This is a genomic window from [Scytonema hofmanni] UTEX 2349 (genome assembly GCF_000582685.1).
GTDB classification, from domain to species: Bacteria; Cyanobacteriota; Cyanobacteriia; order Cyanobacteriales; family Nostocaceae; genus Hassallia; species Hassallia hofmanni.
The window spans coordinates 264,341-316,736 of record NZ_KK073769.1; the positions used below are offsets into that span (position 1 = coordinate 264,341).

A 52,396-nucleotide genomic window follows, 5' to 3' on the forward strand; every position below is an offset into this window, starting at 1 on the left:
GATGATGTGGGACAAGAACCGGGTAATTTGCCTTTGTTGGAATTTGCTTTAACTCGACTGTGGGGAAAAGCAAGAAAACCGGGTGTTAACTCACCATGCATACGATGAAATTGGCGGAGTTAAGAAGGCGATCGCTAATCATGCAGAACTCGTTTATCAACAACTTAATGAAACACAGCAAAAACAGGCAGAGCGAATTTTTGTGCAATTAGTGCGTCCTGGGGAGGGAACGGAGGATACTCGACGCATCGCGACTCGTGGGGAGGTTGGGGGAGATAATTGGGGCTTGGTGAGTTATTTAGCGGGGTATCAAGCGCGGTTGGTTGTGACAGGACGCCGGGAAGACCTCACCTTGCCCAATCCAGCACCCCTCTCCTTGTTAAGGAGAGGGGATGGGGGTGAGGTTTCTTTCGCGGAAGATACGGTAGAGGTGGTGCATGAAGCGCTGATTCGGGAATGGGGAACTTTGCGAGAGTGGATGAATGCTAGCCGTCAGTTTCGCACTTGGCAAGAGCGCTTAAAGGTGGCATTACGAGAGTGGAAAAATGACAACCATGACTCTGGGGCTTTGTTGCGTGGTGTGCAGTTGACTGTGGCATCCGATTGGTTGCACAAACATGCTGCGGAAATGACGCAGGAGGAGCAAGATTTTATTCAAGTTAGCGGACAACAACGGGATAGGGATAAGCAGGAACGCGATCGCACACGGCGACTAATATTTATCGGGCTAGGTAGCTTCTCTGTAGTATCCTTGGGTTTAGCAGGTTTAGCCGGTGTCGGCTGGTGGAATGCTGGGATACGTGAAATTAATTCTCTTGCTAATACTTCAGATATGCTTTTGGAATCAGAGCCGCAAGAAGCCTTAAAAACCAGTTTAAAAGCTGTTGTGCAAATGGGGCGTACACCTTGGGTAGACGCAAATACCCGAACGCAGGTAAAACTGGCATTAATGCGTACAGTTAACAGCGTGAACCCATTAAACATCTTGCGAGGGCATAAAAGCTGGGTTTATGGCGTCAGCTTCAGCCCCGATGGTAAGATGCTGGCTTCTGGAAGTGCTGACAACACGCTGAAACTCTGGGATACCACTACCGATAAAGAAATTAAAACCCTAACTGGGCATAAAGACGAGGTTAATGGCGTCAGCTTCAGCCCCGATGGCAAGATACTGGCTTCTGCAAGTCGCGACAAAACGGTGAAACTGTGGGATACCTCCACCTACAAAGAAATTAAAACCCTCGCTGGGCATAAAGACTGGGTTACTGACGTCAACTTCAGCCCCGATGGCAAGATACTGGCTTCTGCAAGTCGCGACAAAACGGTGAAACTGTGGGATACCTCCACCTACAAAGAAATTAAAACCCTCGCTGGGCATAAAGACTGGGTTACTGGCGTCAGCTTTAGCCCGAATGGCAAGATGCTGGCTTCAGGTAGTGGTGACACGACGGTGAAACTGTGGAATACCTCCACCGATAAACTAATTAAAACCCTCACTGGGCATAGAGGATGGGTTAAGGGCGTCAGCTTCAGCCTGGATGGTAAAATACTGGCTTCTGGAAGTGCTGACAAGACGGTGAAACTGTGGGGTACCTCCACCTACAAAGAAATCAAAACCCTCACTGGGCATACAGGAACGGTTATTAGCGTTAGCTTCAGCCCTAATGGCAAAATGCTGGCTTCTGCAAGTTCTGACAATGCGGTCAAACTGTGGGATACCTCCACCGCCAAACTAATTAGAACCCTCACTGGGCATACAGGAGAGGTTCTTGGCATCAGGTTCAGCCCCGATGGCAAGATGCTGCTGGCTTCAGGCAGTGTTGACAACACTGTGAGACTGTGGAGGTTAGATTTTGATTATTTAGTTAAGAAGGGGTGCGGGTTTATTGGCAATTATCTCAAGTCTAATCCGCATGATGAAGAAGCACGGCAGATTAAAAAGGACTTGTGTAAGAGTTGAATGGTGGTAGCGAAAGCTTTAACATTTGTAGCGATCCTGAATCAAACCCGCAGAAACAAGATCCCCGACTTCTTAAAGAAGTCGGGGATCTGCCGGTTGCAATTCTCACAAATAAAATAGGATTGGTATAGCGATCGCCCTTCATATCCTAACCACACCTTAAAAATTTGTAACGAAAGTTTAAGCATTTGCGATAATTACTTGTTGTTTGTAACGAAAGTTGAAGTGTTGGTCACGATCGCTTTAAGGTTAGTAACCACAGCTTGTTATTTGTAACGAAAGTTAAAGCATTTGTCACCACAGCTTTAACATTGGTGGCGATCGCTTGTATGTTTGTAATGAAAGCTTTTAGCCTGCGTAGGCAGGCTTTGTTCGTATAGCCCCAGGCTTCCAGCCTGAGGGGTACAAACCGTCGATTATTCGTCGCCAAGCAAATGTCTAGAAATGTTGTTAAATCTGAGCGTATAAAGTCCCGGAAACGCCTATGCTAGATCGTCGGAACCAATAGGCTGTTTGTTTCAGCGGCAAAAACGCTTTCATCTAGAGGACGAAGAAAAGATGATTAACATAGATACTGCTATTGAGGCGATCGCTGCTCGTGAAATTCTCGATTCTCGCGGCAGACCGACAATTGAAGCCGAAGTGCATTTGGTCAATGGTGCTGTCGGACTGGCACAGGTTCCTAGTGGCGCGTCCACAGGGACTTTTGAGGCGCACGAACTGCGGGATGGCGAAAAAGGTCGTTACGGCGGCAAAGGGGTGCTGAAGGCGGTGCAGAACGTCAAAGAGATACTTGCCCCGAAGTTAATCAACATGGATGCCCTGAACCAAGAACTCATCGATCGCACGATGATTGCTTTAGATGGTTCGGCTAATAAATCCAATTTGGGCGCAAATGCGATTTTAGCAGTTTCCCTAGCCGCCGCTAAAGCTGGTGCCGATTCTCTAGGACTTCCCCTATATCGCTATTTGGGTGGACCTTTGGCAAATTTGTTGCCAGTACCGTTGATGAATGTGATTAACGGTGGAGCGCACGCTTCAAATAATGTGGATTTTCAAGAATTTATGATTGTCCCCATTGGTGCGTCTTCTTTCCGGGAAGCTTTGCGCTGGGGTGCGGAGGTATTTGCTACCCTCAGCAAGGTATTGGATGATAAAGGTCTCCTCACCGGTGTGGGGGATGAAGGTGGTTTTGCCCCTAACCTAGAGTCGAATCAAGTAGCTTTAGAATTGTTGGTGGCAGCAATTGACAAAGCTGGTTACAAACCAGGTGAAGAAGTAGCTTTGGCTTTGGATGTGGCAGCAAGTGAGTTTTACAAAGAAGGACAATATGTCTATGACGGTAAACCTCATTCCCCGGTTGAGTTTATTGATTATTTAGGACAATTGGTCGATCAATATCCGATTGTATCGATTGAAGATGGCTTGCATGAGGAAGATTGGCAAAATTGGCAGTTACTGACTGAGAAAATCGGTTCCCGTACTCAATTGGTGGGTGATGATTTATTTGTAACTAATGCCATACGCTTACAGAAAGGCATTGAGCAAAAATCCGCTAACGCCATTTTGATTAAACTTAATCAAATTGGTTCGCTGACAGAAACTTTGGAAACCATTGATTTAGCGACTCGTAACGGTTTCCGCTCAGTTATCAGCCATCGTTCCGGTGAAACTGAAGATACGACGATTGCCGATTTAGCTGTGGCAACTCGTGCCGGTCAAATCAAAACAGGTTCTTTGTGTCGCAGCGAACGTGTAGCCAAATATAACCGCTTGTTGCGAATTGAAGATGAATTAGGCGATCGCGCTGTTTATGCCGGTACTGTAGGGATGGGACCAAAGTAAAGGTAAAAGCTAAAAGGCAAAAGAAAGATATTAACTTTTGCCTTTTGTTTTTTTAATAAAGTAGAAATTGCTATGGTTCTAAAATAGTAGGGGCAAGTGTATAGTGTTGCCAGACAAAATATTTAACACAATTGCTACACACAGATAACATCCCATAATTAGAGAAATTGTTGAGGAAATAACACCTATTTTTGGTAAAAATGCTAATAACACTAAGTTGATTGATAAGATTATTATTGCAACAATAAACCCAATAGGAAATGAAAGAAAGAATAGATAAATAGGTGCTGGGCTACCTCCTCCACCATCAAAGTTATAGATAACCTGTGGAAAGAAAGCAATAAAATAAAAGAAGTAACTTGCATACTTCCCAATGTGATAACCAGCTAATATTCCGGCAAATATTTCAATTATGTTCTTAAAAAATTTCATTTTTAAACAATAAAAAACTATTTCATTCAAGCTTATTTGTATCTAAGAGTTTTATACAACCTAATTTATACTGATAATAAATTATAGTATTTATACTGATAGCAATTCGCTCGTTGGCTTACCTTAAGCCAATACCACTGAGACATCAGGACGGTGCGTGATTTACGAATGTCCTAACACAGAGATAATCGGTGTACCTCAGTTGCTTAGGAAACGCTATAAACTTAAAGAAGTTCTGAAAGTTAGGCGTTAGTTTGTATGTCGGATAACGCGCTCAAACTCTTGAACAGCATCGTACTGGTCAGGCATTGCAATATATTGCAATAACAAATTTGGGTCTAAATCTGGGAAAAATCCACTCCGGTTTACTTCTTCATATTCTCCTTGTTCAGTAAGACGAAATATTTTAATTTCATTCTTTTTCCAAAACCAAACTTCAGGCACTTTTTTAGGCTTGTATAATTCTTTTCTGTTGATAGTTCCACTGGTGATAATAATTTCAATAACAATGTCTGGAGTTTCTTTATCAGTGCCGATGCAATAAGACTCATCAGGTGTGCCAGAAGCATAGCCCGGTTCTTCTAAAGTAAAACCGCCGCGTTTGTAAAATCGGATGTCTTTTACTCTCATATAAGCTTCTATTAACAAGCCAAAGGTGCTTTTCACTTTTTCATGTTTATCTCCAATTGGCGACATAATTTCTAAAATTCCTGATAAATAAGACAGTCGGACATTACGGTTATCCTTTAGCTGTGCTTCAATACCTTTGAATTGCTCCCAAGAAACATCAGGAAGAGTTACCAGGTTTTCTTGTGTAGGTTGTTCTATAAGTGGGATACTCATATCGGTACTTCCTTAAAAAACTAAAGTACTACTCTATTTTCCATCGATCATCACACAAAAGAGTCTATTACCTGACTTACCTGGCGCAGGAAAGTCGCGATCGCCAATTGAAATTCCCAATTACGTTGAAGATTTGAAGAATTTGCTTGATTTTTTGGTATTGAGCAAAGATGAAAAAGCGGGTAAGAAGAAGCCCGCTCCACCGATTGTTTTATTTGAAGTGCGGAATGTCGGTTTTAATTGACAAGCAGATAAACCGTATTTGCACACATATTATAAATAATAACCGCTATATTTAATAATCATAAAATTGAATGGTAAGTATCTTTACCAGTGTCAGGTAGCAAGACTAATCGCTGATTAATTACATCAAGTTGCAATCCTAGTTCTTCAAGTGGAATTACACCCAAAAGTATATCTTCTCCACCGGGTAATTCAGTACAGGTGAATTCACCTTTTCTTCCTTCTAATGTTAGACTTACGCGCTTAAAAAGACGTGTTTTACAGATACCCGCTGCGGTTTTAACATCTATTTCTCCGGCAAGGGGTAAGCCTAACTGAGCAATAATATTTGCTGGTAGACAAAGACGGGTTGCACCTGTATCAACTAAAACATTATCTAGAGTAATAGAGCGAATTTGTTCCCTCGGAGTAAAACCCCGTTCTGCTAATATTTCATCGACTAAATTACTTACAGTAATTGTTGTAGTGATAATTCTCATGAAGCTGACTAACCTGTGGAATGTGGCTTAGATGACTGCTCATATTCCATTGCTTTTTTTAAACTGGTAATAGCTAGTTGTTCGCTTTGAGGGTCTTTAAGTAACCGAGCTAAATTTAACCGTTTTTTGTAATATGTAATCGCTTTGGTATAATCGCCCAAAGCTTCACAAGCGACTCCTAAAGTGCCGAGAGACTGTTCTTCGCTACGTTTATCATTAAGTTCTCTGGCTATATGCAAGCGTTCTTCATAATATTTAATTGATGACGCATAATCGCCGATCGCATAATAAGCATTACCAAGGTTTTTCAGCACCTGAGAGGCATTGCGGTGGTTGTTGAGAGAACGCGATATTGTGAGACACTGTTGATAGTAGGCGATCGCTTTCGGATAATCCCTCAAACCATACCAAGCATTGCCAATATTTTTTAATACATGTTCCTCACCCCAGCGATCTTGAAGTTCCCGAACAAATTCTAGGCTTTGCTGCTGATACTCAATCGCCTTTGCTATTTCGCCCAAAGCTTTATAGACTAATCCTAGGTTATTTAGTGCCGCTACTTGAGTTCGCTTATCTTCCAACTGTTGCGCTATTTTCAAACACTCTTGCAAAAACTCAATAGCCTTTTCATGGTCGTTGAGGTGACGATAAGAATTACCTAAATGAGAAAACGCTTGCACTCTGATCCGCAGCAAATCAGAAGAACCTTTAGTTAAAGATACACACTGCCCAGAGTAAGAAATTGCGCTTTTGTAATCTCCTGAAGTATAATCTGCTAGCGCTAAATAACAAAGCGCCTGCGCCTGTTTTTCTAAGTCTCCAAAAGCTTGAGATAGTGCTAAGGATTCTTGTAAGGACTTCATTGCAGCAGTTAAATTTCCTGCTTGTTGTTGTTCAATTCCTTCTCGCAGTAGCCTATAAGCTTTGGATGAGTGGTCGTCACTATTTTCTGGAAGTAGCATTTAACGTTATAAGTTTTATCAAAGTTATGGCTAATTGTGCTGCATTTTCTTGCATTTTACCGTGTCGTTACTATATCATTTCTAGCCGCCCATTGTCTGATATCTTGGCGAGCGATGGCAGCTGCCATTAAATCAGGAAATTTATCAGGAGTGCAAGCAAACGCGGCAATCCCAAATTCTGTTAATGATAAAGCGATATGGCGATCGTACATCGGAGCGCCATCGTCATTCAACGCTAGCAAAGCGATAAATTGCACCCCACCATTCACCATAGCTGCAACTCGCTTGAGCAATTCTTTCTTATCGCCACCTTCATACAAATCACTTATTAAAACTACAATTGTATCTTGGGGCTGTTGCAGAAAACCTTGACAATATGCCAAGGCTCTATTAATATCAGTCCCACCACCCAATTGAATGCCAAATAGTAAATCTACTGGGTCTTGCGCTTCATCAGTCAAATCTACAACTTCAGTATCAAAGGCAACTATGCGCGTCTGCACTGCCGATAAAGATGCCAATACAGAACCAAAAATACCTGCATAAACAACAGAAGTTGCCATCGAGCCACTTTGGTCAATGCAAAGTATAATGTTGCGTAAATTACTTCGCTTACGTCCATAACCGATGCGAACTTCTGGAATAATGGTACGATATTTAGGTTGATAATGCTTGAGATTGGCGCGGATGGTACGATTCCAATCAATCTCATTATGTCGGGGACGACGATTGCGGATGCTACGGTTCAAGCTTCCCATCACAGCTTGACGCATCGGGTTAGCGAGTTTGCGTTGCAATTCCTCGACGACGCGACGCACAACCATACGTGCTGTATCTTTAGTAATGCTGGGCATAATATTGCTTAAAGAAAGCAAATTCGCCACTAAATGTACATCTGGCTCAACAGCTTCCAGCATTTCTGGTTCTAACAACATTTGACGCAAATTGAGACGCTCTAGCGCGTCGAGTTGCATCACCTTAACTACCGATGAAGGGAAATAGGTGCGGATGTCAGAAAGCCAACGAGCAACTTTTGGGGATGAAGAGCCTAAACCACCAGAGCGTTGGCTATCGTACAATGCACTCAAGGCGTTATCCATTGCCAAATCAGCACCGCTTAATCTACACCCTGTACCATCAGCTTCTTGACTTCCTAATAATAGTCGCCAACGGCGTAAACGTTCGTCTTCATTTTGAGTCATACTTTATCTATTGATTGGTCTTTTTGTATTCCACATTAATTCAAATTCGTCTTTTGTAATTTCAAATTCTTGTATATCTTCTTTTTCCATACGTTTATCACTTAACATGCCATAATCATCTTTGAAGTGAGTAGCGTCATAAAATAAAACGTTTCCATTTTCGTAAACTTCTATTTGTCTGATGACGCGTGAATTATCATTAATTTCCATAAAGTAAGTACTTGTACCCCACTCATCAAAAGCACCACCAAGGGATTCATCCCAAAACCATTTACAGTATTTCATAGCTTTCGCTCTATAGAGAAATACAATCTTACTTACTGAATAAGGGGAAAGGGGAAAGGAAGAAATATTTTAAATGACTCCATCTCCCTTTCCCTTTTTTTCCTTTAACCTTTTGCCCTCCCTGCATTGCCCAGACAGTACAAAACCTCTATTTTTAAATATGAATTAAAGTTTGGACTTGGAAAAAAATATTATTATTGACTTTAGCTCTATAGATCGTTTGTGCCATAACTATGACGCAATATTTCTCGCACTTCCATTAAAATTATTCCCAACTTATTTTTACCACTGCCATTAGCACCACAACCCCAGTAATAATCAATAGGGGAATTTTCAACTATTTCTGCATCTTTTGTGGAAAGTAAAATTTCTCGGATATCCCCATGAGTTTCAAATTTTCGTAACACTGCTTTCCGCATAATATCATCTTTAACATGTTCCCAATCTGGGCGTAGGGGACGAGTTCTTTCGCGTCCCATTTTCGCTGCTTCTTTCGGTATTTTCACCAAGCGAATTTGTTCAGCGTCAGATGTTCCGGGAAATTTTTGCGCTTGAAAGTAGTGTTCGCTGGTAGACCAATATAACCCATCTAATTCAAAGCCGTGTGCCGAAAAGTTTGAGAAACAACCGTATTCTTCACGAGTGTGGTAAAAGTAAATTTTCATAACAAATTATGATGAAGTAATAAATTTGTTGTAGGAGTGCTTTTTATTTTATACCTGACCAGCGTTTTCTGCGAGATAACTGCCAAATGTCCCTAACCGGGCATTTTCTGTTGCTCTAAGGGAGAACCATAAAAATAAATCACGACTCCGTGTTTTGAAATTATTCGCACGGCTTGTGCGGATCTAGGTGTGACGAAAGTGAGATTTATTTACTGGTAAGTGCCTAAGTCAACTAAAGACCCCAAAGTCGAATGTATTGGTGCTTGAAGTTCGGCGATCGCCCAAAGCCTGAAAATCTTAACTTAAGTTATAGGACTCATATTTGATTTTTGAACAAAACTCAGTACACCTTATTCCTAGTCCCCAGTCCCCAATCCCTTACCTCTACGAGTGATTCAGGAATTAAATCGGATTGCTATATTAACAAATTCTTTGGTAGGATAGGGTAGCCGCCCACTGCCCAAGTGCGATCGCAAACCGCGTCCTATTGCCCAACCGCACACCGAACAAGGAAAAACTTTCCATTCGCTTTGAAAGTTACCGAAAATAATGCGCGTTCAAGCAACTAAGAAGCACCTTTTGTGTGTTATGATGGTGTTTAATTGAGTATTATTTTCGGTGATATGACTCCTTTTAATAAAGTCTCTCCTGAATCTAAATCTCTACACTTAAGATTTCTTGGAGATGTTTTATGTCCATTTATGTCGGCAATCTATCTTATGAAGTTACAGAAGACGACCTAAAGCGCGCTTTTGGTGAATACGGCACAGTAAATCGCGTTCAGCTACCTAGCGATCGCGAAACAGGTCGCCCAAGAGGCTTTGCCTTTGTAGAAATGGCAAAAGACGACGAAGAAACAGCGGCAATTGAAGCCCTTGATGGCGCTGATTGGATGGGTCGTAGCTTAAAAGTTAATAAAGCTAAACCCCGTGAAGACAGAGGTTCCTCTGAGAGACGAGGTGGTGGTAGTGGTGGTGGATACTCTCGCCGATACTAAGCTTTCAGGTGATTTCTTAAAATAATCTTACCGATTAGGAGAGTAAACAGCCGTTCTCCCCTACGATGGAATAATATTGTGTGGTAATTTTATTCTGGAAATCACCTAAGAGCAGGAGTTTAACTCGTTGGTCTTAAGGGTAGACTCCTTGTCTGCCCTTTTTTGCTCACCACCCCCAAAACATCAATTTAATTGGAGATACAATGACCCAAATAATTCCCGGTGAAAATGAAGGAATTGAGTCAGCCTTACGTCGATTTAAACGAGAAGTTTCTAAGGCTGGGATTTTTCCAGACATGAAAAAGCATCGCCACTTTGAAACACCTCTGCAAAAACATAAGCGTAAAGCAGTTGCTAGACACAAACAAAGTAAAAGACGTTTTCGTAGTAATTAAGGATAACTCCTCACAAGCGGTTACTTTCACGCATAGGGGTACAGAGTGCGATAACAGCCAAGAGCGAAGAGCGTTTGACAGTTTTACCCTTGATAAACTCCCTCATCTTGCTCACCAGTGCTTTATCAGCATTGTCACTTCCTATACAAGTAAAGAAAGTAACCGCTTCGGGATGTACAAGCGTGAAGAAGCCGATCGCGTAAAGCACGACTCATTGAGAGCATCTTCATTCTAATTCCCTCTTTAAATTTGCTGATACCTGCGAATAAACTGCCGTTATAAGACTTACGCAAGCGTCACAATATAAGTTTAACTGGCACATATAGCAGATTGCGTTGTTATTAAATACACCTAGAGACGTAAGGAGTGGAACGTCTCAGAGCGGGTTTTGGGTTTTACGCATGTACCTACTAAACCTGAAACCTGGCAGATATATCGAGTACATGTGGCAGAAGATTCATCCATTAACCTAAAAGTGAGAACGCTAATGTCAAAGGAAAAAAAAAGTAATAAAGAAGTTAAAAAACCCAAAAAAGATTCTAAGGACAAAAAGGATAAAAAAGATCCAAATAGATATGACGGTTTTGGTAAATAATTGAATTGAAAAATTGAGCTTTCCTCATGATAATTGTGGAGCATAAGGTGTCGGAGGTGGGCGATCGCCCACCTCCGACACATAGTATATTAAGCTTAGAAACGTCAGGTGTATGTGGGTTTGTCCGTCAACTCTGTAACCTTAATCCTCCGGTACTCAATTCAAATCACCAAAAAGGGCAGAAAATTCTGACTCAGTGGGTTCAAGTCTACAAACCGCATTCAATTGATGTCTAGCTTGAGAAATTGAGTTATAAATTGGCTTGCGACAGCGGTTTACTGCCCCCAATGGCTGATGTTCTGGTAGAGAATGCCAAGGACTATAGGACAAATTTTCGCAAAATTCCATCTGTTCAGAGGAATCAAAACTTTGAGGCGGAATCTTGATAGTAGCCACCTTTAAAAAAGGAGATTTCCACTCAATTGTTGAATCTTCTATTGGCATTTTATCAGCATCTGTCTGGAATTGAACCAAAAAATCAAAACAAGCTTCTTTGCTGTTTAAATATTCAACCATTGCTTCTTTGAGATAATTCTCTGAACTAGAAACGCTTCTTCCAGAAATATTATCAGCACTGGGTTTTACAGAGAACTTAATTGCCCTATTACCAAGTTTATAGGGTGTCATACTCCAATATTGAATTTCCAGCGGGCTAACAATTTTTTTTCGCTGAATTGACGTGGCGATCGCAAACTCTTGCAAGTGCCATTTTAAAGGATTGAAGCCAGGAAAGAAAAACTTTAATGGACTCTTACCCTCTGCTTGGATCTGAAAAAAATCGATATAGTCTTGAAGATTCCGAATAAAAAAGACTGGATGATTAATCATCACAAAGTCTTGAGTGTTTTTTTCATCTGTCAACAGCTTTCCTTTTGACACACCCAGAAGTTTAATTGCCATCCCCCGACCATCACCTTTAGAATCAGCCTGAGGTTTTCCTGAGCCATTAGAGAAACGTATGCAAGCAGTAAACTTCTTTCCTGGCTCTTGAAAAATGCCAAATTTCATCTCCTCAGAGAGGTTATTTTCAATTATAAATTCGCCCTTAACACAACCATGATGTTTGGCGTGAGCATCGCGTCGGCTTGGTCTTTCTCCTGCTTCGTAGCTATGCTCAATCTTCTGGATAATCATCTGTTCAATCGTCTGGATAGCTGATGCTTCATCTGGGGATGGATATTCTTTGTCAAGTTCTAATTTGCCTGATTTTCTTTCCATACATTTGTTTTGGAATCATACCATGTCCGTTTAACTAACAGTAATAAAAACCTACCTACGGTAGAGACGTTCCGCCGGAACGTCTTTACATTGTAATACTGATATTAAGCGTAATCAAATTAAACTATAATTTTTAATTTGTCAAAGCTCCTTTTTCTTGAAGTATCAGTTTCTTGCCTTGATAAACTTGCAAAGTGTTGTCTGTTGTCACCCGATAGAGATACTCTCCATTGCGGAATTGATAGCCGAGGAACCGACTTGGGGTGACACCATCCGCACCAGTTGTGTGGATTGTTTTGCCAGTCAGACGAATCGATTTGCCTGTCCTCAAATCCTTTCCATAATATGTAACATTGTTGCAAGTTACATATCCTTCTGGACAGTTTCTTGTAATTGTGATGTTGAAATTTTTGGTCTTTAAAGTTTCAGCATTAGCTGCTTGAGTCCAGAGAGTCACAACTGGCAACAAAGCAAGTAATGCAGCATATTTTTTGTAGTTCAGCATCTTAAATTTCCTGTAGATTAATTTAGTAGCTATTTGATGGATACACATTGATTTACCCGATTCCGAAAAAAGCACATCCAAATCACAAAAATCTTCAGAGCTTGATGAGAAGGGCTGAATTTTTGGTAATATATGGATGCTTTTGCGGCTTTACAACAATTCCCATCTGCACAAAAAGCGTGCGATCGCGCTATTTTTGGGCAAGAAACAAGGAAAGCATCTGGTAGAAACTTCTAGTTTTGGGATAGAAGTATGGGAAAATACCTAACAAAGCCAAGCATTGATCTAATCTATTTGTTTTATAACCGTTAAATATCTGAGAAAGGTAAAAAACAAGAACAATGGCTAAAAATGTCCATAGCAATTCACAATTTCCTTCACATATTCCAACTTTTACTAGTCGCACAGCAAAGCCAAGTTCTGAGTTTTATTCTATTTTTTCCGAAGAAGAAATTGAGGGGATAATTCATGCATTAGAAGTCAGACGAGAAATACCTCTAAAGTATTCTTATAAAGGTAGAGGTGCAAAAATATGGAATGATTTTTATCGAAAATATATTATTCCTAAATGGTATCGGACATCAAGTTTAGAAATTGACCTTTTAAAAAAGAATTTTGAATATATTAATGGCAATTATCAAAAGTGTGAAAAAGTCAATATTATAGATGTCGGCTCAGGAAATTCATATCCAGTTAAAGAATTTGTCGGTAGACTTAGCAAACTAGGTAAAATTAATAAATATATCGCCTTAGATATTAGTGAACAATTACTTAAGTTATCCCAGCAAAATTTTCAGAATTGGTTTCCACTAATCGAGTTTATAAGTCATCCAATTGACATAGAAAATAGTTGTCTACCCAAAATTTGGTTAACAAATCAAGCTCACCCAAAAACGGACGATACACCAAAAATAATTTTACATTTGGGTGTGACAATGGGCAATCATCAAAATATAACTAAAGTCCTCAAAAATTTTAGAGACAGCATGGGTAAGAATGATTTACTGGTGTTCACTAACGAAACTGGTTCTAACTCTAATTGGGATGGAAAAGTGAGAGGTGGTTGCAAGTATCATGCAGAAGAAGTATATAAATGGATTAAAAATAAAATGGGAATTAAATCTGAAGATTGTCAACTTATAAGAAAGTATGATTTAGAAACAGATAGTCTAGTTGCTAATATTAAATTTCGCCATAATTACACTATAAATTTAAGTTATGGGGAAATAGATAAGAATATTGAAATTTTGGAAGGTGAAGAAATTACTATTTGGAGACATCATAAGTATGAAATACCTGAACTTATGCAACAAGTAGAAAAAGCTGGACTACAAGTTGTCCATTATAGTATTGACAAATATTTATCACATATGATGGTGATTTGTGAAACCTCAGGCTTCCAAACTTAGGCTATAGCGGTTCTCATTTGAATCATATACATATTCAAAAATAAATGTAGAGACGTTCCACCGGAACGTCTCTACGAGGGTTGCTTAGGAAAGGCTATATTCCTTTCTTACAGTCCTAGCAATTGACCAATAATAGGCAAGATAACAGCAGCGTTATCCTCATCAAATTCGCGAATATTTGTAGAAGTTAATGTAGCTTTTGGGTTGAGTCCTTGTTTGACTTTTTCACCGATTTGTCGCCTTTCTGGTGCGGGAAAATTGCTAAACATGCGTCGTAATAATGGTAGCAAAGCGGTAAACAATTCACCAGATAATTGAGTTACCCAATTGTCTAAAACTTGCCAAAGAATATCATCATGTAAAAGCAATAAACCACTACCTTTGAGAAATCCTTCTACCCAGGCAGCTGCTTGGGGTGGTTCAGTGGCAAGGGAAAGCGCTAATTTCATGCGTCGCGCTGCTTCAGTCGCGTCAAAAATACCAGCATCTAGCAATAGACGACAACAGCAACCACCGATTAGTTTATGTAGTCTTTCGTTGTCGGAAATTTGCGATAATACTTGTTGCCAAGATGTAATGTGTTCTTGGTTTTGCAGTAAAGCGATCGCACTATTCACTTTCATCACATTATCGTACATTGCTGCCGCTGCTTCGTCATCCAATGAAACGCAAGCACCAGGTAGAGAAATACAAATTCGCGTTACTAACTTATCAACTACATGAGTTATCATCTTGGTATCTGATAACCGGACGTTACCGTAACGCAGTACATTTGCTAATGGTGGTAATGCTGCCATTAAATGTGTGACATCACTAACTAAAGCCGCAGCATTTTCCAACCGCGACATGAGATAACTAACGGCATCAGTTAAATCAGATAATATTACTTGATTTAAAAAATTTGTCAGTGTTGGCAAATCATTTGCTGCATCTGCTTTGTTACAAGCAATATTCGTAGCAGCATCTTTAACAGTATTGCCCCAAATACCAGCTTCAATTAAGCTAACAGCAAATTCTGGATGCCACTGCAAACGCCAGAATTCGTGAAAAGTACCCTTTTTATTACTTGTTTGTTGAAGTTGTCCCCAAGGAATTTCTAAAAGATTGAGACGATGTAATAAGTGCGATCGCTCTAAATCATTATTATTTCTTAAATCTAAATCTAGCGTCTTTTCCATTAGTTCTGCGTTGATTCGCAGACGTTTTTGTTGCCGCATTAAATCTTGCTGCAACGGCACCATCGGCGTTTCTGGGGGGACTTTGCCCAAGCGATCGCCAACAATGAGTTGATCGTGAATCAGACGCATGGGTAAATCGCTGCCAAAACAAAGCACAGCTTGGGTAGCTTCATTTAATTCTGGCAGACCTGGGAGAGGGCGATTTCTCAAAGCCGCCAAAGATTCCGCCAACCGCACTGCTTCAATTACATGTGCCGAGGAAGCATCTAAACCTTGTTCGCGTAACAAATGTGCAACCTGCGTCAGCCAGCGAATCGTGACTTGGGAGGGGGGAGTGGAGGAGGGGGGAGACAAGGGAGATAAAGAAAAATTGCCTCCTTGTCCTCCTTGTCCCCCCTGTCCCCCTTGTCCCCCCCCTCCCCATTTCCACAGATGATGATACCAACCGGGCGATTCTATACCAGCACCGTAGCCACTGTTATAAGATAAACGCCCGTAAGTCCAAGGTATCCAAGTCGCCTCAACCTTTATTTTGGGTAATCCTTTGAGAATTGCCGTATCTTCTTTAACAGTTGATATATCGGAAAGTGCTGGAGCGTGCCAAGCGCCACAGACAACTGCAATTCTTTGAAAGCCACTTTTTGCAGCTTCGCGGATAGTTTTCCGCATATATGCTTCGCGCTGTGCTTCTATAGGGTCTGTTGATGGCGGTGTATCCTCACGCATAGCGGTCATTGCTTCGAGGATAGCGGCGAACAAATCAACGCTGTTATGACGTTGTTCTATCATATCTTCCCACCAGCGATCGCCGTTGCTGTAACCTGCGGCTTTGGATAGCCACGATAGCGGATCTTCAGCGAGGGAGGGGGGGAGTGGAGGAGTGGGGGAAGTGGGGGATAAGGGAGATGAGGGAGAAAATTCCTCCTTGTCCCCCTTGTCCTCCTTGTCCCCTTGTCCCCTTGTCCCCTTGTCCCCTATCACCATCCGGTGCGTCAAGGGTAAGTCCATAAAGCGGACGGGGATGTTATTAGTTAAAGCGTAATGCAGTGCTTGCCATTCGGGTGAGAAGATAGCGAAGGGATAATAAACGCAGTCTTGGGGTTTATCTGGTACATATATTAGTAATGCGACTGGTGGCTGCATTGCGGGTGATGCGAGCAATGGTAATATTGATTCGGCGTCGGGTGGTCCTTCGATGAGGATTGTATCTGGTTGAAGGGTTTCTAAGGCTTGACGCAGGCTGCGTGCTGAACCGGGACCGTGATGTCGTATGCCGAAGATGTGGTGTGTCATGGTGAGGAGGGTTTAAAATTACGAACTCGGTCAATATTTGGCAAAGATTTCTATCAACTCCGGCTGTTCTTTCCAAACACCGAACAACTGATTTAGTTTTATTAGTCTCTCTTCATCGGTAAGACTTTGCTTGGTTTCATTAATCACAGAAACTTCCAAATCAACTATAATTTCCGCTCCATCAGGTATACTATTAATTTGCTCTAATAGTTCTATTGTTTGACCGCGTTTGATTCCTTTAACTTTCATTTTGATACCCTAATTTTTTCAGAAATTTCTTTAACAGCTAACTCCTAATTATTCAGCGCCTCATTACGGTGAATTGGTATAATATGATGCTCATAAAATTATTTACAATGTAAAGACGTTCCGCCGGAACGTCTCTACGACGGTTGCGATGTTTTTATTGCTGTTAATTAAACGGACATGATATAACTCTTCAACTCACCTCCCGACAAGCGCGATATAAATCCTTCCACCCATCCCTTTCTTTCACCACCGTTTCCAAATACTCGCGCCAAATTACTTTATCCTGCACTGGGTCTTTAATCACCGCTCCAATCAATCCAGAAGCAATATCTGCTGCTTGTAAATTTCCATCGCCAAAATGCGCTGATAGTGCCATACCATTATTAACAACAGAAATAACTTCCGCTGTACTCAAAGTGCTGCTAGGCGATTTAATCTTGGTTTTACCATCTTCAGTAACACCACTACGCAATTCCCTAAATATAGTGACGATGCGGCGAATTTCTTCTAATGCTGGGGGTTCGGCTGGCAATTCTAAAGCTTTTCCCAGACTTTCCACCCGTCGCTGCACAATTTCCACTTCTTCATCTACAGTTTTTGGTAAAGGCAAAACTACCGTATTAAAACGGCGTTTCAAAGCGCTAGAAAGCTCATTTACGCCCTTATCGCGGTCATTTGCAGTCGCAATCACACTAAATCCCTTCCGCGCTTGCACCTCAGAATTAAGTTCCGGCACAGGCAGTGTTTTCTCGGAAAGCACAGTAATTAATGTATCCTGCACATCTGCGGGAATGCGCGTCAACTCCTCCACACGGGCAATTTTACCATCTTCCATTGCCCGCATCAACGGACTTTGAACCAACGCTGCCATCGAAGGACCATCAGCCAACAACTTCGCATAATTCCAACCGTAGCGAATCGCTTCCTCACTCGTTCCAGCCGTACCCTGAATTAACAGCGTAGAATCACCAGAAATGGCTGCTGCCAAATGTTCAGAAACCCAAGATTTTGCCGTTCCCGGTACCCCAAGCAACAACAACGCTCTATCCGTCGTCAAAGTAGCCGTCGCAACCTCAATTATCCGCCGATCGCCAATATACTTCGGCGAAACCTCAAACCCATTATCCAACCTCCCGCCCAAAATATACGTTACCACCCCCCAAGGCGACAACCTCCAATTCGGCGGACGTTGTTTATTATCCACCTTCCCCAACTCCTCCAACTCAAGAGCAAACTCCTCCTCCGCATGTTCCCTTAAAACACTCGTCTCTTTCCTTACCTCCATTTCCTTCTCTGTGCCCTCTGTGCCTCTGCGGTTCGTTTTTTTCCTTTCACTCATCACTCACCTCTTAACTCCCAATACTTTTGCTGTTAACGTAACAGACGCGATAAATCGCCGTCTCTACAAAGAACTTATTATTGTAAAGACGGCGATTTATCGCCTCTTTGTGATTTATGATTTTCATTCAACTTACCTTATCCGAACCCTATTGTCCTAACTCCTGTATCATTTCAAACCTAAACAACAACCTAGCCAAAAAATCATTCACAAAATCTTGCCAAAACGAACCCTCCTCCACAACAGCCAACAACTCACCAGCAGCTTCCATTACAGAAGGTTCCATATAAAGAGCGAAACTTTGAAAGAGCGATCGCATTCCCCATTGGCACTGCTTATCAGCTTCAATATATTTTCGTATACTTAATAACACAAGCTGACTAACTTTTTCACTCCAAGGCATTTGATAATGCTTCAACAATATATACGCCGGATGACTCACCGAAAGCAATTTACTTTGATTCTGTAACAATATCTGCAAAATCAAAACATCCGCCCTATTCTGCCCTAAAAGCTTCAACAACCCAACAACCAACTCCTCACCATTGCCCAAATAACTGTGATAAAACTTACTTGCATTTGGTAGTAAAACTTCCGCAAACACTGAATCTTGACTTTTCAAAGCTGCTGTTGCCCAAGCTTCCAATAGCATCTTTTCCCACTCATTACCATCCACAACTTGCAATAATTGCTGCGGCGTTCTGCCCCAATTGTCACACCAAAAATTAGGCGGTACGCAACAAAGCATTTGCAACAATAAACTAGCTTTCTCCCCCAATACAGAGCTATAGCGAGATTGATCGATCCCGTCGCGAATCATTTGGCGATCGCCCTTGGCGGCGGCTTCTGCATCGCACACAGAAGGCAAAGTCACTTGCACAGAGTTATGGTTAAATATAATCAAGGGGTGAACTCGCTCGATCATCCGCTGACACAATCTCGATTTCGGCAGCAATGAAAGCAACTTCGCGGCAACATCTCGGACATGCTTGCGTTTGTCATCTAATGCAGCTTCTAAAAACGGCTCATCCTTCATGCTTAAATTGATTTCTAAAGCTGCTAATAAACTCGCTCTCTCTTCCCCACTTTCTTTTTTCCAAGCTTTTTGTAGTTGTTCTCGTGCAATATCTGCATCTTGTTCGCGGAGTCTTTGCAGTAGCGATCGCCTTACTTCTTTACTACCAGTTTGCCAAGTTTTATCAGTAATTTCACTGTTGACATAATTCCAGTCTGGGTTATGTTTTGCTAGCCAATATCCCCGCTTGCCCAAAACTGGTAAAATGAAAGCTCGTAAATTACTTTGCTTTTGCCCTAAGGTCAACAGGTGAGGCAAGTATTGTGAAGGAACTCTTCTTTTCGCGGCAGCTGCGACTGTTAACCATTCTGGCAGAAGTTGGGCATTCTTATTTAATATCAAACCTAGATGTTGCCGAGAAACAAGACTGCAATCAAGTAATTCTTCTTCACTTCTGTTTTGTTTTGGTGGCTGCTCGAAAGATATTTTACCAGCACGTTGATAAAGAGCAAAAGCACCAGCCGCACTCAGTAAACTTCCTTCCTTATCACTGTTATCCAAACAACTTAAAATTTCACCCAATTTATTATCAGATGATATCGCTTTTAACGCTTGCCGTTCAGTTCCAATTAACGCTATTTTTACAACCTCTTGCCATAACTGCTTCATAATTTTTAAAGTGTAAAAAACACATTTTCTGCATATACACTCAGAGGTAAAAAGCGATCGCCATTCCATTCCCCAAATATTCCAACCGCATGACCACCGCTGAGTGCTAATAATTGCCATGTTTGTTGAGAACTTAAGCCACTTGTAGATAGCATATATCCATCGGCATCACGCACACCACAAAAGTTCCCATCATCATTAAACACAGGCATTACAGCTTGTAGCGCTACAGGAAACTGCTCGATCCAAGGATTGCGTGCCAAGGCTTTAGCGTAAGCTTGCATCATGTGTTGTATACTACTAAAACCTGGCATTTTCTCCACCGATTGTGCTGCGTCATGATGAATTTTAACTAGCGATCGCAACGGATAAGCACTCTCGAAAAATACTAACTCTGCATCTATACTAGTTCCTGGAATCAAGCTATTATCTAATGGTTGACTGCCATAAGCAAAGTTAAGAATTAGGGCAGGTTGTTGACTTTGTTCGCCCCATAACCAATTAAACTGCGATCGCAACTTGTCTTCTTCAGTGACACGTTGACCTAAAATTAACCAGCGATCGCGCATACCTGAAGAAGTTAATAATTCTTCGCTTTGCTGCGTCCAGCCAATTTGGGTACGGATGTCTGCTTGCATTTCGGCTGGGAAAGTTTCCAAACGTTTGAAACCGGAAATTAACAAATAAACACGTCCCAACTGTGTCAACAGCCTTTCTTCCCAGCCGATACCAGAATGTGGTATACTTCCAATTTCCCGCAGCATCCGAGCAACCCCCGGCGCTTGAGCATCAACAAGCCGCGCTCCTGCGGTATCCCAAAAGCTGTAAGGTTGTCCTTGGGCTACAGCTAATCCCTGACGTACCAAATCTCGCAACCAAAGTTCTAAATCCTGCATTCCCGCAGTGACTTTGTTGTAGCGCATCTGAGCACGCTTTGCTTGGGCAACTGTATCAACTACTTTCTTTGTAGATTCAGTTTTATTGTCTGATTTATATTTGGGTGTATCAAGGCTCGTTTCTTGTGGCAAAGTTTTTTCTGTAAAAGCATCTTTTTCATCGGCAAAAAGCAAAAATAAACCGATTGCGTGTTTACATGGGGTTTTTTGACTGGGACAGTTACATTTAAAAGCAAGTTCTCTAAGATTAATCTGTGTTTGGTAAGGATTGCTACCGCTACCTTGACATTCACCCCAAATAGCTTGTTGGTTGTAACCCAACGATAACCATTTAGAACGCACCGCTAAAGCTTGAGCATTTTTAGCGGAACTAGTATCCGTTGCTAGCGCTAGAATTTGTTCCTGAGTCCAGATTGGAGACATGAGTATTGTTGCTGAGTGCGCTATGATAACTGCGTAAAGTCAAAAGTCCAAAGTCCCTTGACCCTTGACCATTCCCCATTCCCCATTAAACCTTTTTTTCGTTATCGTCGATGAATTCTCTTGGTTCATAATAACGGCAACCTTCACAAGGTCCTGAGGGATTAACAGCACAGCGTACATAGCCAGATTTAGCATTATATCGACAACTGATGTCACCGATGAGATAGCCGACTCCTTCGAGATAATAGCGATCGCTTGAACCAAGTCGAGAATTTTGCCCTAGTTGCCTTCTGGGAAAACTCATAGCAGCTTGTCTCATTTGCATTTCTCTCCGCAGATGGCTTTTACGGATCATCCACAAAGAGAACAGTGAGGGTAACAAACCAACGGCAATAATCAAGAAAGCGTTCACCTTGTCTTTAGTTGTTTGTGGGTTATGTGAGTTAAATCGTAAAACACTTGCAACAATCCAGAGTCATAGGTTTTAACATCTTTCAACGAGAGTGTTGTTTCTATGCGATCGCGCACAATCAGAGGAATACCATCCCCTAAAATAATTGGGTGAATTGAGAGAATCAATTCATCCAGTAAATCGTATTTTAGGAAATAATGAATTATTTGCGCTCCCCCAACTAACCAGATATCACCACCGCTTGATTGACGCAACCTGTTGATGAAGCTTTTCAAATCACCACCCACAAATTCTACATTGTTATCTTTTTCGCCTTGCAGAATTTGTGAGAAAACAAAACCTTTTTTACCTTTGTACGGGTATTCTCCAAAACCCAAGATTTGCTGATACGTCTTATTACCCATGAGTACCGTGTCAATTTCGGCAAAAAACTCAGCGTAACCGTAGTCAGAATCGGTGAATAGCCAATCTACCTCTCCTGATGTTCGCGCGATATAGCTGTCAAGACTAGAAGCAATAAACAATCGTATTTTTCGCATACAGAAGTGTTGCAAACTTCTAAAAGCCTGTTTGTTAAATCATAAGGTGCTAACGCGTAGTGTAACGCACCATATTTTCGTTTGCAGTGCGTGACACTCCAACTAAGACTAAAATCTTTAAGTTTCTTTAAAAAAATTATTTAAATTCAATATTCACTCATTATTTAATAATTTTTCCGCCATCTTTCCAGCTTATCGATAGAAATTGATTTAGTTACGACATTAACATCATTTCCTCGCCAATCAATTTCTGAATCTGTCGTAAAAACACCACATTCTAATTGTGTTAATTCAATATTCCAATATTGACTAAATCTATTTTTTAAAGTTAGAACTTGTTCAAATACTTTATTTCTGTGTTTATTTCTTCTTTTTCTTTCGGTTGCCCCTGTCGCTTCTGTATCAATAAATTTAGTTTCGATTAAAAATAAATTTCCACTATATGTTAAATAAACAAAATCACATTTTCCTAAATCTGTATAATCAGAAATTGGAGACTTTTCAAATAGAAGTAATTCTGAACATAAAGGAAATAAGTCTTTAATATTCAAAAATAAATAAGCTTGTAATAGAAGTTCTTTGTCGTAAGGAAATACAATAACTCCCTGAAAAAATCTTTTAATATCTTCCTGAGTTTGAGGCTGAATTTGTTTACAATAATAAACAAATTTATTTAGCTCATTTGCGGTCATCAAAATTTTTTTGCTCCTTCCCCTGATTCCCGCTATATAGCCACGGCATTAAAAAATACCATTTTTACAGGGTAATTATCATCAGCAAAAGTAACTAAAAAAACTAATTTCTACTAGAGAGACTACGGCAAACTACTGATGAAGGAGCCAATAAAGAGGGGGAAAGGAGAAAGGAAAAAAGGCAAAGGGAATAAAAACAAGTTTTGTGAATTTCAATTGCCCAATGCCCAATGCCCAATGCCCTCAAGTACCAGTAAGCTGTTTTAGCTCAGTTGGAAATCCAGCGTTGTTGAGAGCCTGAAAAGCACTTATAGAATCCTGTACCCAAAATTGTCTGCCAAGAAGAACAGCTTGACGGGAATTTAGGGCTTGTACAATACCTATGACTGGGACTTTTGCTTTTTCTCTGTCTCCTGAGTGTTCTTTCAAAATTGTTCTGACACGATTAAGTTCTTGAATATCTGCTGTTTGTTGAGAACTTAATTCCAGCATCACCAGTTGTACTGTTTCTACTTGTTCCGCATCTTCAACAATAAATTGACGTTTATCGTCTTTTAACTCTATTTTACCCCAAATAATCAAGCGCGAATCAACTTGAAGTAGTGAACTTATCCGCTGATAAGATTTAGGAAAGACTACCGCTTCCGATGGTGCAGTTAAATCTTCTATTTGCAAAATCGCCATCGGTTCGTTGCCTTTTTTTGTCATTACCTTTTTGACACCGTTTAGCATGACAACCACACAAAACATCATTCCTTCTTTTTGTTGCCCAAACTGCGTCAAGTTGATCGGAGCCAGGTAACGCGCTGTTTGCTGTATAGATTTCAGCGGATGATCGGATACATAAAAACCTAAAAGTTCCTTTTCTTTGCGTAACTTTTCCGGTTGGGGTAAATCAGGAACAGGATTTGCTTTCGGAGCAGTTTCAAAAGCTTTGCTTGCTTTATTATTAGCTGTATTATTGTTAGAAAGTCCACTATTAAAATCAAAGAGATTTCCTTGACCGCTAGCTCTATCTCTAGCGCGGGATTGTGCCCAATCATATACTAATTCTAGGTCTTTGATTAACTGGTGGCGGTTAGATTCTATTTTATCAAAAGCTCCGCAGTAAATTAGCGACTCTAGAGCGCGACGGTTAACAGCACGCAGATCGACGCGATCGCAAAAATCAGCTAGAGATTTAAACGATCCTCCTTCGTTCCTCGCTTCCAATATACAGGCGATCGCATTCTGTCCCACATTACGCACTGCACTAAATCCAAACAAAATATTTTTTGCAAGCGGCGTAAAATCCACTTGACTAACGTTAATATCTGGTGGATCTATCTCAATATCCAAACTCGGACAGCTAGCAATATACTTTTGCACCTTGTCTGTGTCACCACTGTTAGCCGTTAACAGTGCCGCCATATACTCTAATTTATAATTAGCTTTTAAATATGCAGTTTGATAAGTTACATAAGCATATGCGGTTGAGTGAGATTTATTAAAGCAATTAGAAGCGATTAAACCATTTTTCATGACAAAATTATGGTCGGAACTTACGCCAATGTCATAGACATTTTGTGTTCCTAGAGATTTACGTGTAATAATTTTAACCATACAACTGGGGATTGGGGACTGGGGACTGGGGACTAGGGAAGAAGAGATTTTTTACCTAACTCCTAACTTCTATTAAAGGATGCAATTTGAATACGATTGACTTACTATTCTATAAATTAATTCAACGTTCTCTGTTTTCTATTTTCCCAGTCCCCAGTCCCCAGTCCCTAGTCCCTAGTCCCTAGTCCCCAGTACCCAGTACCAATAATTGTCAAACTGTACTAAAATCTAAGATTTGAGTCACAAAGGAAGCAATGCATGGCATCGATCCGCGAGTTGCACACACAGCTAATTAAAAAAGAACGCTCCGCCGTTGAAATTACCCAAGAAGCTTTAGACCGAATTCAAGCGTTAGAACCAAAATTGCACAGTTTCTTATGCGTGACCGCAGAACGGGCGCTAGTGCAAGCACGGGAAGTGGATGCCAAAATTGCCGCCGGACAGGAAATAGGGATGCTGGCGGGGATTCCCATAGGCATTAAAGACAATATGTGTACTAAAGGTATTCCCACTACTTGCGCCTCCCGAATTCTAGAAAATTTTGTGCCGCCATATGAATCAACTGTGACGCAAAAACTAGCCGATGCAGATGCGGTGATGGTGGGCAAAACCAATTTAGATGAATTTGCAATGGGTGGTTCTACAGAAACCTCCGCTTATCATATCACCGCTAATCCTTGGGATTTGTCGCGGGTTCCTGGCGGTTCTTCTGGAGGTTCAGCAGCGGCAGTAGCAGCGGAAGAATGTGTAGTTTCTATCGGTTCTGATACTGGTGGTTCGATTCGTCAACCTGCATCTTTTTGCGGTGTTGTTGGGATGAAACCAACTTACGGACTCGTTTCGCGTTACGGTTTAGTAGCTTTCGCTTCGTCTTTGGATCAAATTGGACCATTTGGACGCAGCGTTGAAGATACAGCAATATTATTACAGGCGATCGCAGGTCACGATCCCAAAGATTCCACCAGTCTGAAAGTTGAAATCCCCAACTACGCTGCCAGCTTAAAACCAGACCTCAAACTCAAAGATAAGCTGAGAATCGGTATCATTAAAGAAACTTTTGGCGAAGGCTTAGATTCACAAGTTGAAGAAGCTGTGAATAAAGCGATCGAGCAACTAAAACATTTAGGAGCCGAAATTGATGTAGTTTCCTGTCCTCGTTTCCGCTACGGCTTACCTAGCTACTACATCATCGCCCCATGTGAAGCCTCAGCAAACCTAGCTCGTTACGATGGCGTTAAATACGGCTTACGCGCTCCAGATGCCGACAATCTCCTGTCAATGTACACTCGTACTCGTGCCACTGGTTTTGGTGCTGAAGTCAAACGCCGAATTATGATTGGCACTTATGCCCTTTCTGCTGGCTATTATGATGCTTTTTATCTAAAAGCGCAAAAAGTCCGCACCCTGATTAAAGAAGACTTTGAAAAAGCTTTTCAGCAATTTGATGTGTTAGTGTGTCCCACTGCTCCCAGTACAGCTTTTAAAGCCGCCGAAAAAACTACCGATCCCTTGAGCATGTACTTAGTTGACTTGATGACCATTCCCGTAAATCTTGCTGGTTTACCAGGTTTAAGCGTGCCATGTGGTTTCGATAACAATGGTTTACCAATTGGATTACAGCTAATTAGCAATGTGCTACGAGAAGACCAACTATTTCAAGTAGCTTATGCTTACGAGCAATCAACTAGTTGGCATTTAAATAAGCCACAATTAAGTTAGTTATTCGTCATTGGTCATTGGTCATCGGTCATGGCTTTTAACTTTTGACTATTGACTATTGACTATTGACTATTAACTTCTGGGGTAAAAGTAACTTCCTTGATAGTGCCAACATTTCCTAAAATTTTGGGTTCCTTTTTATTGGCAGTTACTAATACAGCACCGGCATTGCCAGAGCGTATAGTTAACTGTTTTTTTGCTGTCCAGGTTTTTCGCTCTCCCTTTTCTAAATTTCCCTCAAATGTAGTCTTACCATCCTCTTTTACTTGTAACCATGATTTGTCTTGAAGTTCTAAAGTTACTTCAACTGTTGAATTTGTGTCAGCATTTGGAGATACTGTCTGAGTTTGCGTAGATGCGGCTGTCGATGAAGGTAATGTTGTTGGTTTGGCTACTTTCAGGATGGGTGCTGTTTTTTGTTTGGCTACAATTGAGGAATTTTGTTTCTGACTAACTCCTTGAATTGGACGACGCGGATTGAGTATATAAAACAATCCAAAAGAAGCAGCTGCTAATAAAAGGATATAAGGTACTGCTAGAGGTATATATAGATTTGGTTTTTTTTCTACATTGCTACTATCATTTTCCGAGTCAAAAAGGAAAAAATTAATCGCAAAAGAGCGAGCTAAAGAAGTACCATCTAACCCCAAAATATCTCCATAGCGACGAATAAAACCTTGCACATAAATAGGCTCCGGCAAATCTTCAAATCGCCCTTCTTCTAAAGCTTCTAAAAAAGGTTGTCGAATCAAAGTTTTAGCAGCTATTTCTTCTACACGTATGGATTTTTCTTGTCGAACTTGTCCTAAATATGCACCTATTTCCTTGAGTTGCTCTTGTTGAGGCTCATTGAAAAGTGTCACAGCCTTCTCCTGATATCCACTCATTATTCTTCTTAAACAGATAAACTACTTAAGCAAATCTATACAAGCTTACTTATTTGGTAAACTTATGAAAAATACTTGCCAACATAATAAAATCATAATTTTAACATATTAATCCATCCATTTAGACAATGACTATTGTATTTATAAATACCTTTCAGAATATAAAATAGCGTACATGAGAAGAAAAAAACGGAAACTTCTAATACAAGTGTTATTCAAATTACTATTTTGGCTGGGAGTAGTTGCGGCGATCGCCTACTGTACTATTTGTTTATATCTTTATTTTCAGCAACCTCGGTTCATTTTCTTTCCTTCTTCTGTTATCGAAAAGACACCAGAATCTTTTGGGCTTCCTTATGAGGAAGTTTGGCTACCCGTACCAGCCACATTTGGTAAAGTGGAACATATCCACGGTTGGTGGATAAAAGCAAACGAACTCAACCCCAAGGTGATGTTGTATTTGCACGGTAACGGGATCAATATTGGTGCCAATGTAGCTCATGCTAAACGGTTTCATCAACTAGGGTTTTCGGTCTTGTTGATTGATTATCGGGGATATGGTCGCAGTCAAGGCAGTTTTCCCAACGAAATGTGGGTTTATCAAGATGCAGCTACAGCTTGGAATTACCTCGTGCAGCAGCGACAGATTCCGCAAAAAGAAATTTATATCTATGGACATTCTCTAGGAGGAGCAATAGCCATCGATTTGGCAGTTAAACAACCAGACGCTGCCGGTTTAATTGTGGAAAGCTCTTTTACCTCGATTCAGGAGTTAGTAACTGCAAGGAACATGTTTTCTATGTTTCCCGTCAATTTAATTCTGACACAGCGCTTTGAATCGATTAAAAAAGTACCACGCTTGAAAATGCCAGTTTTATTCATTCACGGCACAGCCGATTCAACTATACCCGCTAAGATGAGTCAAAATCTGTATGCTGCTGCACCAACACCAAAAAAACTTATTTTGGTTCCCGGTGCAGAACATAATAACACGGCAGATGTTGCCGGGTTGCAATATTTGCAATGGGTACAGTCTTTTGTCGAAAAAGTGCAAGCTCTTAAATAATACTTAAATTGAAGTAATAAGAATCACTAGATTTTTCATAGATACTTTCGTACTTAGATGCAACATTTAGTCTGGGGCATCTGCTATTTTTCACGACTGGCTCAATACTGAGAGAAAACTCTTGTCTTGAAGGCGTAAGGCTTTAAAAGACTAAATAAGTCATGAGCATAGCAAAAAAATTTTCAGTTTCGTTGATGACGGGAGAAAATTGATACTTAACCATCCGGATTGGGTATCAAAGCATCGAAGAAATTACACATGTAAAACTACTTTTTGAGCGATTGGCAGAGGCTTAAAATATGACTAACACACCTGTATATTTATTAACAATTGCTGGAAATTCTTCTATTGAAATTTCTCAAGATGAATTGCGATCGCTTCTAGGTCAAATAGAAACGAAATTGCACCGCAGTAAAGTTTATCGCAATGCTTTGGCTACGTTACAAAATTTGCTAGGTCCTTCATCTGAACAAGCTAAGGTGTTATTTAAAGCGATCAGTAGAGAAGCGATCGCTTTATCATTTCAGCAATTTGCAACACAGGAATCTAAAGTTACAGATAATCAACAGATAAATACTGCTGATGTTTCACCATCTACTGAAATAGAAAATGGCGACTTATCGCAGTGCTTAAGTACTGTTAAATTAAACACAAATAATCCACAGACAAATGAAGAAAATTTGCGATCGCAAAGCGTGCCGTTCGCGGAGCGTCTCATTCGCGGAGCGTCTCCGACAGGAGAAGAGAAGGTATTGCATAATCAAGTAGCCGATAATTCTGTAAAAGCCAAAGAAGATAAAGCGATACCTTCTGGTGCGGCACGCTTCTCCCAGAGAGACTCCGCCAAAAAACCAACGCATTCGCTCAAACGCACTAGAAAGCCTTCCAAAGCAGAATTAGCCAAGCAACTTGCGGCTGAACAACGCATAGAAACTCTCCGCCAAATCGGTCAACAATTACAAAAAGCGCGATTTGCTCAAGGTCTTTCTCTTGTACAACTTAACGCTTACACTCACGTCCCCATCCATCATATGGAAGCGATCGAGAATGGCAACCTTGAGTTATTGCCAGAAGATGTCTACCTGCGTGGCTTTATCCGCGTGATGGGAAATGCTTTAGGGTTAAATGGCACAACTTTAATTGCGGCTTTACCTGTACCTGAGATCCCCAAAGCAATTTTACCCATAAGTTCTAGACTGAAAAATGGTTCCCCAGGATTGGGATTAGATGTACGTCCGGTGCATTTGTATGTCGGCTATACAGCTTTGGTTGCAGGAGCAGTCGGAGGATTATCTTTCATGTCTCAGCAAGCAAATACTGACAGAGCGCTGATTCCAGATGAGGTTACACCTTCAGCAGCTTCTCAATCATCGCAACGAAGGGAACCAACTACTACACCCGGACTTAGGTCTAGTAGTTCTGGTGTCAGTGTCGGATCTGATATTGCTCCCCCAGAAGCACTTTAAAAGTTGTAGAGACGCGAAATTTCGCGTCTTTACATAAATACAGACGTTCCACCGGAACGTCTCTACATAAATACAGACGTTCCACCGGAACGTCTCTACTCTTCTGCTAGGATGCTGTAAATTTCGCGTTTGACTCGGTTGAGAGTTTCGCGTACTCTGGTCACTTTATCGGCATTGTTGCTGCGAGCTACTTGCATTACTGCTGCACCGACATCAGCGATCGCTTCTTTTAATTCAATTAGCTGTTGGGGTCTGTTTCCTCTGTCCATCCTTGGCGTGCGATCGCCACGTTCGCTCAGTAATTCTCTCCCAGTGTCAGTAATGGTATATACTTTTCTCCCTTCTATTTGTTCAAAGGTGAGATAACCCCCTTCTTCAAGTAGTTGCAGAGTAGGGTAAACTGAGCCTGGACTTGGTTTCCAGAAGCCACCGTAACGCGCTTCTAATTCTTTAATCAACTCATATCCATGTCGGGGTTCCTCTGCAAGTAACTCCAACAAAATGTATTTAATGTCACCACGAGGAGTCCGATGCTCATCTCCCCAATCTCGCCTTTTACCGCGACCGTGGTGATGATGCCGTCCTTTTGGTGGCATATCGTTGTATCCAGACTCAAAAAAGTGCCGGTGTCTATGAAGTCCTAAAAACATACTTGTTTCTCTCAATGTGCTTGTAATTCCATTGTAGACATATCACGATATATCGTTAATAAAAGTTAGCACGATTATTTGTAGTGCTACTATTTAGTAAGAAAATTTTTGCTTACCAAATAGTCATACTATGCGTGTTGAAAAGATATCCATTTCTTTGCCACAGTCCCTGGTAAAGTTTATTGAGAATTATCAGGTTGCTAAAGGATGCAAATCTCGCTCTCAAGTGATTGAGGAAGCGGTGGAATTATTGCGGAGTCGAGAACTTGAGGCAGCTTACCGAGACGCTTCTAGAGAAGTTGATGCAGATTGGGATGTGACGGTTGCGGATGGGTTAACAGATGAAACGTGGTGAAATTTATTATGCCAACCTTAGCCCTGCGATCGGCTCTGAAATGGATAAGCATTGTCCAGTGCTGGTGGTAAGCAATAATGCGAATAATCATGCTGCTAGTACGGTGACGATTTTACCACTCACATCTAATGTCAGCCGTGTCTATCCCTTCGAGGTTTTGCTCAATTCAGAGGATAGTGGTTTACCCAAGCCTTCTAAGGTCCAAGCGCAACAGGTGCGAACAATTTCTAAACAACGGATTGTTGGAGAAGTAGCGGGTATTTTAAGCGAGGAGTTGATGCAATTAATTGATGCTGCTTTGAAGCTACATTTAGGGCTGGATTGAATAAAAGATAATTAGGAATGAGAATAACGTGGAACTATCACCTAAAGCAATCCGGTTTATTATTGAGGCTTTGGATTATCGAATCAATGCATACCGAGAACGTCTCAAGCTAGAAAACCTAGATGAGGATGAAATCTCTGATATCACTAATGATTTTATGTTTTTAGAAGCGTTGCATGAGGAAATGGCGAAAACAATAGTAAAGTCAGCGTAACTTAAATGAAGAATTAACTAAAGCTAACAAGCTGTTGAGGAATCATAGCTTGGTGAAAGAAGGCGATCGCTTTAAAGATTAAATTAACTTTTAAATAAAGAATTTAAGAGTTAATAAACTTGCTATTTCTCAAATTAAAAACTGTATAACATAGCTATAGTAGAAAATATACATCACGGTTACAAAGGTTGACATCGCCATAGATATAACATTAGTGTTCTGTTCGTATATGATAAAACACTATAAATATTTATCGTGTTACAGGGTTGACATTGCCACAAGTCTAATGACCGTGTTCTCGCTTGTATTTCCGTTTTAATTTTCAATGCTTATTTAGCATTGAAACAATAATTTTAGGTATTAGAAAAATGGCTGATTTTAGTGCAGGTGAGTTTCTCAGACTGTTTGGTAGTAAATTATTCAATGTTCTAGGCGGAAATCGTGAACTATATTGTTTAAGTTGTAAAAATCATACAGTTCACCATTCACTTTCCTATGGTGAAATCGCTCAATATGACGATGAAAACAAGTCAGAGATATTGAAATCAATCGGAGCAATTTCTGGAAGAATTGACGATTACAATCCAAAACGTCCATTAATGCAAGGTAATCCATATTACTGTTCTGTTTGTAGAAGAATAAAATATCAGGGAGGTCTCATATCTGATATCTTAAATAAAGAAAATAAAAAATGGAATACCTAAAAACAAACCAAAAAAATTACCGCGACAGGAAAATTAACTTTCCTCGCCAACCTGAAAAATCTGTTGTACCGTTAGACTTAAATCTGGGAAAGTAGGGGACTTGATGCGGTCATCATTTCTAAATTGACTAACCTGATACTCACCTTCCACTAAATAATAAATTGAAATAGTTGGTTGTTTGGGATTACCGATAAACCGCTTACCACCCAAGCCTAAATAATCCACAATCCAGTATTCTGGGATACCTATCTCTTCATAATCTCTCGCTTTATCAAGGTAATCATCACGCCAATTAGTTGAGACAACCTCTATAACTAGGGGAATGGAATCGGATAAAGTAACTGTTGATTGTTTTTTCCAAAGCGGTTCTGATACTAATAGTGGTCGATTTAGGATTAGCACATCAGGTGAGTAAGCGGTTTCTTTACTAAATGCTTTAACTAGAGCTGTTTTGGGTATAAAGTAAGGAAGATTAAGACGACTATATTCTAGAGATAATTTTGTCACTAAAAATCCAATAATTTCCTCATGATCGCCTGTTGGTTGTGTCATCTCACAAATTATCCCATTATGTAATTCATAGCGTCCGCCATCTGGTTTCCAATCTACAAATTCTGCAAAATTTACAAGTTTTGGTATGGCTTGAGTCATAGTATTTATTCTCCTCTCCAGTGATTACTAATCACGGGGTTGACCTAATTACATGCTAAGTCAAAACCAAGTTATCGCGATGCACGACGGTTTCCACACCGGGATAACCCAAAATGCTGGAAATTTCTCGCGAATGACATCCACGAATCTTTTGCAGTTCGTGGCTGCTGTAGTTCACCAGTCCTCTAGCGATTTCGTTACCGCTGCTGTCGCACAATTGCACGGCTGCTTGAGTGTCAAATTGACCTTCTACGATTTTTATACCAGCGGCTAATAACGATTTCCCACCTTGAGAAATTGCCGCGATCGCACCTTCATCTAAATACAATTTCCCAGCAGGCACAAGCCCATAAGCTATCCAGCGTTTGCGGGCACTCGTTGGTTCTGGTTGCGGTGTGAAGTGAGTCCCAATTAATTCGCCTTGTAATATTTTTTCTATATTTCGGGGATATTTTCCCTGAGTAATTACGGTGCGAACACCGGCACTAGTCGCAATTCGGGCTGCGGAAATTTTTGTCACCATCCCACCAGTACCCCATCGTGAACCTTGAGTACCTGTCTGCACTTGTAATTTATTTAATTCTTCAATGCTATCAACCAAGGCGATCGCTTGAGCATCCGGTACAGAACGGGGATCGGCAGTATAAAGCCGATCTACATCAGTTAGCAAAAATAACCAATCTGCTTTAACTAAACTGGCAACTAGAGCCGATAAAGTGTCATTATCGCCAAATTTCAATTCTTCCACAGCTACGGTATCATTCTCATTCACCACCGGAATTACCCCTAATTCCAGTAATTCCTTGAAGGTGTTGAGAATATTTAGATAACGGCTGCGCTCTACCAAATCGCTGCGAGTAAGCAAAACTTGAGCAATTGGCTGTTGCAAAGTAGTAAATAAATCATCGTAGACGCGGATTAATCTACCTTGTCCAACTGCGGCTACAGCTTGTTTGAGAGCGATCGCTTTTGGGCGTTCTGTTAAACCCAACCGCGCACAACCCACCCCCACAGCACCAGAGGAAACCAAAATTACGCGATGTCCTTCACGACGCAACTGTGAAAGCGTTTCCGCCACGCTAGCAATGGTGGAAAGCGCCAGTAGTCCGGTTTCTGGTTGCGTGAGACTGGAAGTTCCAATTTTTACGACAATTGTTAAAGGCATCTTGAGATTTTAGATTTTAGATTTTGGATTGGATATTGCTCCCATCCTTTAGATGAATCGTAGAGACGTTCCGCCGGAACGTCTCTACAATACGTCAAATTTATCGGCGTTGATTGTCAAATCATCCCGCCAATGTGCAACGCCTTGGATTGAATCCAAAATCCAAAATTGTAAAGCGCCAATCCTTCTATAAATGAAGGTTGACGCTTTACAAATATATTGATTTTGTATGGACTAGGATCTATATTTGGCTGATCCCATGTTATTGATACTTATGATCCCCGATTTTTGTAGCGATCCCTGATTTCTTTATTATTTCTTTAGATTTACTTTCCTGACCATCATCAACCTTTGTCACGCTTTGTAACTCTTTGTTTCTTGGGAGTAATAGAGGCTCCTAAGATTTCCGATACTAAAACTTCAAAGTTGCGTATGGGATGCGATCGCAAGACCGCACCTGGATGAACAATTGGTTCAACTAAGATGGTGAACATGCCTAAGCGATTACCAGCTAACACATCTGTAAACAAGCGATCGCCTACCATTGCCACTTGCTGCACTGGCAGATCCATCTCTCTAAGTGCAGCTCTAATTTTGCGTCGCGAGGGTTTGGCAGCGCCCAGATAGTAAGGTAAATTCAGAGAACGAGCAATTCCACCGATGCGGGCTTCACTCAAGTTATTGCTTACCAACCACAGTGATGTAAAAGGGCGAATTTGCGCTACCCATTCTTGCAGTTCTTTTGAAGCTGTTCCAACTCTCACAGGAACCAAAGTTTCATCTACATCCAACACCAGCCCCTTGAGTTGATATCTTTGGATAATGTCTGGTGTGAGGTTCAACACAGAACCTTCTAAAATCAAATCAGGCTGTAAGAGTTTGTTCCAGGTCATAATCAAGGGTTAAAGGTTAAAGGTCAAGGGTCAAAGGTCAAAGGTCAAAGGTCAACGGTTAAAGGATAATCCAGTCTTGACTCTTGACTCTTGACTCTTGACTTATATCATTCGGACTCCTGGATTCTGACTCCTGGATTCTGACTTTTGAATTTTTTTATTCAACTTCATTAAACAAATGTTCTTCTAGCAGTGGTTGGACTTTGCGAAACTCTTCTGGAGAGAGTAATTCAGGTGTACCGGTTGCCGAGATCCGTGCAAAAAACAGCAGTGGGTCGAGGGGGGTGTAAATTGCGTACTCCTGGTCTTCATAGTAGAAGCTAGCTAGAAGTTGTAATTGCTCTGGCTCTAAATCTTCGTCTTCATCTTCAATTTCTAAAGTAAAGAGTTCTGACTCTTCGACTGGGGGTAACTCACCCGCTACCGTCAGAGCGTAAGCAGTATTTTTGAGTTGCAAATTTTGCTCAGATAGTACAGCTTGAGCTGTAGCAAAAATTTCGTCAATGGTCGGATCATCTTCTACGAGAATGGCTTCTTCTTCCTCGCCGTCACCTTGCCAAGCAAAAATTTCCACAGGTGAGTCAACAGGAAGAAGTAAAACATACTCTTGCTCATCTACAGAGAGCGAATGCTCAACATAACATTCGAGCGATCGCTCTTTGTCATCCGTCAAAGTGATCGAACCAGCATGAGCGTTGTCATTTTCTTCAGGAAATGGTGAGGAAAACATAGCCGAGGTGTGGAGCTTTATAATTCCCAGCCACTGTACAAATCGCTTAACTATCAAATAGCTTTCGCAGTATATCAAGTGCTGGCTAACAGACTTCAGAATATCACGTTCAAAGTATCAATAGTCCCATAAAATATAGGCAAATATCACCCAATCTTATATTTATAAGGTTTAACCCTTAATGCCTGAACGAAAACGGCTCATCGGATGAGGAATAAATCCATATATCTTAACTGAACTACAAATCCATACTGAGGAATACTAACAAATTTTTGATTGTTGATTTTCCCAATATTCATACTGTCCTTCAATCTTTGATTCCAGCCGAGAATTAACTTACCAATTTGGTTAATCACTAACTGCTTAATAATTGCCGAACTAGTTGTGTGGAGAGAGTAATCCACTTTCCAATTACGTTTATGCCAGAGTTGATTGATTCGAGTCGAGCAATTGATTGCTACGCCTAACATCCAACCATTGTTGCAAAATCAAACATGCAGCAATGCGATCGATCAAGCCTTTATTGCGGGATGGAGAGCGGTTTTCAGCTATTAACATTTGCTCTGCCTGATATGAAGTTAATCGTTCATCTACATATTCCACAGGCAATTTCAGAGCCTTAGCCAGCCTTTTGGCAAACTTTTGTATTTGTCGCGCCTGAAACCCCAAAGAACCATCCATAGAGTAAGGTAAACCGACTACCAGGACATTTACTTCGCGCTCATTTACCAGTTGTCGTATTTGCTCTATATCTTGTTGCAAATATTTGCGTTCTATGGTATTTACGCCACTAGCAATTAAACCAGTGCGATCGCATCCTGCCACACCAATACGCTTACTACCAACATCTAAACCTAAAGCAGAGATTGGGACATGGGGAGAGGGGGACAAGGGAGAGGGGGGAGACAAGGGGGAGGGGGAAGACAAGGGGGATGAAGAAAAATTACCCCCTTGTCCCCCTTGTCCCCCTTGTCCTCCTTGTCCCTTTTCTAAATCCCAAAAGTCACTCCGGCTTTGCATCTGTTGATTCCGTCTTTAAGGGTGGTTCTACATTACAGTTGTTGGATGAAAAAGAAATCGATTCACCAGAAGGATTTATTTTTACTTTTCTCTCTGGCAATTGCGGCTTTCTGGTTTGCTCCCATGACATCCCACCCGGTATAGGTTTGCGTGCGGGTTGCAACCCTTGGAGTACTTCCGGCAGTTGAATTCCTTCTAGAGAGACAAATTTAGACTCGCGAACTTTATGCCATACTGAGCGCGACATAATTAAAGTGTGTTCTCGACGACTTGCACCAATTTGCTCTAAATACTCTTCTCCTTCTGGTTGATAGTCGGCGGAAACCAACTGCAACGGTTGTTTGGGGACATCCTGAGCGATGCGAGCCAGCTGAGACAGCAACTCTGGATAAAGCCAAGTATATGCTGGGTGAACAGTCAGCGTGGCTACATGTGGTTGTTGACCTTTACGATCTAGTGAAAGTTGAAAATAACCGATCGCTGCTTTGCGTTGAGGTTCAAATAGATAGCCCGTGACTACTTCTGTTTTACTTACCCATTGCTTCACTGCGTCAATTAAAGTGGCAAATAAACTGGTTTTAAAATCTTGAGTTTGGCGATCAAATACTTGTCGCACCAAAGGCGGCATTGAAGCCGTATCTAATTGATATAGTAATTGGGCATCGGCATTGCTCACCGGCAATAAATTTGGCAAATCTGGTTCTGAAGATGCCAATTCTTCCAGCAACTCTGGTGCAATTTCCCAGTAAGTCATTTCTGCTAGACGCTGAAATCCATTTTGCCGATAAAGTGCTAGGGCTTCTTTATCATTAATATTAACTTCCAGTATCCAAGTCCGAGCCTCTAAAATGGACTCAAAGCAATGACGCAGAAGTTGTGAGCCAATTCCTTGCTTATCGGCAGTGCGATCGAGCATCACTCGTTCCACACGCCAAGTACTGCGTGTGCGGTTAAAGGGCGACACTTGAATCATCCCTAAAAGTGTCCGCCCTTGTTCTGCTATGTAAGCACAAAGGCGATATTTCAGCGGGTTGGGAAACAAACTCAAAAATTTGAGAAAGCCATACCAGCGTCGCAACCATTGCATTTGGTTTATGGCAAAATTAGCTTCCCTAGTAGTGTGTTCCGCGAATGACTCTTGAGATAGACGTTCTATTCCGTCCAAGTCCCGGTGTTGTACTGGTCGGATAACTACGCTAAGATTTCGAGGAATTAATGAAGTCATTTTAATTCGAGCCGCCATTCAGCCTTAACTAACTGCTTTTAGTGAGGCAGTTGGCGGCGAAGCGATTCGTCTCGTCAAACTGCCCAAAGAAAGAAGGTGAGTAAATTGACGCACTCCTCCGCTTGAATGACGGGGGATTCTGGGTTCAAGCAGCAATTGCAGGTATACCCGTCTTACATTGCCTCGCCCACTGGACAACGCCTGCCCATAATATTATATATCTTACCATTAGCGGTTGAATAAATTTAGCCATCAGGTTATTTACCCCGCATAAATGACGGGGGCTTTACGCATAACGACTCGTAAATTTATACTTAAAAAGCAGACTTGATGGAGACACCACCAAGGGTTTACCCAACAAAATCTGCTTCTATTTTATGTTAGTTTTGCTTAATTTTTGTATTTTCTAGAGCGCTTGGCGAGATATAAGCTTTTCAAAATTGGCTTGAGTTTGATGAAGTAGTTCTTCCCGACTGTCTTCGAGCTTTGAGGTGAGGGTTGGAAGCAGATTGCGAGCTTGCAAAGCCATGTGAAGCTGTAGGTGGGCAACGTATTCGCTAAAATCTTCTTGCACTGGGGTTGTGCTCGTTAATAAATTTGATTCCATTCCCACTATGTTCTCCTTGATCGGTAGTGTTTCTTTACATCATTAATACTTATCACGTTGTTTTGGCTATCTTTTTATTTCGCAATGAAGTTTAACGGTTTTTTTGGCTCATGCGATCGCTCGCTCCACATAAATTGTCATACACTGCTTGTGCGATCGGGCGATCGCTCCCTCACCTCAGAGACGAATCACCCAAATTACAGCACTGCTGACACAAGCGATCGCCCTCAAAAAAATAACCGCTCATTGATTGAGCGGTATCTTCGATTAAGACCAATTGGTCTTAATAATTGTTAACATTTAATTAATGTTTTGCAGCCTCTACCTCGTAACACCGCATAAATAAGGGTTTTAGCTTATTAAAGTCATCTATCGAGGTAATAACTACTTTGGATAACATCTCCCCATTGACTCCAGGTACTTCCTGAACCACAAAGTCAGGTGCTAAAATTTTTGCTTCACCAGGATTTATCCTAGCGATAAAGCTTTTTTTGCTTGAGGATAGGTATAATCGCAAAAACCACCATGTTGTTCTGCCCAGATTAATACCGAAGTAGGAGACAGTATCTTTATATTGAAGTTCAAATTTGAATTTAGCAGAAGTTTTTGCGATCGCCTGAATTTTGTTGAAAGCCGCTAATTCTTCCTCGGTTGTGACAATATCGGTTTTTTCCTCAATCTCTGGGTCATCATCATTTATTTCTATTTGCTCTCTTGGCACAGAAGCACTCGTTTCCCCTGGATGAGTCATTTCTTGGTTAACCGAACGAGTAATCAGCGACAGCAAACTTGCTTGAATTGACCGTTTGACAATCGGACTGAATCTATTAATGACTTTTGCGTTGACAACACTACCCCGAAACTCAAATTTTGGCGCAACCGTACCAAGTTCTTTGATTAAAAAATGAACAAACTTGTCCGAAGGGGAAATTAAGAGCTTGTCTATTAGTTCGCTCATCCCTTGAGAGTAAAGCATCTCTTCCGCATCATTTTTAATTCTAGCTGCATCAAAGTTGTCACGGTGGAAGAGTTTGAGATTTTCTACATCTTTTTGGTTGTAATCTAAGATATTGAAGGTAAAAAACGCTTCTTTATCCATCATGTTGGGATTCTCTAAATCAGTAAAGAACTGATATTGAACTCCATTAGTAACAATACTAATTTGAGCGGTTACAATCGCATTAAAGTAACTTCTAAGTTGTCCGTCATGAACTTCTGGCTTTTGTTTACAGCATTTAGCCTCGACCAATATGACAATATTACTATTAATTGCGATCGCATAATCAACTTTCTTTGGCTGCTTGATTTTTGTAGGGGTAGCAAAGTCAGCAAAATACTCGTGTTTAACTTCGGTCGGGTCGGTGATGTCGTACCCCAAAATACTTAAGAATGGAGAAATAAAAGCTGCCTTTGTATTTTCTTCTCCAGTGACAATCGCAAGCTTGCTGCTAACCTTCTCAGACAACTTAGCCAAATCTTCAACGAAACCCATACTGAAACCTTGTGTAATACTTTTAACCTAATAAAAGTATTCCCAATTTTGTCTGATAATTTACTATATGTTTGCTAAACTTGATCCGAAACCCATAGACGCAGTTAACCTCTACATCCATTTCTTTGGGGGTTTAAGAATAAGACAATCCGAATTCTGGTGCATCCATTTTCAATGATTGGAACAGCGTCAAATGTCAAAACATTAACTATTTACTCTTGACCATTGACTTTTGACCCTTAAGTTACCACCCCTGCATTTCCACTAATTCCATACACAATTCATTAATTTGCTCTAAGTCAGGTTTATGGGGCAAAGTTGATTCTTGATAAACGCTTTCCATTTGAGCTACTAAATCTTCTGCCATTTTCATTACCTGCTCATAAGAATACTCCCCATTGATAATTGCTCTTAAATCTTCTACATCACCTGCTATTCGTCTATCTACAATTACTTGTCCTGTACGTAATATCTCTACTCCACTACGTAGTAAACGTATGCAGTGCATCCCATGTTTGAGGTCAAAACCTGACTTTTTTTCCATTTCGGCTCTAGCAGGATTTCTATTTTCCTGCCAGGATAAGTAAGCTTTCCATTCCCTGAAAGCGACTTGATAACTTTGGCTTTTTTGAAGCAAGCGAATAAAATCTTTGCGGCTATTTGTTAAGTTTTGTGTATAGTCTAAAGTTTCATCAGGTAAAGTATATTGTTTCAACACACCTTTGAAATCAATATCAGCCGTCAATAACTGATATAATTGTTCCGCTTCTTCTAAAAACTCGATTTTTCCTCTAATTAAAAGATAAAGATACTCCAAAAAGGCATTTAACTCATCTTTGCTAAGAGTTGCTTCTCCTTCTATGCCAAAATCAGATGGTAGTGGTTTATTTTGCGGTGGATGTAACAACCACTTGCGATGACTTTCCATTTTTTTGATTTGAGCAAAAGCGTAACCAGAATAAGTATGCTTGACCTTTTTGCTCAAAAATAGCCGTTTGTGGTTAATTAGGTGTTGTCCTACGTTTGTTAATACAGGATATTCATTCAACCACAGCAATTCTAAAACGTTGGGATTTGCTCCCGATAATAACTGGATGATTTTTCTTAATTCGTAGATAACAGTGTCTTGGTTTCCATCTAAAAACGGAAAGATTCCTGGTTCATCCCAACCAGCATCTTTTTGTTCTATGCGGTCAAAGCCTAAATAATATCTTTTGGGTGCGATAAACACCCCCCGATAATCATAGTCTGAACTGGGACGATTTAAACCATAGCCGTGGCTACCAGCTAAACCGATAAAAATCGCTCTTTGTTCAACTTCGATTCTTTTCATAGGGATTTGAAGGGGACTGGGGACTGGGGACTGGGGACTAAGAGAAATATAAGAAGGTATCTATTTCCGCTTTTTACACTTTGTCAAGAGGAGAAAAAAGAAAAATGCCCTATCTGCGATGTGTGAAATAAAATACAGCCATCTTAACTCATGAGTTTTCAGAGTATAAGAAAAAAACTGAGCAACGGGTAATGCTGCTCAGAATTTACGGTGTTGTTCTGTGTCACTAATAGCTACACACTGAAAAAAGAAGATTTCGGCAAACAAGTTAAATTAATAGAGATTTGCTCGGTTGAAATTTTTCTTGACTTAACGATAGTGTGTAGATATGATTGTAAATTGGCTGTCTAATTCCTGCTCGGATCAGGTAGATACACAGCAAAAGCTGGATTCATGCGGTTTATCGCTACTCTACAAGAGATGAAAGCCAGCTACCTGTACGGCATCTTCAAGGATAATTATTCCATGACTTACGCAATCATTGAAACTGGCGGCAAGCAACTAAGAGTTGAACCAGGTCGCTTTTACGATATTGAATTACTTCATATCGAAGCCGAAGAGAAAGTTACTATAGATGCAGTGCTGTTAGTACAGCACGATGGTGAAGTTACTATTGGACAGCCGTTAGTGACGGGGGCAACTGTAGAAGGAACAGTGATGCGACATTTTCGCGATCGCAAGGTTCTAGTTTACAAGATGAAGCCGAAAAAGAAAACCCGCAAAAAGCGCGGACATCGCCAAGAAGTCACTAGGCTGATGATTGATTCTATCAACTTGAATGGTACGGTATTTACTGCTCCAGTTGGTACAACTGCTGAAACTGAAGAACCAGAAGCAACACCGGTTGAAGCAACTGTTGTTGAATAATTGTTAGTTGTTGGTGGTTAGTTGTTGGTGGGCATTGGGCATTGGGCATTGGGCATTGGGCATTGGTAATAATTCTTTCCCCTTTCCCCTTTCCCCTTTCCCCCTCTTAAAATTCCCACTATCCACTATCAACCAACCACTACCCATTACCCATTACCCACTACACAAGAGGAAATTATGGCTCATAAGAAAGGAACAGGTAGTACACGTAACGGACGTGACTCTAATGCTCAACGTCTGGGTGTGAAGCGCTTCGGTAGTGAAACTGTCCGGGCTGGTAACATTCTAGTACGTCAGCGCGGCAGAAAAGTTCATCCAGGTAACAACGTCGGTATCGGTAGCGATGACACTTTGTTTGCCTTAATTGATGGGGTAGTAACGTTTGAGAGAAAGGGTAAAACCCGCAAAAAAGTCAGCGTTTACGCGGCTGCTGAGGCTAGTTAATATAAATTTGTAGTGAGCGCTTCAGCGCTCAAGATAAGCGCTGAAGCGCTCACTACGAATCTAAACTAAAAATGGACGCGCTAGCATAAAGCTAGAAATCGATTTGGCATCTACAAGTTCACCGTCAAGAATAGCTTTCTCTAGTTCTTCGGGGGTGAAAAAGACTGTTTCGATATCTTCGTCTTCCTCTTGTGGTGGTGGTGTCTCTAACTTTTCTAAATCTTGCGCCAGAAAAGCATAGATAATTTCATCAGAATAACCGGGAGCGATAAAAAATTCTCCTAGTTTTTCCCATTTATTAGCGCGATAGCCAGTTTCTTCCTCAATTTCTCGCCGAATCGTTTCTTGAGGTTCTTCATTCGGTTCCACTGTACCCGCTGGAAATTCTAATATGCGTCCTTGAACTGCAAAGCGATACTGTCGCACGAGTATAAGTTTACCCTCTGGGGTTACGGGTACGGCTAAAGCGCCACCAGGGTGACGAATACACTCCCATTCTCCTTCCGATTTGTTGGGTAAACGCAAGCGATTGACTTCAAAATTGAACTTGCGTCCTTTGAAGAACAAGCGTTGTTTTAGCAGCTGTGGTAATTCTCTACCTAATGGCATAGTAAAGTTTTGTTGTCTAATAATACACAGATAATTCTGGAGATGAATTGTCAAATCAGGCTTTTTCTGCGTTTATCGGTGGTAATCTTAATTGCCCATCCATAAATGTACATCAGAACTGTCTACCTGTTTAACCAGTTCTTTAATTTCACATTGAGAAACTGGTTCAATTAGATTTGGGGCAATTTGGGCTAGGGGTACTAGTACGAAAGCTCGATCGCACATTCTCGGATGGGGAATTTGCAGGTCTGGTGTATCCAAAATTAAGTCATCATATAATAACAAATCCAAGTCAAGCGATCGCGCTCCCCAGCGTTCAGTACGAATGCGCCCAAATTTGCTTTCAATCGCGAGTAAAGTTGCTAATAATGCTTGTGGTGTCATTTCGGCTTGCAGAATCGCCGCGCCATTCAAGTAATCTGCTTGTGGTGGTCCGACAGCTTTGGTTTGATACCAACTTGATGTAACTTCTAGGATAATGCCTGGTGTTTGCGCTAAAGTTTCCATAGCGGCTGTTAAAATTGAACTTCTATCGCCCAGATTACTACCGAGAGCGATCGCACTTGTGTTCATCAATCTTTTTTCACTGGCAACAATACTGCTTGCTTAGTGTATAAAGTTAAAGAGCACAATACGCCAATTATCAAAAAACTTTATTTCGTAATGAATTCAGTTAATTATTTATGGGATATTATACTAACACAAACGAGGTGCGCTAATCCCATTTTTTTTCATCGTGGTTAATTTGTAACTACTTTGGGCGAGGAAATGACGTGGGATACCTGTAAAACGTAGTCAAGCGTAGCAATACGCATGATTGCACAGGTTGAACCAGACCCCTAACTTCGGTTAGGAGCCGTTACATCGGTCATGACACCCTGGAATTCGCTAGTTCTTTGCTCTGTCGTTAGTCTTTAAACATCTCGAAAGGGAAGTGAGCTAACTAAACAAGCCGATTTAACTTGGTTGAAGCAAACATTACCCCGAAAGGGAGAAAATAAAATGTCAAATTTTGTCTTAGTACTTGATACAAACAAACGTCCTTTAGACCCAGTTCATCCAGGAACAGCGAGAAAAATACTGACTGATAAAAAAGCATCTGTGTTTCGTCGCCATCCCTTTACCATTATTTTAAAAGATGCCTTTCCATCTATCGCAGTCAAGCCAATAAAAATCAAATTAGACCCCGGTTCTAAAACTACAGGAATTGCATTAGTTCAAGAAGGTAAAGTTATTTTTGGTGCTGAACTACAGCATCGGGGGCAGGCTATAAAAGGTGAATTAGAAACTCGTAAAGCCGTGCGTAGAAGTCGCCGCAATAGACATACACGCTATCGAAAACCGAGGTTTTTAAATAGAGTTAGACGCTCTGGATGGCTTGCCCCTAGCTTAGAACATCGAGTTAAAACAACAATGACATGGGTTAACAAGCTAATCAGGTTTGCACCAATTGCTGAAATATTTCAAGAGTTAGTAAGGTTTGATTTACAGCAACTAGAAAACCCTGAGATATCAGGGATAGAGTATCAACAAGGAGAATTACAGGGATACGAAGTACGCGAGTATCTATTAGAAAAATGGAGTAGAAAATGCGCTTATTGTAATGTGGAAAACGTACCTTTGCAGATAGAACATATTAAGCCCAGAGCTTCATCTGGCACTAATAGGATATCAAATCTGTGTTTGGCTTGCGAAAAATGCAATATCAAAAAAGGAACTCAAGACGTAGCTTTATTCTTGGCTAAGAAGCCTGAAGTCCTAAAAAGAGTATTATCTCAAGCAAAATGCCCATTAAAAGATGCTGCGGCGGTTAATTCCACTCGTTGGACATTGTTTAATGCCCTAAAGGAAACGAGATTACCTGTGATCGTAGCCTCAGGAGGCAAAACGAAATTTAATCGCAGAAAGCTTGAGTTGCCCAAAACTCACTGGATCGACGCTGCCTGTGTTGGCGATTGCCTTTCGTTAAAAATACTGACAGCAAAGCCGTTATTGATTAAGTCAACCGGAAAGGGGACTAGAAGGTTATGCCGAGTAAACAAGCTTGGATTTCCTTGCTCAAAACCACGTACTACCTATACTCATGGGTGGAATACAGGCGATATAGCTTTATGTAAAGGTGTTGTCGGTCGCGTCGTAGTGCAATCAAGTACAAGATTAGAAGTCCGTGTTGATGGCAAGAGAATTGGTGGCAAGTTATCTGATTTTAGAAAACTGCACAACAAAGACAGCTATTCCTACGCTTAACTGCGAAAAACTACGATATTTGCGAATTAGATGCTGTGGCGAAGATTAAATCCTGGTTCAAGGAACGATCAACTAAATTGAGTAACACAAACACAGAGAAACCGGGATTGCCTCAGGGCAATAATACGGAAGACTCCTCTCCCGATTTGATACCTCCCGGTAATCAAAACCCCAGCGAGGAATCTACAAATGAAAGACCAAGGAAGTCCGGAGTAAAGCAGTTACTGAGTCGGGTGAGAAGTGTATCATCTGGAATCATTGCTAAACTTCCCGGTGGCAATAAACCGCTTTATCGTCGTCCTCTGTTTTGGTTAGGCTTGGGTGTGAGTGGTGGAATCGTAGGTATCAGTCATACTGTGTGGTCAATAGATCGCACTTTGCCGGATAAATCTGAGCTGAACGTCGTTGTCCGCGAGCAAACACTGACCATCAAAGCTAGTGATGGTAGTATTTTGCAACAGCAAGGAGAAGCGACCAGAGAACAGCTGCAATTAAATCAAATTCCCGATAACCTGAAAAAAGCCTTTATTGCCTCAGAGGATAGAAGATTTAGGCAACATCATGGTGTAGATTTTCAGGGAATCGGCAGAGCAGTTTTAAATAACTTGCGATCGCAAAACGTGGTAGAAGGTGGTAGCACCATCACCCAACAGCTAGCGCGAATTCTCTTTCTCAAACAAGAAAAGACAGTTTTGCGTAAGCTCAAAGAAGTCCGACTCGCACAGAAAATGGAGCGAGAATTATCTAAAGACCAGATTCTCGAACGTTATTTAAATCTGGTTTACTTGGGTTCGGGAGCTTACGGAGTTGGTGATGCTGCTTGGGTATACTACAGCAAGACAGTAGATCAACTGACACTGCCAGAAATGGCGACAATTGCCGGATTAGCCCCAGCACCAAGCATATATTCCCCAGATCGCAATCCAGAAACCGCTAAACAACGACGGAATCTGGTATTGCAGCGGATGCAAGAAGATGGTTTTATTACAGCCGCCGAAAAGCAAGCAGCAAGTAGTGAAGCAATAAACCTGAAAAGCAGTTTGCCGAAGCGATTGCAAGTAGAAGCACCTTATTTTACCACCTACATTCAGAAAGAATTGCCCAAGTATGTTTCCCCCGATGTGCTGGCGGGTGGCGGTTTAGTGGTAGAAACTACTATTAACCCAACTTGGCAAAAAGCCGCAGAAGATTCAGTAGCCAAAATACTGCGAAATGAAGGACGCTGGGAGAACTTTAAACAAGCGGCAATGGTTGCTGTTGACCCCCGTACAGGTGAAGTTAAAGCGATGGTTGGCGGAAAAGATTTTGGCAAGTACCAATTTAACCGCGTTACCCAGGCACAGCGTCAACCTGGTTCAACATTTAAAGGATTTGTTTATGCGACGGCGATCGCAAGCGGCAAAAATCCTTATGATACTTACCAGGATGTGCCGTTTGTCGTCGATGGCTATGAACCGAAAAACTATAGTGAAAATTTCCACGGCTCGATGAACTTGATTGAAGCCCTCACCAAGTCAATTAATATCATTGCGGTGAAGGTGTTGATCGATGTCGGATTTGAACCAACAATTAAACTAGCTCATGATATGGGGATTAAATCTCCACTTAAACCGACTTATTCTTTGGCACTTGGTTCTAATGAAGTGAATTTATTGGAGTTAACCAGCGCTTACGGCACTTTTGCAAATCAAGGGTTACATACAGAAGTTCACGGTATTAGCCGCATCCTCAACCGCCAAGGCAAGGAAATATGGAAAGCTAGTTATCAGTCGGTACAAGCTCTCGACCCTGACAGTGCTGCTATCATGAGCTGGATGCTGCGGAATGTAGTACAAGATGGGACAGGTCGCGCTGCCCAATTAGATCGACCCGTAGCCGGAAAAACAGGTACTTCTGATGAAGCCCGCGATTTGTGGTTTATTGGTTATATTCCCCAATTAGTTACAGGAGTTTGGCTAGGTAACGACGATAACAAACCTACTTGGGGTAGCAGTAGTAGTGCTGCTTCCACTTGGCATGATTTTATGGAAGTAGCTGTAAAAGGAATGCCGATAGAAAAGTTTCCCTCTCGACCGAAGTTAGAAGGTCGTAAAGGCACCATCACAGCGCAGCGGGTCAAGCCTAATCGAATTGTTAACCGTCCGGTTGAAGTTGATGAGGATAACTCAGATGATGATGGCAATAATAGAAGGCGAAGTCAACGAGTAAGTTCTGATAACTCTGATAATAGCGATCGCCCATCCAGAAGACGCAGATACAGGAGAAGCTATTCTCAAGATAATCAGCAACAAGACAATACCCCAAGACGCAGCCGAAGACGCTATCAGCAACAAGATGAGAATACATCTTCATCACGTTCATCGAGAAGGCGTCGCTACAGAAGCGAAGAATCAAATTCCCGCGATTCTTCCTCTGGGTATTCTTCACGACGACGATCTAGACGAGTAGAATCAGATTCTTCCTATAAGTCACCTAGAAGAACTCGCACCTCTGCACCAGAATCAAACAGCAAACCCAGTTCCTCAAATTCCTCACCAAGTCAGTCTTGGCGGGATAGACTTAGACCCAGCGGATCTTCGCAAGGAAATTGATGGGGAGATGAGGGGACAAGGGGACAAGGGGGATGAGGGGGATGAGGGGGATGAGGGGGACAAGATAATTTTTCCTCTCCCCTATCTCCCCTATCTCCCCTATCTCCCCTATCTCCCCTATCTCCCCCATCTCCCCATCTCCCCCTCTCCCTCTGCCCTACGGGGGATGCGTGTGATACGCTCTTTTTATAGGGTCTTAAGTAGTGTTGCCGATAATAGGAGAAAATACTCGTGCATTTATTAATGCAAACAGCAGCGGACGCAGCTGCAAACGCTCCCCATTTTCCCGTAGCTGCCGCTTTGGTGTATGTGGCTGGTTTTATTGCTGCTGTCACGATTGGTTCGATCGCTTGGTATAACTCCAAGCGTCCCCCCGGTTGGGAAAGCAAAGAGCGTCCTGATATTGTACCTGAAATCAAAAAAGAAGAAACTCCGGGTGTGGGTGAACCGAAGTCTTAAATGGTCAAGAGTCAATAGTCAACGGTCAATAGTCAATGGTCAATGGTCAATGGTCAAGGGTCAACAGTTAAATTTTGACTTTTGACTATGGACTCTTGACTTTTGACTCTTGACTCTTGACTCTTGACTTTAGTTCTGAACATCAACCCAACGTCTATAAAGTTTCTGAATTTGTTTGAGAATGGCATTATGACCGGGTTGAGTCGAATCGTTTGCCGTGGATAATTGTTGTAACTTCGTTAGTAGTCTTGCTTCTTCGATCGCTACTTCACCATCGCTGTAAATTAAACCACTGATGGCTTCAATCAAATTTTCATAATCTTCGTTGGTGGGGCGATCGCCTAAATAATCTTTCACCCACTTATAGCATTCGCTTGGCTGCACAGGAACCAATTCGTACAACCAAGGCTTAATATCTGGATCGCTTGCTAAACCTTTTGCTTGAGCTATTTCGCGCAGATATTGCCGTTCTTCTGCTTGAATTCTACCATCAATCCAAGCCGCTCCAATCAGGATTTTAACTAAGTTTTTCACACTGGAATTAGCAGTCATTGCTTTGTCCTTTGTAATTTAATTTTGTAATTTGATTTTTCAGTCTTTGTTCCTTAGCCCTTGACTAATATTAAAATCACAAACAGCATTCACCTTTAATCATTGGTTTTTCTTAAGCGCACCATGAAAAAGCCATCCATTTCTTGTTTTTGAGGTAATACTTTAATCCAGCCTTGTGGTGTAGAATACTTACCTGCTGGTGAATCTACGTCAGGAGACTCTATTTGCCAGTTTGGATGCGACGCTAAAAAGGACTCAATGACATCTTCATTTTCTGCTGGATGCAATGTACATGTTGCGTAAACTAATATTCCATTACTCTTGACAAATGTTGATGTGTGCGCTATGAGTTCTTTTTGCAGTGTCGAGAGTTCTTGGGCAGACTCTGGTGTTTGTCGCCAACGAGCATCAGCATGACGGTGTAGAGTTCCTAAACCAGAACATGGTGCATCAAGTAACACGCGATCGCCTATGTTTTGAAATTGGGGTTGATTGCGGCTGTCGCCAGTATAACTTTGAATAGAGTGCAAATTTAGGCGTTGAGCATTTTCCTTGAGTTTGCGAAGACGTGAGGAAGTGCGATCGCCTGCCCAAATTGTCCCTTTATCTTGCATCAATTCGGCAATGTGCGTTGTTTTTCCTCCCGGTGCAGCACAAGCATCAATTATTACCTCACCTGATTGCGGGTCGAGCAAATGACTGACTAACTGAGCGCTACTATCTTGCACAGTCCACCAACCCTCGCTAAAACCAGGTAAATTTGGAATTGCACCAGTGCTACCAATCAATCGCAAAGCTTGGGGTAAGTGAGGAACGCGCTTGACTAAAATACCCTTCAATTGCAAAGCCGTTTCAACTTCCTCAACCGAAGCGCGAAGCAAATTTACCCGCAAGTCAATAACTGGTGTCTGGTTCATCCACTCGCATAATTTTTCTGTTTCGACAAAACCAAACTGTTTCAACCACACTTCAATAATCCAGTCAGGAAAGCTGTGTAAAATACCCAAGCGTTCCACCGGATTTTCTGGCAATTCTAAGGGAAAGTGGGAGAAAGAATTGTCCCCTTGTCCCCCTTGTCCCCCTTGTCCCCCTTGTCCCCTTGTCCCCTTGTCCCCTTGTCCCCCCTCTCCCCCCTGCCCCCTTGTCCCCTTGTCCCCTTGTCCCCCCCTCTCCCCCTCCCCCTCTCCTCTTCTGATATACTCTCGCAACAGACCATTAACAAAACCTGTCAGTCCAGAAAAGCCATTTTCTTTAGCCAGTTCCACAGTGGTATTAACAGCAGCTGATGGCGGAATCCGTTCTAGATAGCGCAGTTGATATAAACCTAGATGTAAAATGGTGCGGAGGTATGCAGGTTGTTGGTAGGATTTCTTTTTGCCGAGTTGGTCGATGAGAGCATCAAGAGTGCGTTGCCTTCTGGTGCTGCCATAAACTAAATCTGTGACAAAACGGCGATCGCTCAACTCTTGATCAGATTGGCGTTTAAGAAGCCCATCGCAGGCATCGCTCAATTTAACTTTTTGCAACACTCTATCAAGGGCAACATCAGCATAAGCCCCTTTGTGAACCTCTCGCAAAGCAAGAAAAGCTAGTTGACGGGAGTTAATCATACTAATTATTTGAAATTTTTTGCTGAAAAAAGGCAACTTTTATATTAATGCCCTTTGAAGAGGGGTAAAGGGGAAAGGGGAAAGGGAAAAGGTGAAGAAACTAATTTTAAATATTTTTACTAATTTTAAATAACTCCGTCCCTTTCCCCAATACCTCCTGCGCTCTTAGCGCTTTCCCATGCCCAATGCCCATTGCCCTAATTAGCAGGCAATTTTACACTCACCCTCGTACCACTTACCACCTCAGACTGAATGAATAATTCTCCGCCATGAGCATTGACAATACGTTTAGTAATAGCCAGTCCTAAGCCAGTACCACTAGATTTTGTCGAGAAAAACGGCTGAGTGAGCTTTGAAAGAATTTCTGGGGGAATTGGCTCACCACCATTGCAGACATGAATGCAAACTTGACCGACGGAAGAACAATCTACTTCGCATTTGACAACATCTCCTGGTGAGACAGCCTCGCAAGCATTGCGAACAATATTGATGAAAACTTGTTTCATTTTATCCTTATCCCCCAGGAATTTCACTGCTCTGGAAGCTGGTATAAATTCGATTTGTCGTGATAATGCTTCTGGCATTTCGCAAATAGTTACTAGCAACTCATTTATAAATTCATTTACATCCAATTCACACAATTGCAATATTTGGGGTTTAGCATAAAGCAAAATTTCACTTAATAATCGCTCAAGACGACTGGCTTCACTCAGTGCTAACGATAATCGCTCTTGAGCAGCTTCGCTTTGAAGGTTTTTTTGAGAATACTTTAATCCCATAATCGTTGTAGTTAGGGGATTGCGAATTTCATGTACAATTATGGCAGCAAATTCGCCAATTGCTGCCAGCCGTTCTTGTTCTACAAGCTTGGCTTGCGCTACCCGCAGTTGTTCGGTACGTTGTTCTACTTTTGCCTCTAGAACTTGATTAAATTGGCATTGTTGCTGGTAAAGGTGATAATGGTCTATTGCTGTAGCCGCGCGATCGGCAAACAATTCGGTAATTTGCATTTCCTCTTTTGTAAACTCCCGTGACTGCTGATGAAAAACGCAAATGGTACCAATAACTTCACCTTGTGCCGTTCGCAACGGTATTCCTAAATATGAACAATAACCTTCGGGAACTTCTCCATATTCTGGATATTTAAGAGCATCTTCTACTGTTAATAATTCTCCCGTTTCTATTACCCTACCAGTTAGCGAACCATGTAGTGAATAAACATGCTCACCTTGACCCATATCAATACTGCTTGCTAATACCTTCTCAAAACCTTTCTGACAGAGCGTCACTACTGTCCAATCTACTTTAATTAGGTCGCTAATTCCGCAGGCAATATTGTGTAAATAACTACTTAGTTCGCCAGTTCTGTAGTTTAAAGAAGACAAAAGTGCCATTGCCTGCCGCTCATGCTGCCATTGTTGGTTGTTTTTCACAGGAGTTATGGGGTTTTCAATCAAGCGATCGCACATCCGATGTTAAAAGAATCCTCACAGATTCCCAACTGGTTAGATAGCGCACTCATGATGCTTATATGGTTATTATACTAATACACCAAATTACAAATATTCGTTCCCCTAAATCCCAATTATTTTGCTCAAATGTTACCAAATCTTCTCAACAGTTCCTCACGGGATAATTCAAGTAACAAGCGGCTATACTCTTGCGGGGGTAACTGTAATAAAGGCTCAATTACTCGCTGCAAATCGGCATCCAGCGAACCAAACCGGACGCTTAACAAGTTTTCTACTACTTGACGACGTTCATCTTGCTGTCCTTGTTGTAGTGTAGCTTCCCGCCATTCTAAATAAGCTTGTGATAAGTTCATAATTACCTCTTGCTCCTCTTCCGTAATATTTTCCTGGTTAATTACAATTATCCGCCAACTAGTAATGAGTTCTTGGATATTTCGCCGTAGCAGGGTGGTTTCATACAAAGAAAGAAAAAACTTTGTGTAGTTGATTAGAGAGGGCGCGTTGTGCTTGAGGAATAGTTCGGAAACCGAGTTTGCGGGCGATCGTAATGAAAAAGTTGTGTAAAATAGACCAATTGACAGGAGCATTGCCACCACGACGTGGTGGAAAGTCTTCTTGGAATGTCACATCTCGAACCCAATGCAGTCGATTTTCGATGCCCCAATGCCCTTGAATGTCACAAAGTAACTGTTGAGCTTCGAGAT

The 52,396-nt window shown here is 41.4% G+C and carries 58 protein-coding genes and 1 pseudogene; 20 read left to right on the forward strand and 39 right to left on the reverse strand.

The window, feature by feature from the left end; all coding sequences use genetic code 11:
* Positions 1 to 82: 82 nt before the first annotated feature.
* Positions 83 to 1,957: a WD40 repeat domain-containing protein gene (locus TOL9009_RS41075; RefSeq protein WP_051503158.1), complete on the forward strand. Its 1,875-nt coding sequence runs from the start codon at positions 83 to 85 to the stop codon at positions 1,955 to 1,957.
* Positions 1,958 to 2,189: 232 nt separating this feature from the next.
* Here the strand turns inward: TOL9009_RS41075 and TOL9009_RS46425 are convergent, their stop codons facing one another.
* The gene (locus TOL9009_RS46425) at positions 2,190 to 2,387 is read right to left on the reverse strand and encodes a hypothetical protein (RefSeq protein ID WP_144238421.1); all 198 of its coding nucleotides are present in this window, start codon (positions 2,385 to 2,387) and stop codon (positions 2,190 to 2,192) included.
* Between the two features lie 128 nt (positions 2,388 to 2,515).
* Between TOL9009_RS46425 and eno the strand changes: the two genes are divergently transcribed.
* Complete coding sequence (eno, locus tag TOL9009_RS0131000; protein WP_029637306.1) at positions 2,516 to 3,802, forward strand: phosphopyruvate hydratase; 1,287 nt, start codon at positions 2,516 to 2,518, stop codon at positions 3,800 to 3,802.
* 78 nt (positions 3,803 to 3,880) lie between these two features.
* On the opposite strand, the gene TOL9009_RS0131005 is transcribed toward eno, so the two are convergent.
* The 7 genes from TOL9009_RS0131005 to TOL9009_RS0131035 form a co-directional block, all read right to left on the reverse strand.
* Positions 3,881 to 4,264, reverse strand: coding sequence for a hypothetical protein (locus TOL9009_RS0131005; protein ID WP_038298109.1), 384 nt, complete (start codon positions 4,262 to 4,264; stop codon positions 3,881 to 3,883).
* A 219-nt stretch (positions 4,265 to 4,483) separates the two neighbouring features.
* Positions 4,484 to 5,077, reverse strand: a complete 594-nt coding sequence (locus TOL9009_RS0131010) for a Uma2 family endonuclease (protein WP_029637308.1) — start codon at positions 5,075 to 5,077, stop codon at positions 4,484 to 4,486.
* Between the two features lie 302 nt (positions 5,078 to 5,379).
* Complete coding sequence (locus TOL9009_RS0131015; protein WP_029637309.1) at positions 5,380 to 5,799, reverse strand: aspartyl protease family protein; 420 nt, start codon at positions 5,797 to 5,799, stop codon at positions 5,380 to 5,382.
* 8 nt (positions 5,800 to 5,807) lie between these two features.
* Positions 5,808 to 6,761 carry a tetratricopeptide repeat protein gene (locus tag TOL9009_RS41080; protein WP_144238422.1) on the reverse strand — a complete coding sequence of 318 codons (954 nt, stop codon included), beginning with the start codon at positions 6,759 to 6,761 and terminating at the stop codon, positions 5,808 to 5,810.
* A 56-nt stretch (positions 6,762 to 6,817) separates the two neighbouring features.
* Entirely contained in the window at positions 6,818 to 7,963 is a 1,146-nt protein-coding gene (locus tag TOL9009_RS0131025) for a VWA domain-containing protein (protein WP_029637310.1), read from the reverse strand.
* A 3-nt stretch (positions 7,964 to 7,966) separates the two neighbouring features.
* Entirely contained in the window at positions 7,967 to 8,248 is a 282-nt protein-coding gene (locus tag TOL9009_RS0131030; protein ID WP_029637311.1) for a hypothetical protein, read from the reverse strand.
* A 209-nt stretch (positions 8,249 to 8,457) separates the two neighbouring features.
* Positions 8,458 to 8,913 carry an NADAR family protein gene (locus TOL9009_RS0131035; protein ID WP_029637312.1) on the reverse strand — a complete coding sequence of 152 codons (456 nt, stop codon included), beginning with the start codon at positions 8,911 to 8,913 and terminating at the stop codon, positions 8,458 to 8,460.
* A 691-nt stretch (positions 8,914 to 9,604) separates the two neighbouring features.
* Between TOL9009_RS0131035 and TOL9009_RS0131040 the strand changes: the two genes are divergently transcribed.
* The 3 genes from TOL9009_RS0131040 (at position 9,605) to TOL9009_RS48010 (ending at position 10,900) form a co-directional block, all read left to right on the forward strand.
* Positions 9,605 to 9,910 carry an RNA recognition motif domain-containing protein gene (locus TOL9009_RS0131040; protein ID WP_029637313.1) on the forward strand — a complete coding sequence of 102 codons (306 nt, stop codon included), beginning with the start codon at positions 9,605 to 9,607 and terminating at the stop codon, positions 9,908 to 9,910.
* A gap of 203 nt (positions 9,911 to 10,113) precedes the next feature.
* Positions 10,114 to 10,305, forward strand: coding sequence for a 30S ribosomal protein S21 (rpsU, locus tag TOL9009_RS0131045; RefSeq protein WP_029637314.1), 192 nt, complete (start codon positions 10,114 to 10,116; stop codon positions 10,303 to 10,305).
* 445 nt (positions 10,306 to 10,750) lie between these two features.
* The gene (locus TOL9009_RS48010) at positions 10,751 to 10,900 is read left to right on the forward strand and encodes a hypothetical protein (RefSeq protein WP_186227787.1); all 150 of its coding nucleotides are present in this window, start codon (positions 10,751 to 10,753) and stop codon (positions 10,898 to 10,900) included.
* A gap of 156 nt (positions 10,901 to 11,056) precedes the next feature.
* On the opposite strand, the gene TOL9009_RS41085 is transcribed toward TOL9009_RS48010, so the two are convergent.
* Both TOL9009_RS41085 and TOL9009_RS0131060 read right to left on the reverse strand, forming a co-directional pair.
* Positions 11,057 to 12,118, reverse strand: coding sequence for a catalase family protein (locus TOL9009_RS41085; RefSeq protein ID WP_051503159.1), 1,062 nt, complete (start codon positions 12,116 to 12,118; stop codon positions 11,057 to 11,059).
* Between the two features lie 133 nt (positions 12,119 to 12,251).
* The gene (locus TOL9009_RS0131060; RefSeq protein ID WP_029637316.1) at positions 12,252 to 12,623 is read right to left on the reverse strand and encodes a hypothetical protein; all 372 of its coding nucleotides are present in this window, start codon (positions 12,621 to 12,623) and stop codon (positions 12,252 to 12,254) included.
* A 136-nt stretch (positions 12,624 to 12,759) separates the two neighbouring features.
* Here TOL9009_RS0131060 and TOL9009_RS49810 point away from each other — a divergent pair, with 136 nt between their 5' ends.
* Together TOL9009_RS49810 and TOL9009_RS0131070 are read left to right on the forward strand one after the other, a co-directional pair.
* Positions 12,760 to 12,891, forward strand: a complete 132-nt coding sequence (locus tag TOL9009_RS49810) for a hypothetical protein (RefSeq protein WP_260675998.1) — start codon at positions 12,760 to 12,762, stop codon at positions 12,889 to 12,891.
* A gap of 73 nt (positions 12,892 to 12,964) precedes the next feature.
* Complete coding sequence (locus TOL9009_RS0131070) at positions 12,965 to 14,032, forward strand: L-histidine N(alpha)-methyltransferase (RefSeq protein ID WP_029637317.1); 1,068 nt, start codon at positions 12,965 to 12,967, stop codon at positions 14,030 to 14,032.
* A gap of 107 nt (positions 14,033 to 14,139) precedes the next feature.
* Here the strand turns inward: TOL9009_RS0131070 and TOL9009_RS0131075 are convergent, their stop codons facing one another.
* The 9 genes from TOL9009_RS0131075 to TOL9009_RS0131115 all read right to left on the reverse strand — a co-directional run bounded on the left by TOL9009_RS0131075 (position 14,140) and on the right by TOL9009_RS0131115 (position 24,339).
* Positions 14,140 to 16,503, reverse strand: a complete 2,364-nt coding sequence (locus TOL9009_RS0131075) for a DUF5682 family protein (RefSeq protein WP_029637318.1) — start codon at positions 16,501 to 16,503, stop codon at positions 14,140 to 14,142.
* 30 nt (positions 16,504 to 16,533) lie between these two features.
* On the reverse strand, positions 16,534 to 16,752 hold the full coding sequence (locus TOL9009_RS0131080) for a hypothetical protein (protein WP_029637319.1): 219 nt from the start codon (positions 16,750 to 16,752) through the stop codon (positions 16,534 to 16,536).
* Positions 16,753 to 16,942: 190 nt separating this feature from the next.
* A complete protein-coding gene (locus TOL9009_RS0131085) occupies positions 16,943 to 18,091 on the reverse strand; it encodes an ATP-binding protein (RefSeq protein WP_084763413.1) in 1,149 nt (382 codons plus the stop codon).
* A gap of 148 nt (positions 18,092 to 18,239) precedes the next feature.
* A complete protein-coding gene (locus TOL9009_RS0131090) occupies positions 18,240 to 19,775 on the reverse strand; it encodes a DUF5691 domain-containing protein (protein WP_029637321.1) in 1,536 nt (511 codons plus the stop codon).
* Between the two features lie 5 nt (positions 19,776 to 19,780).
* Complete coding sequence (locus TOL9009_RS0131095; RefSeq protein WP_029637322.1) at positions 19,781 to 21,094, reverse strand: SWIM zinc finger family protein; 1,314 nt, start codon at positions 21,092 to 21,094, stop codon at positions 19,781 to 19,783.
* 85 nt (positions 21,095 to 21,179) lie between these two features.
* Positions 21,180 to 21,506 carry a DUF6464 family protein gene (locus TOL9009_RS0131100; RefSeq protein WP_260675999.1) on the reverse strand — a complete coding sequence of 109 codons (327 nt, stop codon included), beginning with the start codon at positions 21,504 to 21,506 and terminating at the stop codon, positions 21,180 to 21,182.
* Positions 21,503 to 22,045 carry a dihydrofolate reductase family protein gene (locus TOL9009_RS0131105; RefSeq protein WP_029637324.1) on the reverse strand — a complete coding sequence of 181 codons (543 nt, stop codon included), beginning with the start codon at positions 22,043 to 22,045 and terminating at the stop codon, positions 21,503 to 21,505. Before TOL9009_RS0131105 ends, TOL9009_RS0131100 begins: the two co-directional genes overlap by 4 nt.
* 164 nt (positions 22,046 to 22,209) lie before the next feature.
* Entirely contained in the window at positions 22,210 to 22,737 is a 528-nt protein-coding gene (locus tag TOL9009_RS0131110) for a hypothetical protein (RefSeq protein WP_029637325.1), read from the reverse strand.
* 243 nt (positions 22,738 to 22,980) lie between these two features.
* Positions 22,981 to 24,339, reverse strand: a complete 1,359-nt coding sequence (locus TOL9009_RS0131115) for a helix-hairpin-helix domain-containing protein (protein ID WP_029637326.1) — start codon at positions 24,337 to 24,339, stop codon at positions 22,981 to 22,983.
* A 258-nt stretch (positions 24,340 to 24,597) separates the two neighbouring features.
* Here TOL9009_RS0131115 and gatA point away from each other — a divergent pair, with 258 nt between their 5' ends.
* A complete protein-coding gene (gene gatA / locus TOL9009_RS0131120; RefSeq protein WP_029637327.1) occupies positions 24,598 to 26,058 on the forward strand; it encodes an Asp-tRNA(Asn)/Glu-tRNA(Gln) amidotransferase subunit GatA in 1,461 nt (486 codons plus the stop codon).
* Between the two features lie 62 nt (positions 26,059 to 26,120).
* On the opposite strand, the gene TOL9009_RS0131125 is transcribed toward gatA, so the two are convergent.
* Positions 26,121 to 26,921: a helix-turn-helix domain-containing protein gene (locus TOL9009_RS0131125; RefSeq protein WP_029637328.1), complete on the reverse strand. Its 801-nt coding sequence runs from the start codon at positions 26,919 to 26,921 to the stop codon at positions 26,121 to 26,123.
* Positions 26,922 to 27,120: 199 nt separating this feature from the next.
* On the opposite strand from TOL9009_RS0131125, the gene TOL9009_RS0131130 reads away from it, so the two are divergent.
* The gene (locus TOL9009_RS0131130) at positions 27,121 to 28,011 is read left to right on the forward strand and encodes an alpha/beta hydrolase (protein ID WP_029637329.1); all 891 of its coding nucleotides are present in this window, start codon (positions 27,121 to 27,123) and stop codon (positions 28,009 to 28,011) included.
* A 299-nt stretch (positions 28,012 to 28,310) separates the two neighbouring features.
* Positions 28,311 to 29,477, forward strand: coding sequence for a helix-turn-helix domain-containing protein (locus TOL9009_RS0131135; protein WP_029637330.1), 1,167 nt, complete (start codon positions 28,311 to 28,313; stop codon positions 29,475 to 29,477).
* A gap of 95 nt (positions 29,478 to 29,572) precedes the next feature.
* On the opposite strand, the gene TOL9009_RS0131140 is transcribed toward TOL9009_RS0131135, so the two are convergent.
* Positions 29,573 to 30,073 (reverse strand): PadR family transcriptional regulator, encoded by a 501-nt coding sequence (locus TOL9009_RS0131140; protein WP_242055535.1) that lies wholly within the window; start codon positions 30,071 to 30,073, stop codon positions 29,573 to 29,575.
* Between the two features lie 184 nt (positions 30,074 to 30,257).
* On the opposite strand from TOL9009_RS0131140, the gene TOL9009_RS0131145 reads away from it, so the two are divergent.
* The 4 genes from TOL9009_RS0131145 to TOL9009_RS0131160 all read left to right on the forward strand — a co-directional run bounded on the left by TOL9009_RS0131145 (position 30,258) and on the right by TOL9009_RS0131160 (position 31,725).
* A complete protein-coding gene (locus TOL9009_RS0131145; RefSeq protein ID WP_029637332.1) occupies positions 30,258 to 30,482 on the forward strand; it encodes a ribbon-helix-helix domain-containing protein in 225 nt (74 codons plus the stop codon).
* Positions 30,469 to 30,807, forward strand: coding sequence for a type II toxin-antitoxin system PemK/MazF family toxin (locus tag TOL9009_RS0131150; protein WP_029637333.1), 339 nt, complete (start codon positions 30,469 to 30,471; stop codon positions 30,805 to 30,807). Before TOL9009_RS0131145 ends, TOL9009_RS0131150 begins: the two co-directional genes overlap by 14 nt.
* A 28-nt stretch (positions 30,808 to 30,835) precedes the next feature.
* Positions 30,836 to 31,021 (forward strand): hypothetical protein, encoded by a 186-nt coding sequence (locus TOL9009_RS0131155; protein ID WP_038298114.1) that lies wholly within the window; start codon positions 30,836 to 30,838, stop codon positions 31,019 to 31,021.
* A gap of 368 nt (positions 31,022 to 31,389) precedes the next feature.
* Entirely contained in the window at positions 31,390 to 31,725 is a 336-nt protein-coding gene (locus TOL9009_RS0131160) for a hypothetical protein (RefSeq protein ID WP_029637335.1), read from the forward strand.
* A 33-nt stretch (positions 31,726 to 31,758) separates the two neighbouring features.
* On the opposite strand, the gene TOL9009_RS0131165 is transcribed toward TOL9009_RS0131160, so the two are convergent.
* The 8 genes from TOL9009_RS0131165 to TOL9009_RS0131205 form a co-directional block, all read right to left on the reverse strand.
* Positions 31,759 to 32,376: a Uma2 family endonuclease gene (locus TOL9009_RS0131165; RefSeq protein ID WP_029637336.1), complete on the reverse strand. Its 618-nt coding sequence runs from the start codon at positions 32,374 to 32,376 to the stop codon at positions 31,759 to 31,761.
* Between the two features lie 55 nt (positions 32,377 to 32,431).
* Positions 32,432 to 33,541: a glutamate 5-kinase gene (proB, locus tag TOL9009_RS0131170; protein ID WP_029637337.1), complete on the reverse strand. Its 1,110-nt coding sequence runs from the start codon at positions 33,539 to 33,541 to the stop codon at positions 32,432 to 32,434.
* Between the two features lie 344 nt (positions 33,542 to 33,885).
* A complete protein-coding gene (locus tag TOL9009_RS0131175) occupies positions 33,886 to 34,434 on the reverse strand; it encodes a YqeG family HAD IIIA-type phosphatase (RefSeq protein ID WP_029637338.1) in 549 nt (182 codons plus the stop codon).
* Between the two features lie 157 nt (positions 34,435 to 34,591).
* Positions 34,592 to 35,164, reverse strand: a complete 573-nt coding sequence (locus TOL9009_RS0131180) for a DUF3727 domain-containing protein (RefSeq protein ID WP_029637339.1) — start codon at positions 35,162 to 35,164, stop codon at positions 34,592 to 34,594.
* 200 nt (positions 35,165 to 35,364) lie between these two features.
* A complete protein-coding gene (locus tag TOL9009_RS41090) occupies positions 35,365 to 35,568 on the reverse strand; it encodes a hypothetical protein (RefSeq protein ID WP_038298118.1) in 204 nt (67 codons plus the stop codon).
* A 13-nt stretch (positions 35,569 to 35,581) separates the two neighbouring features.
* Positions 35,582 to 36,184 carry a Holliday junction resolvase RuvX gene (gene ruvX, locus TOL9009_RS0131190; RefSeq protein ID WP_084763415.1) on the reverse strand — a complete coding sequence of 201 codons (603 nt, stop codon included), beginning with the start codon at positions 36,182 to 36,184 and terminating at the stop codon, positions 35,582 to 35,584.
* The gene (locus TOL9009_RS0131195) at positions 36,168 to 37,427 is read right to left on the reverse strand and encodes a GNAT family N-acetyltransferase (RefSeq protein ID WP_029637341.1); all 1,260 of its coding nucleotides are present in this window, start codon (positions 37,425 to 37,427) and stop codon (positions 36,168 to 36,170) included. Before TOL9009_RS0131195 ends, ruvX begins: the two co-directional genes overlap by 17 nt.
* Positions 37,428 to 37,815: 388 nt before the next feature.
* Positions 37,816 to 38,016, reverse strand: coding sequence for a hypothetical protein (locus TOL9009_RS0131205; protein ID WP_029637342.1), 201 nt, complete (start codon positions 38,014 to 38,016; stop codon positions 37,816 to 37,818).
* 84 nt (positions 38,017 to 38,100) lie between these two features.
* On the opposite strand from TOL9009_RS0131205, the gene TOL9009_RS46435 reads away from it, so the two are divergent.
* Positions 38,101 to 38,313 (forward strand): hypothetical protein, encoded by a 213-nt coding sequence (locus TOL9009_RS46435; protein WP_144238423.1) that lies wholly within the window; start codon positions 38,101 to 38,103, stop codon positions 38,311 to 38,313.
* Positions 38,314 to 38,320: 7 nt separating this feature from the next.
* Here TOL9009_RS46435 and TOL9009_RS0131210 read toward each other — a convergent pair whose 3' ends face one another.
* Together TOL9009_RS0131210 and TOL9009_RS0131215 are read right to left on the reverse strand one after the other, a co-directional pair.
* Entirely contained in the window at positions 38,321 to 39,508 is a 1,188-nt protein-coding gene (locus tag TOL9009_RS0131210) for a type I restriction endonuclease (RefSeq protein ID WP_029637343.1), read from the reverse strand.
* A gap of 244 nt (positions 39,509 to 39,752) precedes the next feature.
* The gene (locus tag TOL9009_RS0131215) at positions 39,753 to 40,841 is read right to left on the reverse strand and encodes a nucleotidyltransferase domain-containing protein (RefSeq protein WP_029637344.1); all 1,089 of its coding nucleotides are present in this window, start codon (positions 40,839 to 40,841) and stop codon (positions 39,753 to 39,755) included.
* 465 nt (positions 40,842 to 41,306) lie between these two features.
* On the opposite strand from TOL9009_RS0131215, the gene rplU reads away from it, so the two are divergent.
* Complete coding sequence (gene rplU, locus TOL9009_RS0131220) at positions 41,307 to 41,708, forward strand: 50S ribosomal protein L21 (RefSeq protein WP_029637345.1); 402 nt, start codon at positions 41,307 to 41,309, stop codon at positions 41,706 to 41,708.
* 3 nt (positions 41,709 to 41,711) lie between these two features.
* On the opposite strand, the gene TOL9009_RS48015 is transcribed toward rplU, so the two are convergent.
* Positions 41,712 to 41,855, reverse strand: coding sequence for a hypothetical protein (locus tag TOL9009_RS48015; RefSeq protein WP_186227788.1), 144 nt, complete (start codon positions 41,853 to 41,855; stop codon positions 41,712 to 41,714).
* A gap of 30 nt (positions 41,856 to 41,885) precedes the next feature.
* Here TOL9009_RS48015 and rpmA point away from each other — a divergent pair, with 30 nt between their 5' ends.
* Entirely contained in the window at positions 41,886 to 42,152 is a 267-nt protein-coding gene (gene rpmA, locus TOL9009_RS0131230) for a 50S ribosomal protein L27 (protein ID WP_029637346.1), read from the forward strand.
* A 60-nt stretch (positions 42,153 to 42,212) separates the two neighbouring features.
* Here the strand turns inward: rpmA and TOL9009_RS0131235 are convergent, their stop codons facing one another.
* Both TOL9009_RS0131235 and folK read right to left on the reverse strand, forming a co-directional pair.
* The gene (locus TOL9009_RS0131235) at positions 42,213 to 42,761 is read right to left on the reverse strand and encodes an NUDIX hydrolase (protein ID WP_029637347.1); all 549 of its coding nucleotides are present in this window, start codon (positions 42,759 to 42,761) and stop codon (positions 42,213 to 42,215) included.
* A gap of 87 nt (positions 42,762 to 42,848) precedes the next feature.
* Positions 42,849 to 43,334 (reverse strand): 2-amino-4-hydroxy-6-hydroxymethyldihydropteridine diphosphokinase, encoded by a 486-nt coding sequence (folK, locus tag TOL9009_RS0131240; RefSeq protein ID WP_038298121.1) that lies wholly within the window; start codon positions 43,332 to 43,334, stop codon positions 42,849 to 42,851.
* A gap of 429 nt (positions 43,335 to 43,763) precedes the next feature.
* On the opposite strand from folK, the gene iscB reads away from it, so the two are divergent.
* From iscB to psb35, 3 genes are all read left to right on the forward strand, one after another.
* Entirely contained in the window at positions 43,764 to 45,008 is a 1,245-nt protein-coding gene (gene iscB, locus TOL9009_RS0131245) for an RNA-guided endonuclease IscB (RefSeq protein ID WP_029637349.1), read from the forward strand.
* 35 nt (positions 45,009 to 45,043) lie between these two features.
* The gene (locus TOL9009_RS0131250) at positions 45,044 to 47,599 is read left to right on the forward strand and encodes a transglycosylase domain-containing protein (protein WP_029637350.1); all 2,556 of its coding nucleotides are present in this window, start codon (positions 45,044 to 45,046) and stop codon (positions 47,597 to 47,599) included.
* Positions 47,600 to 47,830: 231 nt separating this feature from the next.
* Complete coding sequence (gene psb35 / locus TOL9009_RS0131255; protein ID WP_029637351.1) at positions 47,831 to 48,058, forward strand: photosystem II assembly protein Psb35; 228 nt, start codon at positions 47,831 to 47,833, stop codon at positions 48,056 to 48,058.
* A gap of 129 nt (positions 48,059 to 48,187) precedes the next feature.
* Here psb35 and TOL9009_RS0131260 read toward each other — a convergent pair whose 3' ends face one another.
* From TOL9009_RS0131260 to TOL9009_RS48020, 5 genes and pseudogenes are all read right to left on the reverse strand, one after another.
* On the reverse strand, positions 48,188 to 48,610 hold the full coding sequence (locus tag TOL9009_RS0131260; RefSeq protein WP_029637352.1) for a tellurite resistance TerB family protein: 423 nt from the start codon (positions 48,608 to 48,610) through the stop codon (positions 48,188 to 48,190).
* Positions 48,611 to 48,705: 95 nt separating this feature from the next.
* Entirely contained in the window at positions 48,706 to 50,220 is a 1,515-nt protein-coding gene (locus TOL9009_RS0131265; RefSeq protein ID WP_029637353.1) for a 16S rRNA (cytosine(967)-C(5))-methyltransferase, read from the reverse strand.
* Between the two features lie 197 nt (positions 50,221 to 50,417).
* Positions 50,418 to 51,689, reverse strand: a complete 1,272-nt coding sequence (locus TOL9009_RS0131270; RefSeq protein WP_051503160.1) for a GAF domain-containing sensor histidine kinase — start codon at positions 51,687 to 51,689, stop codon at positions 50,418 to 50,420.
* A gap of 125 nt (positions 51,690 to 51,814) precedes the next feature.
* Positions 51,815 to 52,153 (reverse strand): hypothetical protein, encoded by a 339-nt coding sequence (locus TOL9009_RS41095; RefSeq protein WP_051503161.1) that lies wholly within the window; start codon positions 52,151 to 52,153, stop codon positions 51,815 to 51,817.
* Positions 52,146 to 52,396, reverse strand: a pseudogene (locus TOL9009_RS48020) (hypothetical protein); the annotation flags it as partial. The pseudogene TOL9009_RS48020 and the gene TOL9009_RS41095, both read right to left, overlap by 8 nt.

Excerpts from the sequence above, each read along its gene's own strand:
- rplU (WP_029637345.1), top strand. The coding sequence starts at position 41,307 with ATGACTTACGCAATCATTGAAACTGGCGGCAAGCAACTAAGAGTTGAA.
- proB (WP_029637337.1), bottom strand. The coding sequence starts at position 33,541 with ATGCCTTTAACAATTGTCGTAAAAATTGGAACTTCCAGTCTCACGCAA.
- TOL9009_RS0131095 (WP_029637322.1), bottom strand. The coding sequence starts at position 21,094 with ATGTCTCCAATCTGGACTCAGGAACAAATTCTAGCGCTAGCAACGGAT.
- TOL9009_RS0131135 (WP_029637330.1), top strand. The coding sequence starts at position 28,311 with ATGACTAACACACCTGTATATTTATTAACAATTGCTGGAAATTCTTCT.
- TOL9009_RS0131260 (WP_029637352.1), bottom strand. The coding sequence starts at position 48,610 with ATGACTGCTAATTCCAGTGTGAAAAACTTAGTTAAAATCCTGATTGGA.
- TOL9009_RS0131145 (WP_029637332.1), top strand. The coding sequence starts at position 30,258 with ATGCGTGTTGAAAAGATATCCATTTCTTTGCCACAGTCCCTGGTAAAG.
- TOL9009_RS46435 (WP_144238423.1), top strand. The coding sequence starts at position 38,101 with ATGAAGTTTAACGGTTTTTTTGGCTCATGCGATCGCTCGCTCCACATA.
- TOL9009_RS0131115 (WP_029637326.1), bottom strand. The coding sequence starts at position 24,339 with ATGGTTAAAATTATTACACGTAAATCTCTAGGAACACAAAATGTCTAT.
- TOL9009_RS0131140 (WP_242055535.1), bottom strand. The coding sequence starts at position 30,073 with ATGCCACCAAAAGGACGGCATCATCACCACGGTCGCGGTAAAAGGCGA.
- TOL9009_RS0131015 (WP_029637309.1), bottom strand. The coding sequence starts at position 5,799 with ATGAGAATTATCACTACAACAATTACTGTAAGTAATTTAGTCGATGAA.
- TOL9009_RS0131030 (WP_029637311.1), bottom strand. The coding sequence starts at position 8,248 with ATGAAATACTGTAAATGGTTTTGGGATGAATCCCTTGGTGGTGCTTTT.
- TOL9009_RS0131235 (WP_029637347.1), bottom strand. The coding sequence starts at position 42,761 with ATGCCATTAGGTAGAGAATTACCACAGCTGCTAAAACAACGCTTGTTC.
- ruvX (WP_084763415.1), bottom strand. The coding sequence starts at position 36,184 with ATGCAAAGCCGGAGTGACTTTTGGGATTTAGAAAAGGGACAAGGAGGA.
- TOL9009_RS0131010 (WP_029637308.1), bottom strand. The coding sequence starts at position 5,077 with ATGAGTATCCCACTTATAGAACAACCTACACAAGAAAACCTGGTAACT.
- TOL9009_RS41080 (WP_144238422.1), bottom strand. The coding sequence starts at position 6,761 with ATGCTACTTCCAGAAAATAGTGACGACCACTCATCCAAAGCTTATAGG.
- TOL9009_RS0131040 (WP_029637313.1), top strand. The coding sequence starts at position 9,605 with ATGTCCATTTATGTCGGCAATCTATCTTATGAAGTTACAGAAGACGAC.
- TOL9009_RS0131215 (WP_029637344.1), bottom strand. The coding sequence starts at position 40,841 with ATGAAAAGAATCGAAGTTGAACAAAGAGCGATTTTTATCGGTTTAGCT.
- eno (WP_029637306.1), top strand. The coding sequence starts at position 2,516 with ATGATTAACATAGATACTGCTATTGAGGCGATCGCTGCTCGTGAAATT.
- gatA (WP_029637327.1), top strand. The coding sequence starts at position 24,598 with ATGGCATCGATCCGCGAGTTGCACACACAGCTAATTAAAAAAGAACGC.
- TOL9009_RS0131165 (WP_029637336.1), bottom strand. The coding sequence starts at position 32,376 with ATGACTCAAGCCATACCAAAACTTGTAAATTTTGCAGAATTTGTAGAT.
- TOL9009_RS0131090 (WP_029637321.1), bottom strand. The coding sequence starts at position 19,775 with ATGAAGCAGTTATGGCAAGAGGTTGTAAAAATAGCGTTAATTGGAACT.
- rpsU (WP_029637314.1), top strand. The coding sequence starts at position 10,114 with ATGACCCAAATAATTCCCGGTGAAAATGAAGGAATTGAGTCAGCCTTA.
- TOL9009_RS0131195 (WP_029637341.1), bottom strand. The coding sequence starts at position 37,427 with ATGGCGGCTCGAATTAAAATGACTTCATTAATTCCTCGAAATCTTAGC.
- TOL9009_RS0131080 (WP_029637319.1), bottom strand. The coding sequence starts at position 16,752 with ATGAAAGTTAAAGGAATCAAACGCGGTCAAACAATAGAACTATTAGAG.
- TOL9009_RS0131265 (WP_029637353.1), bottom strand. The coding sequence starts at position 50,220 with ATGATTAACTCCCGTCAACTAGCTTTTCTTGCTTTGCGAGAGGTTCAC.
- TOL9009_RS0131070 (WP_029637317.1), top strand. The coding sequence starts at position 12,965 with ATGGCTAAAAATGTCCATAGCAATTCACAATTTCCTTCACATATTCCA.
- TOL9009_RS0131205 (WP_029637342.1), bottom strand. The coding sequence starts at position 38,016 with ATGGAATCAAATTTATTAACGAGCACAACCCCAGTGCAAGAAGATTTT.
- TOL9009_RS48015 (WP_186227788.1), bottom strand. The coding sequence starts at position 41,855 with ATGGGTAGTGGTTGGTTGATAGTGGATAGTGGGAATTTTAAGAGGGGG.
- folK (WP_038298121.1), bottom strand. The coding sequence starts at position 43,334 with ATGAACACAAGTGCGATCGCTCTCGGTAGTAATCTGGGCGATAGAAGT.
- TOL9009_RS0131075 (WP_029637318.1), bottom strand. The coding sequence starts at position 16,503 with ATGACACACCACATCTTCGGCATACGACATCACGGTCCCGGTTCAGCA.
- TOL9009_RS0131175 (WP_029637338.1), bottom strand. The coding sequence starts at position 34,434 with ATGACCTGGAACAAACTCTTACAGCCTGATTTGATTTTAGAAGGTTCT.
- TOL9009_RS0131270 (WP_051503160.1), bottom strand. The coding sequence starts at position 51,689 with ATGTGCGATCGCTTGATTGAAAACCCCATAACTCCTGTGAAAAACAAC.
- TOL9009_RS0131105 (WP_029637324.1), bottom strand. The coding sequence starts at position 22,045 with ATGCGAAAAATACGATTGTTTATTGCTTCTAGTCTTGACAGCTATATC.
- TOL9009_RS0131160 (WP_029637335.1), top strand. The coding sequence starts at position 31,390 with ATGGCTGATTTTAGTGCAGGTGAGTTTCTCAGACTGTTTGGTAGTAAA.
- TOL9009_RS41085 (WP_051503159.1), bottom strand. The coding sequence starts at position 12,118 with ATGGAAAGAAAATCAGGCAAATTAGAACTTGACAAAGAATATCCATCC.
- TOL9009_RS0131150 (WP_029637333.1), top strand. The coding sequence starts at position 30,469 with ATGAAACGTGGTGAAATTTATTATGCCAACCTTAGCCCTGCGATCGGC.
- TOL9009_RS0131035 (WP_029637312.1), bottom strand. The coding sequence starts at position 8,913 with ATGAAAATTTACTTTTACCACACTCGTGAAGAATACGGTTGTTTCTCA.
- TOL9009_RS0131110 (WP_029637325.1), bottom strand. The coding sequence starts at position 22,737 with ATGACCGCAAATGAGCTAAATAAATTTGTTTATTATTGTAAACAAATT.
- TOL9009_RS0131130 (WP_029637329.1), top strand. The coding sequence starts at position 27,121 with ATGAGAAGAAAAAAACGGAAACTTCTAATACAAGTGTTATTCAAATTA.
- TOL9009_RS0131060 (WP_029637316.1), bottom strand. The coding sequence starts at position 12,623 with ATGCTGAACTACAAAAAATATGCTGCATTACTTGCTTTGTTGCCAGTT.
- TOL9009_RS49810 (WP_260675998.1), top strand. The coding sequence starts at position 12,760 with ATGCTTTTGCGGCTTTACAACAATTCCCATCTGCACAAAAAGCGTGCG.
- iscB (WP_029637349.1), top strand. The coding sequence starts at position 43,764 with ATGTCAAATTTTGTCTTAGTACTTGATACAAACAAACGTCCTTTAGAC.
- TOL9009_RS0131180 (WP_029637339.1), bottom strand. The coding sequence starts at position 35,164 with ATGTTTTCCTCACCATTTCCTGAAGAAAATGACAACGCTCATGCTGGT.
- TOL9009_RS0131025 (WP_029637310.1), bottom strand. The coding sequence starts at position 7,963 with ATGACTCAAAATGAAGACGAACGTTTACGCCGTTGGCGACTATTATTA.
- TOL9009_RS0131210 (WP_029637343.1), bottom strand. The coding sequence starts at position 39,508 with ATGGGTTTCGTTGAAGATTTGGCTAAGTTGTCTGAGAAGGTTAGCAGC.
- rpmA (WP_029637346.1), top strand. The coding sequence starts at position 41,886 with ATGGCTCATAAGAAAGGAACAGGTAGTACACGTAACGGACGTGACTCT.
- TOL9009_RS0131085 (WP_084763413.1), bottom strand. The coding sequence starts at position 18,091 with ATGAGTGAAAGGAAAAAAACGAACCGCAGAGGCACAGAGGGCACAGAG.